The following is a 57,671-nucleotide window of genomic DNA, read 5'->3' as shown; positions in this document are numbered from 1 at the left end:
TGGCTTCCGTCCCGGAAAGGCCCCCCGCAAGATGATCGAGCGGATGTATGGCGCAGAGGTGTTTTTCGAGGAAGCCATCAATATCGCATTCCCCGAGGCCTATGAGGCCGCTGCTGAGCAGGAGAAGCTACAGATCGTTGGCTATCCCACCGTCGAGATGGTGGGCGAAGTCACCAAGGACGGCTTCACCTTCAAGGCTACCACCCCTGTGTATCCCGAGGTCACTCTGGGCGAGTACAAGGGTCTGAAGGCTGAGAAGCCCGAGGTCAAGGTTCTGGCCGCTGACGTGGACGAGCGCCTCAAGGCCCTGGCTGACCGCAACACCCGTCTGGTGAGCGTGGACCGCGCGGCCAAGAGCGGCGATACCGCCGTCATCGATTTCGAAGGCTTCCTGGATGGCAAGCCTTTCGATGGCGGCAAGGGCGAGAACCACAATCTGGAGCTGGGCTCCGGCAGCTTTGTGCCCGGCTTTGAGGATCAGGTCATCGGCATGAAGGCCGGCGAGGAGAAGGACATCGACATCACCTTCCCCGAGAACTATCACGCTGACCTGGCCGGCAAGGCTGTGGTCTTCAAGGTGAAGGTCCACGAGGTCAAGGAGAAGGAAGTCCCCGCTATGGACGATGAGTTCGCCAAGGACGTCTCCGAGTTCGACACTCTGAAGGACCTGAAGGCCGACCTGAAGAAGAAGATCACCGAGGAGCGTCAGAAGGACGCTGACCGCGTGTTCGAGGAGAACCTGATGAACCAGGTGGCCGAGAACATCACCGCCGACATCCCCGATGTGATGGTGGAGAACCAGGCCCATCAGTATCTGGACAACTTCAAGGCCCAGATCAGCCGTCAGTTCCCCTATGAGGAATACAAGAAGATGACCGGCATGGACGATGCCAAGCTGCTGGAGGAGGCCAAGGAGCCCGCTCTGCGTCAGGTGAAGATGGATCTGGCTACCGCCGCCATCATCAAGGCTGAGAACATCGAGGCCAGCGATGAGGACGTGGAAGCCGAGTTCGCAAAGATGGCTGAGCAGTTCGGCATGGATGTGGAGATGGTCAAGAAGTATCTCTCCAAGGAGCAGGTCCACGATCAGATCTTGACCCAGAAGGCTGTGGCCGTGGTGGTGGACAGCGCTACCGCCGAGAAGCCTGCCAAGAAGACCGCTAAGAAGGCTGAGACTGCCGAGGGTGAGGAGAAGAAGCCTGCCAAGAAGACCACCAAGAAGGCTGAGACCGCCGAGGGCGAGGAGAAGCCCAAGAAGGCTCCCGCTAAGAAGGCTGCCAAGAAGGAAGAAAAGGAAGCCGAATAAAGGCGAAACTTTTTCGCGGCGATCACGGTACATTTTACAGATTCGACACATTCTCTCATGGTACCCGTGGTATCATGAGAGAATGGTTTATCAGGCACGATTTGCGCTGTAAATGTGCCGCGTTACAAAAGGAGGTCAACTTATGAGCTTAGTCCCTTATGTTGTAGAGCAGACCAACCGCGGCGAGCGGTCCTACGACATTTTCTCCCGTCTGCTGAATGACCGGATCATTTTTCTGGGCGAGGAGGTCAACGCCACCACCGCCAGCCTGGTAGTGGCCCAGATGCTGTATCTGGAGGCCCAGGATCCGGATAAGGACATTCAGCTTTATATCAACAGCCCCGGCGGCTCCGTGACGGACGGCATGGCCATCTACGATACCATGCAGTACGTCAAGTGCGACGTGTCTACCATCTGCGTGGGCATGGCTGCGTCCATGGGAGCTTTCCTGCTGTCCTCCGGCGCCAAGGGTAAGCGGATCGCGCTGCCCAACGCCGAAATTATGATCCACCAGCCCTCCGCAGGTACGCAGGGCAAGGTCACGGACATGGAGATCGACGTGGAGCACTTCCTGCGGATCAAGAAGAACCTGAATGAGATCCTGGCGTCCAACACCGGTAAGACCGCCGAAGAGGTCAAGGCGGCCTCCGAGCGGGACCACTGGATGACGGCTGACGAGGCCAAGGACTTCGGTCTGGTGGATAAGATCATCACTGCTAAGAAGTAAAAGAGGTAATACCATGAGTGACGAAGGCAAAAAGGTCCTGCGCTGTTCCTTCTGCGGAAAGCGGGAACAGCAGGTCCATCGTATGATCCAGGGCCCCGGCGTCCGCATCTGCGACGAGTGCGTGCAGCTTTGCATGAGCATTCTGAACGAGGGGTTCGACGGCCCGGAGACCACTCCCTTGGAGGACGTCCCCGATCAGCTGCCCACCCCCAAGGAGATCCGGGCGGTGCTGGATGAATATGTCATCGGACAGGAGGCCGCCAAGGTAGCGCTGTCCGTGGCGGTCTACAATCACTATAAGCGGATCTATTTCGGCGGCGGCGACGATGTGGAGCTTCAAAAGAGCAACATTCTGATGCTGGGCCCCACCGGCTCCGGCAAAACGCTGTTCGCTCAGACTTTGGCCCGTATTCTGAAGGTGCCCTTCGCCATTGCCGACGCCACGACCCTGACCGAGGCCGGCTACGTGGGCGACGATGTGGAGAACATCCTGCTGCGGCTTTTGCAGGCGGCGGATTTCGACGTGGAGCGGGCCGAGCGGGGCATCATCTATGTGGATGAGATCGACAAAATTGCTCGCAAGAGCGAAAACACCTCCATTACCCGGGACGTTTCCGGCGAAGGCGTGCAGCAGGCGCTGTTGAAGATTGTGGAGGGGACTGTGGCCAACGTGCCGCCTCAGGGCGGCCGGAAGCACCCCCATCAGGAGTTCATCCAGGTGAACACCAAGAACATTCTGTTCATCTGCGGTGGCGCCTTTGACGGCCTGGAAAAGATCATCGAAAAGCGGCTGGACGAGAAGGCTATCGGCTTTGGTGCCAATGTCCAGAGCAAGAAGGAAAAGAATGTCAGCCAGCTTTTGGCTCAGGTGCAGCCCCACGATATTCTGAAATTCGGCATCATCCCGGAGCTGGTGGGCCGTCTGCCGGTGATCGCACCGCTGAACGCCCTGCAGCGGGAGGACTTGGTGCGAATTTTGCAGGAGCCCAAGAACGCGCTGGTGAAGCAGTACAAGAAGTTGCTGGAATATGATGACGTGGATCTGGAATTCACGGAGGACGCCCTGAACGCCATCGCCGACAAGGCCATTGAGCGGAACATCGGCGCCCGTGGCCTCCGGGCGGTCATGGAGGGCCTGCTGACCAAGGTCATGTACGAGATCCCCTCCGACGAGACTGTTGTGAAAGCGGTGGTCACGAAGGAATGTGTGGAAGGCACGGCGGAGCCGGAACTGACCCACGATCCCAACAAGATCAACTATTCCGTGAAGCTGAACCCCGGCAGAAGTGAGAGCCGGAGCGAGTCCGGTACGTCGAAGTCGGCGTCCTGACGGCCCTTTTGGGTATAACACGGGGGAGGGGCAGCGCCTCTCCCCCTCTTTGAACTCTCCAGAGAGGAGCAATTTATGGAAGCGAACACCTTGAATCTTCCCGTTCTGGCCCTTCGGGGCCTGACGGTTTTCCCTCATACGAACCTGACATTTGACGTGGAGCGCCGTATTTCCATCAAGGCCCTGGAAGTGGCCATGGAATCCGGTCAGGAGATCTTTCTGGTGACCCAGAGAGAACTGAACACGGATCGTCCGGGGGAGAAGGACCTTTACACCATGGGCACCATTTCCCGGGTGACCCAGATCCTGCGGCTGGGAAAAACCTCCCTGCGGGTGATGGTGGAGGGCGGACGCCGGGCACGGCTGCGCCGCCTGTGGCAGACGGAGCCTTATTTGCAGGGCCACGTGGAGGTGGTGGAGGAATCCGCTGCCGTGAGCCACGGTCCGAAAACCGAGGCCCTGCTACGGCAGACCTGGGGCCTGTTCCAGGATTATGCCCATCTGGCAGGCAATGTGGCCGAGGAGGTCACCGCCGCGGTGCTGGACTGCCAGGAGCCGGGGTATCTGGCGGATTTTATCGCCCAGAATACGGCTCTGCGGTATGACGATAAGCAGGCAATTCTGGAAGAACTGTCTCCGCTGGTGCGGCTGCGGAAGCTGAACGGCTTCTTAGCCCGGGAGCGGGATGTGCTGGGCTATGAGCGCCAGATGGAAGGCAAGGTCCGGGATGAGCTGGCTCAGCAGCAGAAGGAACAGATCCTGCGGACCCAGATCCGGGTCCTGCAAAACGAGCTGGGCGAGGACGAGGACAACGAGATCGAAGAATACCGTCAAAAGCTGGCGGAACTGAAATTAGAGGACGAGACCCGGGAGCATCTGGAAAAGGAGATCAACAAGCTGGCAAAGCAGCCCTATGTCAGCGCGGAGGCTTCGGTGATCCGGAACTATCTGGACGTGTGTCTGGAACTGCCCTGGGGTACATATACGAAGGAGCGTCTGAATGTGGACGCGGCCCGGAAGGTGCTGGACCGGGATCACTTCGGTCTGGAAAAGGTGAAGGAGCGGATTTTGGAGACCATTGCCGTCCGGCAGATGAATCCGGAGGGGAGGGGGCAGATCATCTGTCTGGCAGGCCCTCCGGGCGTGGGAAAGACCTCCATCGCCCTGTCCGTTGCCAAGGCGCTGAACCGGAAGCTCAGCCGCATTTCTCTGGGCGGCGTCCGGGACGAGGCCGACATCCGCGGCCACCGGAAAACGTATATCGGCGCTATGCCGGGCCGCATCGTGGAGGCCATCAGCCGCAGCGGCGCTATGAACCCGCTGCTGGTGCTGGACGAGATCGATAAGCTCAGCGGCGATTACCGGGGCGATCCCGCCTCCGCGCTGCTGGAAGCGCTGGACAGCGAGCAGAACCACGCCTTCCGGGATCACTTCCTGGAAATTCCGCTGGACCTCTCTCAGGTGATGTTCATTACCACGGCCAACTCGCTGGATACGATTCCCCGGCCCCTGCTGGACCGGATGGAAGTCATTCAGCTTTCCAGCTATACCGATGAGGAAAAGCTGCAAATTGCCAAGAATCACCTGCTGCCCAAGCAAATGAAGGAACACGGCCTGAAGAAGGGCAGCCTGCGGATCGACGAGGAGACCCTGCGGGCCATCATTCGCGACTACACCCGGGAATCCGGCGTCCGCCAGCTGGAGCGGCGGCTGGCTGCCGTCTGCCGAAAGACGGATATGCAGCTGCTGTCAAAAACTGTAAAGCGTGTTACCGTTACAGAAAAGGACCTGCCGAAGCTGCTGGATATGCAGCCCTACCCGCCTACGGTCCATGTGGAGCAGGAGGAGATCGGCGTGGTGAACGGCCTTGCGTGGACGGAGGCCGGCGGCGAGATTTTAGAGGTCGAGGTCAGTGTGATGGAAGGCTCCGGCAAGCTGGAGCTGACCGGTAATCTGGGCGACGTGATGAAGGAGTCCGCCCAGGCTGCTCTGTCCTGCCTGCGGAGCCGGGCGGAAGCGCTGGGGATCGACCCGGACTTTTATAAGACCAAGGACATCCACGTCCATTTCCCAGAGGGAGCGGTGCCCAAGGACGGCCCCTCCGCCGGTATTGCCATGGCTACAGCGCTGCTGTCGGCTCTGACCAACCGCAAGATCAAGGCGGGAATCGCCATGACCGGCGAGGTCACGCTGCGAGGCCGGGTGCTGCCCATCGGCGGCCTGAAGGAAAAGACCATGGCCGCCAAGCGGTACGGCATCCACACGGTACTGATCCCCAAGGACAACGCCAGAGATCTGGAAGAGATCGACCAGACCGTCCGGGCGGCGCTGCGGTTCATACCGGTGGAGACGGTAGATCAGGTGTTTGCCGAGGTGTTCTGCCCTTCCAGAGTGGAGACAAAAGCCGACGCGATCCCCGCATTTTTGCCGGTGGAAAACAGTAAAGAAGCAGCCTTACGGCAGTAAAGGGAGGGACGTATGCCTCTGAATTTCAACAAAGCGGAGTTTGTGCGCTCCGCCGGAGAGCCCAAGGACTTCCTGCGGGACGGTTTGCCCCAGTTTGCCTTCGCGGGCCGCTCCAACGTGGGAAAATCCTCGGTGATCAACCGGCTGGTGGGCCGAAAGAATCTGGCCTATGTGGGCGCCTCGCCGGGAAAGACCACCCATATCAACTATTTCCTCATCGACCAGAAGGCGTATCTGGTGGACCTGCCGGGATACGGCTATGCCAAGGTGTCCCGCTCGGAAAAAGAGCGCTGGGCCCGGCTGATGGAGACCTATTTCCAGCGGGAGGCGGACGCCATCACCACCGGTGTTCTGATCGTGGACATCCGGCATAAGCCCACGGCCAACGATCTGGTCATGCACGACTGGTTCCGCCAGACCGGTTGCCCGGAGATCGTGGTGGCCAACAAGCTGGATAAGCTGAAAAAGAGTCAGGTGGAACCGGCACTGGAGCTGATTCAGGAGACGCTGGAACTGACGGAGCGGGATATTCTGATCCCCTTTTCTGCGGAAAAGGGCAGCGGAAAGGACGAATTGCTCCGCCTGCTGGTAGATGCCTGCCGCGGATAAAACAAAAAGTATGGACGGGGCCCATTAACGGGAACCGTCCATGCTTTTTTTGCTGAGATCGCCGGCAAATTGATGAGCAAGTGTATTTTAGCTCATTATATGATCAAGGAAGCGTTCCGGGATAACCGGAACGCTTCCTTTTTGAGAGAGGGATAATAGGGAAGGATAATAGGGAATGTAGGAGGAACGGAGGTTTAGCCCTCGGCCAGCTTCTTGTACTTGGCGTAGCGGGCCTTTACGTCTTCAACTTCCTTGGCATACAGGGCGTCGGCCTTGTCGGGGAAGTTGTTTTTCAGGGAGGCGAAGCGGTTCTCGCCCATGAGGAAGTCCATCACCTTGCTGGTGTCCGGCTCCTTGGAGTCCAGCTGGAAGGGGTTCTTGCCCTCGGCGATCCGGCGGGGATCATAGCGGTACAGATGCCAGTAGCCACACTCCACAGCCTTCTTCATCTCGTCCTGAGAGGTGCCCATACCGGCCTTGATGTGCTGCTCCAGGCAGGGGCAGTAGCAGATCACGATGGAGGGACCGTCATAGGACTCAGCCTCACGCAGAGCCTTCAGAGTCTGGGCCTGGTCAGCGCCCATGGCCACCTGGGCGACGTACACATAGCCATACTGCATCAGCATGGCACCCAGATCCTTCTTGGCTACCCGCTTGCCGCCGGCGGCGAACTTGGCCGTAGCGGAGGTGGGGGTGGACTTGGAGGACTGACCGCCGGTATTGGAATACACCTCGGTATCCAGCACCATCAGGTTCACGTCACGGTTCTGGGCCATCACATGATCGATGCCGCCGTAGCCGATATCGTAAGCCCAGCCGTCACCGCCCACAGCCCACACGGACTTCTTGGCCAGATATTCCTTGTTCTCCAGAACGTACTTCACGTCCTCGGTCTGCTCCGCCTGCTCCAAAGCGGCGATCAGAGCGTCCGTGACGATACGGGAGGTCTCCGTCTTCTTCCAGCCGTTCTCATAGGCCTCCACAGCCTCCACGGCGATGCCGGCGGCCTTGATGGCCTCCAGACGGATCAGCAGCTCCTTGCGGATGGAATCCTGTGCGTGGAAGAAGCCGTAGGCAAACTCGGCGTTGTCCTCAAACAGAGAGTGCTCCCAAGCGGGGCCGTGACCCTGACAGTCCTTGCAGTAGGGCAGGATGGGGGCGCCGCCGGAGATGGCGGAGGAGCAGCCGGCAGCGTTGCCGATGTACATCCGATCGCCGAACAGCTGGCTCAGCAGCTTGATATAGGTGGTCTCGGCGCAGCCAGCGCAGGCGGCAGAGAACTGGAAGTAGGGCTTTGCGAACTGGACGTTCTTCACGCTCTTGTCATTGATAACGTCCTTCTTCAGGTAGCTTTCGTTCATGGCCACCTCGTCGAAGAGGGTCTGCTCGGGCTTCATGTCCTCGAAGGAGGTCATGGTGAGAGCACCCTCGGCGGGGCAGGCGGTCAGGCACACGCCGCAGCCCAGGCAGTCATAGGGAGAGACCTGCATCCGGAAGGAATAGGGGGAATCCTTGCCCAGACCCTTGGCGGGGACAGTCTCGAACCCGGCGGGCACAGACTTCTTCTCCTCCTCGGTCAGCAGCACGGGGCGGATAGCGGCATGGGGGCAGCACATGGAGCAGCGGTTGCACTGGATGCACTTGCTGCCATCCCACTTGGGGACCTTGGTGGCGACACCGCGCTTGGAGAACACGGAGGTTCCGTTTTCCCAAGTGCCGTCCAGAACGCCGTACTTCTGGAACACGGAAACGGGGAGCTGATCGCCCTTTTGACGGTCCATGGGCATGACGATATCCCGGACGAAGGGAGTGAGGCCCTTGGGCTCCGCGACGGGAGCGTCCTGCGCATCGGCCCAGGAGGCGGGGATCTCCACCTTCACAGCGGCGCTGACGCCCAGATCCACGGCCTGATCGTTCAGGTCCACGATTTTCTGACCGGCCTTCTTGAAGTAGGAGTTGTAGTTGTTCTTCTTCATATCCTCAATGGCCAGATCCATGGGGATGACCTTGGTCAGGGCGAAGAAGGCACCCTGAAGGATGTTATTGGTACGCTTGCCCAGACCGATCTCCTGTGCCAGCTTGGCAGCGTCGATGATGTAGAAGTTGGCGTGCTTCCGGGCCAGATCGCGCTTCATCTTGGCAGGCAGGTGCGCGTCCAGCTCCTCCACCGTCCATGGGCAGTTCAGCAGGAAGGTGCCGCCCTCCTTCAGATCCTCGGTGGTGTCGTACTTCTTGACATAGGTGGGGGCATGGACCGCCACGAAGTCAGCAGAGGACACCAGATAGGTGCTGAGGATGGGCTCATCGCCGAAGCGCAGGTGGCTCTGGGTCAGGCCGCCGGACTTCATGGTGTCGTAGGAGAAATACGCCTGCGCGTACTTGCCGCCCACGAAGCCGATGGTGGAGATGGCGTTCTTGTTGGCGCCCACGGTGCCGTCGCCGCCCAGACCCCACAGCTTGCAGCTGATCTGACCGGGATGGGCCAGCTCGATCTCCTTGTAGTCCAGAGAGGTATAGGTCACATCGTCATTGATGCCGATGGTGAAGCTGTTCTTGGGGGTCTCCTGCTTCAGGTTGTCATACACGGCAATGATCTGACCGGGGGTGGTGTCCTTGGAGGAGAGGCCGTACCGGCCGCCCACCACGCGGATATCGCCGCGGCCAGCCTGATTCAGAGCGGTGACAACATCCAGATACACAGGCTCGCCCACGGAGCCGGTCTCCTTGTTGCGGTCCAGCACGGCGATCCGCTTGCAGGTGGCGGGGATGGCGGCGGCGAAGTGCTTCACGGAGAAGGGACGGAACAGGTGGATCTGCACCATGCCAACCTTGCGGCCCTGAGCGTTCAGGTAGTCCACGGTCTCCTTCACGGTCTCGCTGGCGGAGCACATCACCACGATGACTTCCTCCGCGTCGGGCGCGCCGTAGTAATTGAACAGCTTGTAATCACGGCCGGTGAGCTTGTTGATTTCGTCCATGTAGTGCTGGACGGTGTCGGGCAGGCTGTTGGCCTTGACGTTGGCGCCTTCCTTGCACTGGAAGTAGACGTCGGGGTTCACGTTGTTGCCCCGGTTGGTGGGATGCTCAGGGTTCAGGGACTGATGGCGGAAGGCCTGCAGGGCCTCCTGATCCACCAGACCACGGAGATCCTCATAGTCCAGAGCCTCAATCCGCTGCATCTCGTGAGAGGTGCGGAAGCCGTCGAAGCAGTGCATGAAGGCATACCGGCCGCTGATGGCGGACAGATGAGCCACGGCGGCCAGATCCATTGCCTCCTGAGGGCAGGAGGACATCAGCATGGCATAGCCGGTCATACGGCAGGTCATGAAGTCCGTATGGTCGCCGAAGATAGAGTGATGGTTGGAGGTCACCACGCGGGATGCGATGTGCATGACGCTGGGCAGGAACTGGCCGCCCATGGCGTACATGGCGGGGATCATCAGCATCAGGCCCTGAGAGGAGGTGAAGGTGGTGGTCAGGGCGCCAGCCTGCAAGGAACCGTGGCAGGTGCCGGCAGCGCCGGCCTCAGACTGCATCTGGATCACGTCCACCGTGGAGCCGAACAGGTTCTTCTTGCCCTTGGCAGACCACTCGTCCACCTTTTCCGCCATGGGGGAGGACGGGGTGATGGGGTAGATGGCCGCCACCTCGGTAAAGGCGTACGCACTGTACGCGGCTGCCGTGTTGCCGTCCATGACTACGTAATTTTTCTTCATACGCAAGATCCTTCCTATCTTTCTTATCTGAATATGCTGTTTTTACATATATAGGCACCATCCGCAGATGGTAACACATGAAGGTCAGAAAACCAGTCTGCAATTCTGAATACGGCAGCTCTCTTCGATCAACTGCCGTTTTTTCAGAAGCAGCTGGGTGATCTGCTGCTTTTTTTCATCGGTGTACCGGAACTTGGGAGTGGTTACACTGATGGCCGCCTTGACCTGACCGTTTTCAGCCAGCGGGACTGCCACGCAGCAGATCTCAGCGGTGGATTCCTCGCTTTCATAGGCAATCCCGGCGCTGCGGATGTCCTGAAGCGCCGCGATGAGGGTATCAAGATCCATAATGGAGTTTGGCATGTAGGGGAAGAAGCGGTATCCCGCGTAAAGCTGCCGGACCTCATCGTCCGTCAGGCCTGAGAGAAGCGCTTTGCCCAGACCGGTGACATGAGCGGGAAGGTGGTGGCCTACATCGCTGATGATGGAGATGATGGCGTGGCCCTCCTCTTTTAAGAGGTAGTGCACATCCTGCCCTACCAGCACACCCATCTGGCAGACTTCGTCTACTTGGGAGACGATGCTGTGCATTTCACTGCGGATAATGGACAGAGCGTTCTGACCGCTGGCGTAGGACAGCCCCAATTCAAAGGTATGGGGACCGATCTTGTAGAGACTGCCGTCCGTCATAACGTAATTGGTGGCAGCCAGTGTTTTCAGAATGGGGGAAATGGTGCCCTTTGGCAGGTCCAGCAGATTGGCGATCTCCGACAGGCTCAGACCGCCGGAATTGGCGTCGATCAGCTCCAGAATCCGGAGGACCCGCAGGGTTGGATTGTGATATTCCATGAAGGTGGACTCCAATCTTTCAGAGCTGTGTCCCGCAAGGCGGTAGTGGTTGAATAAAAAGTCTTTGCTGTTCGGATATATGAACGCATAACGAATATCCGAAACTCTACTGGTAAAATAGCACAGATACCCGCCTTTGTCAAGGGGTTAACTATGGAATTTGAGATCAAAAATGCTGAATTTCGGTAAAAAAACGCGCAAGAGGTAAGAATTCGTTCCGACAGCGGAAACGGGGTGGATCAGCCGCAGGCGGTGACCGTTTCAGTGAAGGCAGAGGCCCTTCTGTATGCGGCTTTTGCGGTTCTGGTGGCGCTTATATATTTAGTGGTGCAGCGCAGACCAGCAATCAGGTAATTTGGAGTTTTTCAAGACGCATAACAAAAAGCCGATGCAGCCCCGAAAGGGACCGCATCGGCTTTGAGGATCGATATGTGCGGATCAGTTTACTTGTGCAGCAGGGGAGAGAGGGGCTTGTAGATTAGGAAGCAGAGGACCACGTCCAGCATTCCCTTGAAGAAGGTGAAGGGCATATTGAAGATGGTCAGGCACTTGATGAGACTGTCGGAGGAGGGGAGAATGGCCTGATACATACCGATGATGGCGTCCAGAGGCAGACCGTAGCACACCACATAGGCGGGATACACCAGGAGGTAGTTGAAGGGTACAGACAGGACTGCCATCAGCGCGGCGCCGACAACAGCGCCGATCAGAGCGCCCTTGCGTGACTTATTCCGGGCATAGATGTAACCGGCGGAGAAGGAGAACACGCTGCCCATCACGAAGTTGAACAGCTCACCTACATAGGCGGAGGAGGTGCCGTGGAGCACGGAGAACAGCAGGTTCTTCAGGAAGGTGACCACGATGCCGTAGACAGGGCCGAGAGAGAAGGCGGCCAACAGCTCCGGCAGATCGGACACGTCCAGCTTTACGAAGGAGGGGATCAGAGCCGGGATGGGGAATTCAATGAACATCAGCAGGAAAGCCACGCCGGAGAGCATTGCGGAAATAGTCAGCTTGTGGGTGCGGCTCCGATTGGCCGCACGGGTGGAGGGGATCGCGTTGGCATTGGGTTCAGACATAAAAAATACACTCCTTTTTTCATTTGAAAACACCCTGGATGCTTTGACTTCTCCAAGGTGAACAAACGAAAAAGGAGCGCGCACAAAACGCACGGCTTTCCCGTACTCATCTTCTTCCATCCAGACTGTAACTGTTGGTCCCGGAGTTTCACCGAGTCAGCGGACACCGAAGTATCCGGTCGCGGACTTTACCGCCAGTGGGGAATCACACCCCGCCCTGAAGACAAAGATTCAGTTGTTTTCTTCGGGTGATAGTATACGACAGAAGAAACAAAAATGCAACCCCTAATTTTTGACTTTACAAAAAAGAACAGATGTTCTATAATAGAAGCGATACACTTGAGGAGGTGAGGAGATGCCTGCCAGACAGGAATCCTGCTGCTTTACCGGGCACAGACCCGCAAAGCTGCCGTGGGGCTACAACGAGAGAGACCCTCGCTGCGTCAGACTGAAGGAGCGGATCGCCGATGCGGTGCTGCTGGCCTATCAGGAGGGGTACCGGCATTTTCTCTGCGGCATGGCCCAGGGCTGCGACCTTTATTTCTGTGAGGCGGTGCTGGCTCTGCGGGAGCGTTATCCGGAGGTCACTGTGGAGGCCGCCATTCCCTGTCCCACGCAGGCGGACGCCTGGCCGGAGGCGGAGCGGGATCGCTACCGGGAATTGGTTGCCCGGTGCGATATGGAGACCATGGTCTCCGACACCTATTCTTCCACCTGTATGCAGCGGCGGGACCGCTATATGGTGGATCACGCCATGCTGCTCATCGCCGCCTTTGACGGCACCGCCGGCGGGACCCGCTACACGGTGGAATACGCCTTGCGGCGGGGAATCGAGATCGTTGATGTGTCGATTCCCACGGAATAGATGTAAAATGAAATTGCTTTACTGCGTAGATGCCAGAAGGGGGAGAAGCTCCGAAAGAGCGTGGATGGTATAGCTCGGCCGGATATCCGCCCGGGGTTCCTTCCCGAGGAGGTTGAACCAGACAGTGCGCAGCCCGGCGTTCGATCCGCCCCGGATGTCGGAGGTCAGACTGTCGCCCACCATGACGGTTTCCTCTAACCGGAAGCCGGGAATGGCGGCGAAGCAGGCATCGAAGAACGCCTTAGAGGGCTTGTCGGCGCCCATTTCCTCCGAAATGAAAATGCCTTTGAAATAGGGGCGCAGCCCAGCGTCATCCAACCGGGGATTCTGGACGGCGGCAGCCCCGTTGGAGGCGAGGTACAGGTCATACCGGGAGGAGAGATCCTTCAAAAGCTGCTCCGCACCGGGCATGAAGTCATGCTGGCGGGAGAGCAGTACCTCATACCGCTCGCTGATGGCCTTGCCGCTGTGGTCAACCCCCAGTTCCCGGAATAACTGCTCAAAGCGCTGCACCAGAACCTCGTCCCGGGTGAGACGGCCTTCCTCCAGCAGCTCCCAGTGGGCGGTATTGATGATGTGGTAGCGGTCCAGAATGGCCACCGTCGGCTCGATGCCTGCCTCCCGCAGCGTTTGGGAAAGAGCCTTGGCCTCCCCGGCGGTAAAATTCAAAATGGTGTCATCCAGATCCAAAAAGATATTCTTCAGCATGGCGGCTTCCCCTCCAACAGGTGAATTTCTGAGGCCAGTTTACCGGATTTCAACGGTTTTCGCAAGAATTTTTTCAAATGTTGCGTTTGGTTGCGGTCCTGAAATCCTGCCGTGGTGGACTTGCCCGGCGCTTTTTGGTAAAATTGGGGCAAAAGCAAGGGAGGAATTGCCTATGAATTTTTCGGAAAAGCTGATTCGCCTGCGGAAGCGGGAGGGCATCAGCCAGGAGGAGCTGGCGTCGTATTTGGAGGTTTCCCGGCAGGCGGTGTCCCGCTGGGAGCAGGGAGTTTCCCATAGTTAAAGATACCACACCCAATATCACAAACTCACGCTTAAACAATATTCCTTAGTCAACCACATACAATAGCAAATACAAAAAAGCTGGAAGCAGACTTAATTTTGCTTCCAGCTTTTCTATATTATTTAGTTTTGATGAAGCCGTTCTATAATACTTGTTTTTGCGATCTTTCGATATATGATTGCCGGAATAATAACCGTTAGCGCAATCAAAAATGGATAGATAACAAACATAGGGAAAATAACAAATTTATAAGTGAAAAACCAAATGCTATTTGAAATTGCTCTTACAATGATAACCGATACCAGAGAACCAAATACGATTGACGTAACAACTGTTCCCGCAGCATAGTATAAGCCCTCAAATGACAGCATTTTCTTTAGCTGTTTTCCTGTCATACCAATACTTTGAAGCATGGCAAGTTCTTTTCTTCGTGTAATAATGCTGGTAAGAACAGAGTTTACAAAATTTGTAATTCCTATTAAGCCAATGATAATGCTTAACGCTCCCCCTATGGTAATAATCAGAGAGGTTAAATCATTAAAGGAATTGATATACGTTTGTTTAGAGTCGTAATTCATACTCGGCTCAATGTCCTCAACATAGCTGCTCAAAAATTCCTCCATATCAGCTTCCATACCGTCAACTACATTGAATGGGAAGCTAACCAAATGAGGTTGCTCGCAAAGAGGTAAGAAAACATCCGTCGGCATATAGAACTTTGCAAATCCGGTACTTCTTATCGTATCGGTGTTTTCATTGATTAGCACCTTTGCCATAACCTTGCAGTCAAAGTTATTATCTATACTACTGGAAAGTCCGTTCATTTGTACATGATTGAAGTGAAGTGTATCGCCAACATGAATATTAGGGTCATCAATAATGTTTCCATTGTCATCAGCGGTCAGGGCATACAGTACATAGTTCCCGGATTTTAATGCTTCCCAATCAATCGTTCCCTCTATAACATCCATTGAGTTCAGTAAAAAATCATCTGCTCCATATAATTGAACCAAAGGATTTCCCTCAGCGTCTTTGTTATAATTTGAGGTAACTCCATTCTCGACAGAAAATGCTTCTTCCAAAATCTTTGTAGTATATAACTCGCCACCCTCATCAAATGCCGGATTTTGCTTAACTGCTTCAATAAAAGAAGTGGAAAGGTCATTTTTGCTGTCGCTATTTCCAAACTTAAAATTGAAGTAATCCGCAGTAGAGATGATGAAATCCTTGTTTACAAATTTCTCTACATATTTTTCCACATCAAAGCCGCTTGCAAGTGTGAATACAGTGTTGAACAATACCAAACTCAAAGTCATAGAAATAATAACCAAAATTGTACGTTTCTTGTTCCGACCAAGATTTGATAATGCCATGCGATGAATTTTGGCTCCATGTATAGACTTTTTATTAGACGTCTTTTTGCCTTGAAATGCTGTTGCGTCATTTTCGGTATAGCGGATTGCTTCAATAGGCGATACTGAACCTGCTATTTTGGCAGGCTTATTTACGCTAATAATCACTGTAACAAGTGCAAATAAAGCAGCTCCGATAAAAATAATTGGATTAGCAGTTACTTTTACTCCTGCGTCCGAAGCATAAACTGTGCCGTTCATTAAAAATGGTACTAATGCTCGTCCAACAAAGAAACCAATTAGCAAGCCGAATGGAATACCGATAAAGGAAAGTAACATAGCCTGTTTGCTGATAAGTTTCTTTATTTGTCGTTTTGTTGTGCCTAAAGTTTTAAGCTGTCCGTAGGATTGAATATCTTGAATGACAGAGATTTGGAAAATATTATATATAATCAAATACCCTGTTATCATAATTAAAAGTATGCCAACAATCCCCGAAATCAATAAAGCTGGATTTTCTAAAAAGTTACTGCCTTGATATGCAGGACTAACACGAGCGATCACATAATTGTCATCTGATGGACTTCCGCCCATAGTATCACAAGTATAGCCCGTTTCAGCAAGAAGCTGATGTAATTTTGATTCGATAGCTCCGTTTCCATGAAACATAACATAAGCGGCGACTACGCCGGAATAGTCATTATCTTCGGGATAGGTGTATGTTAAAAGTTCAGAATTATTGTCAACAAAGGCTTTAGAAACAATAAGTCGTCCAATATTACTTAGGCTGTCTGTTTCCCAAAATCCGCATAGTACAAAATTCTTTGAATATGAAATCCCTTTAATTTGATAGTCCAAAGTTACGGTTGCTCCGATTTCAGCAGGAATACCAAGTGCGTCCAGCGTTTTGGTATCAGCCATAATTTCATTCTCTGCTTCAGGACGGTGTCCCGTTGTTGGCTCATACCGTGCAAACTTCAAAGCAGTATCGTCCATAAACCACATATCAGCACGCCATTTTTCCAGTCCGGGATTATTGATATGATAAGACACTGCCTTTGTATAGGCAATCTGTTCAATCATCTCATTGCCTTTTATATTATCAAAAACCTCATCGCTTATATAATTCAAAACCGCTTGACCGTCGCCACCTTGTTTTCTGATATTTTGGTCGTGAACGGTATCTATCAAACCAGAGCCTAATGTAAAAATGGTTGTAAAGAGTATAGTAGTTAGAGCGATTGCAATAATTGCAATGATATTTCTACTCTTTCCTGCTTTGAAATAACGGTTGGATAATTTTTTGATAACAGGGCGATTGCTATTTCCAAATAAAATATCATTCATAGTTTTTGCCCCCCCTTATTCTGCAATTTTCCCGTCCTCAATGCGGACAATACGGTCTGCAAGCTGGGCGATCTCGCTATTGTGGGTAATCATCACAATCGTTTGATGAAATTTCTGGCTTGTTACTTTCAACAGTCCCAATACATCGCTGCTTGTTTTACTGTCAAGATTGCCCGTTGGTTCATCGGCTAATATAATGGCAGGCTTTGAGACAAGGGCGCGAGCAATCGCTACACGCTGTTGCTGACCGCCGGATAAGTTGTTCGGCATATTTTGCAGCTTATCGCCGAGTGCCAGCATTTGCACAACTTCGTCCATGAAATTTTTATCTACTGTATCGCCATCCAATTCTACGGGCAAAACAATGTTTTCATATACATTGAGAACGGGAACAAGGTTATAGTTCTGGAAAATAAAACCGATATTGCGTCTGCGGAAAATCGTAAGCTGTTCATCGTTCAGCCCTGACAAATCTTTTCCCTTGACCTTTACATTACCGGAAGTGGGAACATCCAAGCCCCCCATCATATTGAGCAATGTGGATTTTCCGCTGCCGGAAGTTCCCACAATGGCAACAAATTCTCCCTGTTCGACAGTGAGAGTTACACCATCCAGAGCTTTTGTGATATTCGGCTCGGTGCCATAGTATTTTTTCAAGTTTTTTGTTTCTAAAATGCTCATAGAGAACACCATCCTTTCTTGTGATGGCTTCATTATAAAGGGCAATCCTCACAGAAATGTCACAGCCGACATAATAAATTGCCCTGAAATGTCACAATCCTGTGACATTTCAAAAAAACAGGTTATTCATGGGGAAGAAAAACGGAGAATGTTGAGCCTGTTCCTACTTGAGAAGTTACTTGTATATAACCGTTCTGCAAGCTAATAATTTCCCTTGCGAGATACAGCCCAATGCCGATTCCCTCTATATCGTGGACATTTTCTTCCCGATAAAAGCGCCTAAAAATTGCTCCCTGTTGGTTTTCGGGAATACCTTTGCCGGTATCAGTGATGCTGACTTTCAGGTGCATTTCCCAGCTTTCAACGCAAACACGGATAGAACCGTACTCCGGCGTGTACTTAACTGCATTATCCAATATGTTAAATAGGGCTTCTGCCGTCCATTTGCGGTCATGGGAAACAACCAATGTTTCCGGGCAGTTTACTTCAACTTGTATGTGCTTCCTTTCAGCGTTCAGAAAGATACCACCCAGAGCCATAGCAAGAGTATCATAAATGGGCTGCTGTTTCTTTTCAAGTGAGATAACACCCGTTTCAAGCCGGGATGTTTTTATCATAGCCTGCATTAAGAAATCCAGTTTATCAAGCTGTGTGCCACTGGCAAGCAGAAATTCCCGCTGTTTATCCGATGGCACTTCTTGTTCTAATAAGGTGGCATTTACCATTTTTAAGTTTGCTATCGGTGTCTTTACCTGATGAGAAATATCGGAAATCAATTCCTGTAAGTCAGCTCGTTCACTGGCAACGCTGTTTTTGCTTTCCTGCATAACCTCATAAAGACGCACCAGCCGATGATTGATTTTATAAAATAGGTTTTCTTCTTCGGCAACCTGTGATATATCTATTTTTCCATTCATCATTTCGTCTAAGGTGCAGCAAAGTATTTCAGAAAACAAAGTCAGCTTTCGCCGTATCAGTATCACAAAAACAGTAACACAAAGCAGAAAAAGCAGACAGAACGCCATGCTACAAAATACCACAGACATTTCTTTTGTCAGGATATATAGAACCGAAAACATGACCACGGATAAAAGTAAAATGGTAGTTGCCAGTATTATGCAGACTTTATTTAAGGAGAGTTTTTTTGAAATCATTTTTGCGCTCCTCCAATCCACATATAGCCCATACCGTAAACGGTTTTGATGTAGGAATGCTGGTTCGTTTCAATTTTACTGCGGATGCGGCTGATCGTTGTGGTAAGTGCGTGTTCATCCACATAATTTTCATCTATATCCCACAGCTTTTCAAGCAATACCTGCCGGGTCAGGACAGTTTGAGAATTTCTTGTCAGCACTTTTAGTAAACGATATTCCAATGATGTAAGGGTAATCGGCTGTCCTGCAAGACACGCTGATAATTCGGAAAAATTGATATACAAATTCCCATCATCGTAGAAATCTCCGCCGGATTGTGCTGAAATGCGGTTCAGTAAAGCAGATACTTTCTTTTGGAACACGCTGATAGGAAAGGGCTTTGTTACATAATCATCTGCGCCCAATTCAAATCCTTTCAGCATATCGCTTTCCATATCATTTGCGGTTAGAAAAATCACGGCGGTATCAGGACGGCGTTCTTTTACCTCACGGCATATATCAAACCCGTTCCCATCTGGCAGATTGACATCCAAAACGATTAAATCATAATCCTGTTTTTCAAGAAATCTTATGGCAACAGCCTTTGATATAGCCCCATCCACGGAATATCCGACAGCCGACAGATTATAGCTTAATGTCTTATTCAAAAGCTGGTCATCTTCAACAACCAGTATTCGCATAGTATCACATCCTTTTTCTTTTTATAGTATCAGCAAAATGTCACAGAAACCTCACAACGAGAAAAAAATTTAGTATTCTGTCAGTTCCACAATTACATTACTTTGCAGATACAGCCAGTCCGTAAATTCTTTCGGGCTGGCTGTTCCTGTTTTTACAGCCTTTTTTCTCTGCAAGGCTTCTTTCTTAAAGTCGGAAAAGGCAACCTGTATTTTTTCCAGACGGTCAGCCGGAAAGCCTGCGGTATTTTTTACTCGGTTTATTTTGTTGCGCCAGTTCTGGCATTCATTTTTATAAAGCAGGTCATAGTTGTTTTCTCTTGCCCTCTCGTCAAATTCCCGCTTGTTTTGAAGCGCCTGTACTTTTCGGCACTTGTCGCTGCACAGCTCATACCGCTGGCTCTTTGCCAGAAAATATTTCCCGCAGACCTTGCACTGCCGGAAGCAAAGCCCCCAGTCATTCAGCCTGTTCAGATAATAGGTAATCAAGGGGTAGAGGGACGCATAGGCAGACACACATTCTTCTGTGCGCCGGTTGTCCGGGAACCAGAGGTCAAGCCGGGTATCTTCTGACGGTGCGCCTTTGAAATAAAGGCTGCCAGTTTGAAAATGTTTCGGTTTTCCTGTTTCTCTGTCAAAGCTCATGGCTTCGTTATGGAATACCCCGGTCAGGCTGCTCATTTTATCCATGAAGCGGTCACAGGCAGCGTTACGGTCACGAGGTTCTCTGGCAAGCAGATAGCTGTTCCAGATACGGAACGCCACATACATTTTCAGAGGGTCGTTGCTAAGATATTTCTCCCAAAGAAATTCGCTTGCCGCCTGCTCCAGCTCCGGCTGTTTCCATCGGTTGGAGTGGAGAGCTTGCCGCAGCGGAGAAAGCCCGTATAAGTTCCAGTCTCTGTCCGTGTCACGCTCAAAGTTTATCAAAAAAGTTCCCAGTGGGCGTGTCATATCACAAAGCACCTCTGCGTTTTGGCTCCCGTTCAGACGGAAGCGGATCTGCTGTTCTTCCCCAATCAAAATCCGCTCTTTCATTTTCTTCCTGTCCAGCGTCAGGACAAACAAAATCCTCTCAAAACATGGCTCATGCCGTATAAACTGATTCTCCATCCCTATCCCCTGCCTTTGTTTATGGTAATTATATAATTTAGTTATATCCGTTACACTCATGGTATCGCAGAAGTATTGTTTTGTCAAGGATAGTCCGCTATGATGATTGCAGTTGGTAATTTCGTGCCACACAGTACCTTGACAAGTGAATGACCGTCCAAAAGGGATATGACCGGCAGGAGAAGTGACGCATTCGGCGCACCAATGCAGGGAAACACCGCAGGAATGGGGCAGGAAAACGGCTTTTGGGGAGAACGGCAACAGGAAGCATTTTAACCTATTTGATTTATGGGAGGAACAGAATGAACGATAAAAAGAGATTGAACAGCTACGAGGATTTACCGCTGGTTCTGGATGTGGCGGACATTCAGCGGATTATGGGAATTTCAAGAGCGAGCGCCTATGAGCTGGTACACACCCCCGGCTTTCCGGCGTTCCGCAGGGGGAGGCTTATCAAGGTCAGCAAAATTGCTTTCTTTGAATGGATGGCAAAAGGCTCCGAAACCGTACCGAGAAGCGACAAATAAGCGTGAGGTATCATTCCCTGACTGCAATACTGCCGCACTTTCCAAAGGGGCATACAGAGGGAAAAAACCTTAAAAATGATACCGAGACGCTACATCAAAACAGCCTATCTGCGTACATCAGATAGAAACGGAGAAAGGAGCCGGTTATGGCAAGAATGAGTAACAAGCGGCGGTTGGAATGGTCTTTCTTCTTAAATGACCGCAGCCGTATCACTTACAACGAACTGTGCCGGAAATGCCAGCACGAATGTAAACAGAGCTTCCGGGCGGTTGTGGTTGACTGCCCGAAGTATCTTTCCAAGCGTTCCAAGAAAAAGGACAAGACTGCCGGAAACGGCAAAATCCCTTAGGAACTAAGGGCGCACTTCTATACATAGTCTAAAGACCATGTATCGTGCGTCCTGCGGAGCTTACCTCTGCCGCTGATAAAATCAGCAATCCGAGGTCTGCGTTCGCTTCGCTCCGACAAGGTGGCTACACCCCCTTGCGCCGCTAAAGCGGCTATCCCCTGTGTACCCGCCGAAAAGAGAAATCCGCTCTGCGTTTTTCCCTTTTCATCGGGTTTTATAGAAGCACTGACACACAGACTGTCTGCGGATGGTCTTTCTTTATCTTATCAGCAAAGGATGTGAGAACATGGAAAAATCTTTGGAACAGTTAAAGCAGGAATATGAAAAAACCACTGTCCTGCTGGAACGGGAAAAACGGAAAATGCAGCGTTTGAAAAACCGGCAGGCGTATCTGGAAAGCGGTTCCCGGAAACAGAGGACGCACCGGCTGATTACCCGTGGGGCAGCTATTGAGAGCATTGCGCCACAGACAAAGGAGCTGACCGAAACGGAATTTTATTCCCTCATGGAAAGCATTTTGAATCTGCCGCAGGCGGAGCATTTCATCCGGTCTGCCACAGAGAACCACGCCCGTATTTCCGGGCAGGAGAAAGGCGGTGACTAAGGATAGCACTTTATCATTTTTCAATCGCACAGATAAAGCGCAGCGCCGGTCAGAGCGCCATTGCCAGCGCAGCCTACCGAGCCGGGGAGCGCCTTTACAGCAGCTACTATGGAGAAGTCAGCGACTACACCAAAAAGGGCGGCGTGATCGCTTCGGAAATCATGCTGCCGCCCCATGCGCCGGAAATATATCTTGACCGGGCGACCCTCTGGAATGCTGTGGAGAGCTGCGAGAAACATCCAAAAGCACAGCTTGCCTATTCCTTTGATATTGCCATGCAGAATGAATTGACGCTGGAAGAAAACATGGAGCTGGCGAGGAAGTTCGTGCAGGAGCAGTTTGTGGCAAAAGGCATGATTGCTGACCTCGCTTTTCACAGCCCGGAGAAAGAGGACGGCGGTATCCCAAACCCGCATTTCCATGTGATGACAACAATGCGCCCTTTGAACCCGGATGGCACATGGGGACAAAAACAGCGGCGGGAATATCTTCTTGATGAAGATGGAAACCGAATCCGGGATAAAAACGGCGATTATATGTTTAACGCTGTCCATACAACAGACTGGCATGAGCCGGAAACGCTGGAACACTGGCGGGAGCAGTGGGCGGCTGCCGTTAATACAAAATTTGAGGAAAAAGGGCTGGATGTGCGTATCGACCACCGTTCCTATGTGCGGCAGGGGCTTGACCTGATACCTACTGTCCACGAGGGAGCTAATGTCCGGCAGATGGAAGCAAAGGGCATCCGCACCGAGAAAGGGGAACTGAACCGCTGGATTAAAGCCACCAACCGGCTCATGCAGGATGTGAGGAAGAAGATCAAAGCCCTGTTTGTCTGGATGGCAGAGGTAAAAGAAGAACTTTCCAAACCGCAGACACCGAGCCTTGCCGACCTGCTGATCGCTTATTACAACCAGTGCAACGCAGGGGCATGGAGCAATAAAGCCAGAACCGGAAACTTAAAGCAGTTTGCCGAAGCCGTCAATTATCTGACGGAAAACAAGCTGCTCACATTAGAGGATTTGCAGGAGCGTCTTTCCTCTGTCAGTGAAGAATTTGAAGCATTAAGCGGCTCCATGAAAAAGAAATCTGCCCGGATAAAGGAATTGCAGGAATTGATACGGGAGGGCGAGAATTACCAGCGGCTAAAACCTGTCCATACGGAATTGAACAATATCAAGTTTAAGAAACAGAGGGAGAAATTTGAAACATCCCACGATGCGGAGTTACGGCTGTTTTATGCCGCCCGCCGTATTCTGAAAGAAAAACTGGACGGAAAACCCATTGCCCTGAAAGCATGGAAACAGGAATATGCACAGTTAAAAACAGAGTATGCCGAACTGTCTCCGCAGCACAAGCCACTCCGGGAGGAAGTCATACGGCTGCGGCAGGTGCAGAACGCCGTAGATACCGCACTGCGCCGGAGGGAGCAGCCACAGGAAGTACAGAGAAAGAAACATGAGATGGAGCTATGATATAACCGGCAGCTTTACCGCTACCGGTATTTTTATGGAGGGAGCATTTGAATGTATTTGAAGCGGTGAAACAGTCTGTTACCACCCGGCAGGCTGCTTCATTCTATGGAATCCGGGTGGGGAGAAATGGCATGGTCTGCTGTCCATTCCACAATGACCGCACGCCCAGCATGAAAGTGGACAGCCGCTTTTACTGCTTCGGTTGCGGGGCTTCCGGGGATGTGATCGACTTTGCCGCTTTGCTGTATGGATTGGGGAAACGGGAAGCTGCGGTCAGGCTTGCGGAGGACTTCGGCGTTTCCTATGAGAAATCCGGCAATGCGTCGCCAGATAGGAAGCGTCACAACAGGTCACAGCCCCGACAAAAATCAGCGGAGCAGAGATTTCAGGAAACGGAACGGTATTGTTTACGGGTGCTATGCGATTATCTGCGCCTGCTGGAGCATTGGAAAACAGCACACGCCCCACAGCCGCAGGATGCCATCTGGCATCCTCTTTTTGTGGAAGCGTTGCAGAGGATAAGCTACACAGAATACCTTTTGGATATTTTGTTATACGGAGAAATAGAAGAAAAAGCGGCATTGATCGCCGCACAGGGAAAGGAGGTGTTGCGGCTTGAACAGCGAATTTCAGAGCTTGCCGCCGGAAACGCAGGAAGCGGTCAAAAGGACGATGGACACAATGGAACCGGCGCAGACACCGGCAGAAATCCGGGAAACATTAGAGGGGACGCAGAAAGGCGGCGTGAAGAACAGCATCCGAAACTGCCTGACGGTGTTCCAGCGTGACCCTCTGTTTCGCGGGGCGCTGCGCCTGAACCTTTTGACGGAGCAGATTGACATTGTGAAGCCGCTGGGCTGGGAGCGCACCAGTACCACGCTGACCGACATGGACATGAACTACCTGCTTTTGTATCTGGAAGAAAATTACGGGCTTACCAGCGAGAAAAAGGTGCAGAGCGCCATCAAGATTGTTGCCAATGAAAACCGCTACCATCCAGTCAGGGATTACCTGAACAGCCTGCAATGGGACGGCACAGAGCGCATCCGTTACGCCCTGCATCACTTTCTGGGAGCCGATACGGACGAATACACCTATGAAGCCTTGAAACTGTTCCTGATGGGAGCCATCCGGCGGGTATTCAGACCGGGGAGCAAGTTTGAGGTCATGCTCTGTCTGGTTGGTGGTCAGGGAGCCGGGAAATCTACCTTTTTCCGGCTGCTGGCAGGCAGGGACGAATGGTTTTCAGACGATTTGAAGAAGCTGGACGATGAAAATGTGTACCGCAAGCTGCAAGGGCATTGGATTATCGAGATGTCGGAGATGATTGCCACAGCCAACGCCAAGAGTATTGAGGAAATCAAGTCATTCTTAAGCCGCCAGAAAGAAACCTACAAGGTGCCGTATGAGACACACCCGGCAGACCGGCTGCGGCAATGTGTATTCGGAGGGACGACCAACCGGCAGGACTTTTTACCCCGTGACCGCACCGGCAACCGGCGCTTTCTCCCCGTGACGGTGTACCCGGAACGGGCGGAGGTTCACATACTGGATGATGAAGCGGCGGCGAGGGCGTATATCGAACAGATGTGGGCGGAAGCCATGACGGTTTACCGCAGTGGGAAGTATAAGCTGTCATTCAGTATGGAAATGAACCGATACCTGAACGCCCACCAGCAGGACTTTATGCAGGAAGACACACAAGCTGGCATGATCTACGCCTATTTGGAGGACTACACCGGCGACAGGGTATGCTCCAAGCAGCTTTATGAGGAAGCACTGGGGAACTTAAATTCCCCGGCAGACTGGGAGACACGGGCAATCTGCGAGATTATGAATACCGGCATTGCGGGCGGCATCATACAGGGCTGGGTAGCCTACAAAAGCCCGAAGCGGTATAAGAAATACGGTTCTCAAAAAGGCTGGGAGCGTGTCAACCAAGCTCCGCCGGAGGGGGACGGTTTTCAGGAAATCACGGAAGAAGAAGCCCGGCAAATGGAACTGCCATTCTGAAAAGCCACCGGTTGACAGTTTGGTTGACGCTTTGGTTGACAGCCGGTTGACGGGGAAAAGCCTGATATTTGGGGCATTTCTCTCCTTTGTCAACCATGTCAACCAAGAAATCAAAGAAAAAGTAAAAAGTAATAATAGAGCGCCTATGGATTGTTTTCAAAGTCTTTTCTGCCGGTTGACACGGTTTGGTTGACACGGAGACAGTCTGCGGCTGTACACCTGCCTGACATTCCCTTGTCGGGCATATTTCATTTATGGAGGTAACTGCCTATGGCAAAAAGCAAAAACGAGAGCAATAACAAAAACAGCGGCACCCTGCTTACCGAAAAAGACGGCACCCAGTATTTTGTCATGGGGAAAGTCCGTATCAAGGTATCGGAGCATTTCGCACAGGATGGGAAGCCGCTTGACAGCCTGCTGGAAGATGTGATCCAGCACGCTGCCGCCGCTTCCTGAAAAAATACGGAATAACGACTGTCAATCAGCCCACGCTTATGATATACTTGTACCAGCGAGTATTGTATAAGCGTGGGTTGTTTCTTTTAGAAGGAGGATTTTTAACCGTGAAACAACCATACAATACAACGATTTATAACACTGCACTATATTTGAGATTGAGCCGTGACGATGAATTACAGGGGGAAAGCGGCAGTATCCAGACCCAGCGCATGATGCTTAGGCAGTATGCCGCAGAGCATGGGCTGACCGTTGTAGACGAGTATATTGACGACGGATGGAGCGGGACAAATTTCGAGCGTCCAAGTTTCCAAAGGATGATTGATGACATCGAGGACGGGAAAATCAACTGCGTTGTCACAAAGGACTTATCCCGTCTGGGAAGAAACTATATCCTGACCGGTCAGTACACGGAAATCTATTTCCCCAGCAAGGGAGTACGCTACATTGCCATCAATGACAATGTGGACACCATCAACGGAGAAAGCGAGCTTGCCCCGTTCTTAAACATCCTGAATGAAATGCACGCCCGACAGACCAGCAAAAAGGTCAAGGCTGCCATGCACACAAGATTTGCCAATGGCGCACACTATGGAGCCTATGCACCGCTGGGCTATGTAAAAGACCCGGACAAAAAAGGTCATCTTCTGATCGACCCGGAAACACGCTGGATTGTAGAGAAGATTTTTGACCTTGCCGTACACGGGAGGGGTGCCGCCAGCATTACACGGATTCTGGTGGAAGAAAAAGTACCTACCCCCGGCTGGCTGAACTATGAAAGATATGGGACTTTCGCCAATATCTACGCCGGTGCGCCCGCAGAAAAAGCCTATGCGTGGACGATAGCACAGGTCAAGAGCATTTTGAAAGAGGAAACCTACATCGGTCACAGCGTTCACAACAAGCAGAGCAACATTTCATTCAAGAACAAGAAAAAGGTGCGGAAGCCGCAGGAAGAATGGTATCGTGTGGAAAATACCCACGAAGCCATCATTTCCGAAGAAGTGTTCCAAAAAGTTCAGGAGCTGATTGCAAGCAGACGCAGACGACAGAAGAATGGCACAACGCAGATATTTTCCGGGCTGGTAAAATGTGCGGACTGCGGATGGTCATTGGCTTATGGTGTAAACAGCCAGAACAAAAATCCCTATGCACACTACCATTGCAGTAAGTACGGACAGGGATTACGCCAGTGTTCCATGCACTATATCCGCTATGATGTACTGTATGCCTATGTGCTTGCAAGACTGCAATACTGGTCTATGATGGTACAGAAAGACGAGGACAAGCTGCTGAAACGGCTACTCAATGCCAGCGACAGGGAAAGAAACTCTGCGAAGAAAAAGCAGGCTGCGGAGCTGAAAAAGGCAGAGAAGCGTAAAGCCGAGGTTGACGGGCTGTTTGCTAAAATGTATGAGGACTGGTCTGCCGGACGCATAACCGAGTATAACTTCAATATGCTGTCCGAGAAGTACCAGAACGAGCAAAAGGAACTTGAAACAAAAATAAGACAGCTTCACGAAACGATGGAAGCCGCCGTACAGACCGCAGCGGATGCTGAAAAGTGGATTGCCCTAATGAAACAGTATGTCAACCCTGTGGAGCTGACCGCCGAACTTCTGAACACTCTAATTGAAAAAATAACCGTCCACGAAGCTGTCAAGGGCGAGGACGGAAGTCGTGAGCAGGAAGTAGAAATCTACTACCGCTTCATCGGCAAAATCGACTGACCTTTCTTTTTTACCCAACAATATCTTTAATTAAGGGAAACGGGCACGGCTCTGCCCGATGCGGGGAACCTCCTAAAGCTGCGGCAGCGCTTCGGCGTCAGCTTGGACTGGCTGCTGGATGATAGCCAAGGCTGGGAAAACCTGACCGACGGCGCTCCGACCGGCAGCGAAGGTGGCGGAACCGCACCATCGCCAAAGCTGCGGAAGAGCGTCCTGCCATGGGCTATCCCGCTGGGGGTGTCCGGCTTCGGCTTGCTGCTGCTTGGAATTTTCTCGTCGATATTCCCGGCGGAATATATGGTCGCGTCCACAGTGATCGCGGGAAATCAGGAGCCGGCGGACCGGATCTATCGCGGCCTGGCAGGCTTTTTGAAGTGCAACAACTTGGAGTGGCTGTTCCGGCTGTGTTTGGTCATCGCCATCGGTTCGCTGTTGGCGGGCCTGTGGCAAAAGGGCGTGATGAAGCGGTTTGAAGACGCCGTGGATCACAAGCTGGATGAACTGGGGGAGAAGAACCGGGACGCATCCGCATAAGCATTGACTTCCGTCCCGTTTCCGCGTATCATAAAAAGGCTATGAACGAAAACGGAAGGGTTTGAAGAACGATGCTGTATATCATGCGCCACGGCAGGACCGTGTGGAATATGGAACACAAGCTGCAGGGGAAAACGGATGTGCCTCTCAGCGAGGCGGGACGGCCCGTGGTGGAGCAGGCCGCAGCTGCCTACCGGGATACGCATATTGATGTTTGTTACTGTTCGCCGCTGATCCGGGCCGTGGAGACGGCGGAGATCGTGCTGCGGGGACGGGAGATCCCCATCATCACGGACGTCCGGCTGGAGGAGATGGGCTTCGGCATCTGCGAGGGCACAACGGACTTTCAGGATAACCCGGACAACCCCATCTACCAGCTGTTCGCTGCCCCGGAGACCTATCGAATCCCGGTGGAGGGCGGCGAGAGCCTGAAGGACCTGTATGCCCGGACGGGGGCATTTTTGAAAGAAGTGATCGAACCGCAGCTGCGGCAGGGAAAGGACATCCTGATCGTGGGCCACGGTGCCATGAACGCGAGCATTGTGTGCCAGATCAAGGACATCCCCGTGAAGGACTTCTGGAGCGTGAAGATGAAAAACGCGGAGCTGGTGCGGCTGCTTTGAGCGCCTCCCTGTGACCGCAGTTTGCCAGTACATGATGAAAAAGCCCGCCGCATGAATCATGCGGCGGGCCTTTTTTTGCGTATCGGTCGGTTAAGGAGTTGATAATCCGGCGTTTAGCTGTAAAGTGCATCTGCTTGCAAACGATTTATTTTGCAAGGAAACAAACTGCTTGGCCGGGAGAATTACAGCAGATAGGCGTAGTCCTTTAGAACCGTCAGGATGAAGGCCTCCACGTCGGCGGGAAGCTGATTCTGTCCGTCCAGATCGGCCTCAAAGACCTTGCCGTCCAGCCGCACCAGGACCTTGCGGCCCTCCAGCGGCAGGAAGCCCTGATTCTCCGTGCTCTCGTCAAAGCCCTCGCGGGTCAGGAACAGGGTGAACTTGTTCCGGTAGGGAGCGGAATCATAGGGGCAGAACACGGCGCAGTTGCCGCACTCATTGCACATCCGGTCCACATGGAGAATCTCATGTCGGCTGTCCGGAAGCGTGATGACCACATTGGCCCGGTTGGGGCAGACGTCGGCGCAGACTTGACAGACGGTGTTGCAGTGCAGGCAGCGCTCGCCCTCGCACCCGGCCCTGGGCGGGCAGAGGACACCCTTCCGGGCGATGGCCTCGTCACGGGTGGCGTGGGCGTCATCGGGAATGTTGACGGTGGGAACGCTGCCGATGACGGCGTTGGCGAAATACTGCGCGTCGGCAATGCCCTCCACCACGGTGGCGGGGCCGCGCATGGCGTCGCCGCCCACAAAGACGTTTTCCAGATTGGTGCGGAATTCGGGGATGCCCTTGGTGTTGACCTCGATGCCATTGGCGGTGAACAGGTCACTGTCCACCCGCTCACCCACGGCGGCGATCACCGTATCGCAGTCGATCTCAGTGAATTCCCCGGTGGGGACGGGGCTGCGGCGGCCCTTTTCATCGGGATCGCCCAGCTTCATGACCTCACATTTCAACTTGCCGTTGGCCTGCTCCACGGGAGCCACCAGCTCCAGGAACCGGACGCCGTCCTCTACGGCCAACTCCAGTTCCTCCGCGTCGGCGGGTATATACTTCTTCGTCCGGCGGTAGACCAGCGTGGAGGTCTTGGCCCCGGCACGGAGAGCCGCGCGGGCCGCGTCCATGGCGGTGTTGCCGCCGCCCACCACGGCCACATGGCCCAGAGAGACCTCTTTCCCGGCCTTCAGGTCACGGAGCCACTGGATCACCGGCACCACGTTGCCGGGAATGTCCAGCTGACCGGCCTTGCCCGCGCCTACGGCGAAGAAGATGTGGGTGTAGCCCATTGCCTTCAGCTCGCTGACGGAGGGAGCGGGGGTGTTCAGCTTTACCTCGGCGCCGTAGAACGTCATGAGGGCGATGTCCTTCTCAATGGCCTCCTCGCTGATGCGGAAGCCGGGGATCACCAGACGGGGCACGCCGCCCAGCTTGTGGCTCTGCTCGAAAACAGTGACAGGGATACCGGCCCGGCCCAGAAAGTAGGCCGCGGCGATGCCGGTGGGACCGCCGCCGATGATGGCGACCTTGCGGCCGTCGGTGACAGGCTCCGGCTTTTTCAGAGAGGCCATCAGGTCATCATAGCCCTTCTCCGCCGCGATGAGCTTGGTAGCCCGGATCTGAACGGGATCGTCATAGTAGTTCCGGGTGCACTTGGTCTGGCAGCGGTGGGCGCAGATGGTGCCGGTGGTGAAGGGGAGGGCGTTCTTCTCTGTGATGAGGGCCAGCGCCTCGGTGTACTTTTCCTTGCGGCACAGCTCAATATACTCCGGAATGTCCTGCCGGATGGGGCAGCCGCCCTCGCAGGGAGCGGTGAAGCAGTCCATCAGAGGCACCTTTTCCAGCAGCTTCCGCCGGGGCAGGGGCTTGATGTCCTTCAGATGGTACTTATCCCGCCGGGCGGACAGGGCCAGTGCGTCGATACCCAGTACATCCACGCCGCCGAAGGGGGCGAAGTCCAGCTTGTCCAGAATTTCGCCGATTTGTGTGAAGCGCTGGTAGCCGCCGGGCTTCAGCTCCGTGGTGGCCATGGTGATGGGCCAGATGCCGCAGGTGAACAGCTTGTCGATGTTGAAGGCATCGGCGCCGCCGGCGTAGGACAGCCGCAGCTTGCCGTCAAATTCCCGGCTCAGCCGCGCGGCCATGGTGGTGGTCAGGGGGAACAGGCTCTTGCCTGCCATGTACATTTCCTCACTGGGCAGCTCTCCGGCCTTTACGTCCACGGGGAAGGTGTTGCTCAGCTTGAGACCAAATTCCAGACCCCGGTCCGTGGCCCGTTTTTCCAGACGGTGGAACATGGGGACGGCGTCCTTGTATTGCAGATCTTCCTTGAAGTGGTGGTCATCGAAGGCGATATAGTCATAGCCCATCTCGTCCAGAATGGAGCGGGCGGTCTCATAGCCCAGCAGAGTGGGGTTGCACTTGACGAAGGTGTGCAGCCCCTTTTCCTCAATGAGATAGGTGGCGATGCGTTCGATCTCCTCCGGCGGGCAGCCGTGGAGGGTGGAGAGGGTGACGGAGCGGGAGATCCGGGGGGAGATGGCGTCGATGGCGTCCTTCTCCGCCGGGAACAGCTCGTGGAGAACGGAGATGCACTCCTGAAAGATAGGTGTTTCGGCGGCGTTCATCATGCCGTTCAGGAAGGTGTCCACCTTCTCACCCTTGACGCCCTCCAGATCGTAGCCCACGGACATATTGAACACAAAGCCGTTGGGAACGCCCAGACCGTACAGCTTGGACATGATCTTGCAGGCGCACCACGCCTTTACGTATTCCTCAAAGGCCTGAGGGACGGTCAGTTCCGTGGACCACTCGCAGTTGTAGCACTCGTCCTCTGCCAGAATGCAGGGGCGGTTGATGCAGGCGGCCAGCTCGGCGCCGTCCATCTTCTGAACGGTTTTCAGTTCAAAGAACCGGGCGCCGCCGAAGTAGCCTGCCACGATGTTCTGGGCCAGCTGGGTGTTTGGGCCAGCGGCGGGGCCGAAGGGCGTTTCGATGGTCTCTCCGAAAATGGGCAGGGTCTTGCCGCTGGGATGGAAGGGGCGATGAACGCCGAACACGGAGCCTTCACGGTCATATTCAGCGGTGATCCAGGTCATCAGCTGCCGGAAGGAAATGGGGGTCATTAACTCAGACATATTCACACCTCATTATGATGATAACTTTTGTTTTAGTACGTTCTGTGGTTCAGATCGCCCCACAGCTTCTTGGAGGCCTCCAGAATGTGGGCGTTTTCCGCCTCCTCGTCGATGCCCACCAGCTGACGATCCAGCATGAGTGTCTTACCGGCGGCGATGGTGGTCTGGCACTGGCGGCCCGTCATGCCAAAGATCATGTGGCCGTCGATATTCTCATCGGAGAAGGGGGTGTAGGGCTTGTAGTCCATCACGATGATGTCCGCCGCGGCCCCGGCCTTCAATACGCCCAGCGTGTCGGGGAAGTACTTCTCGCCGATCTTGGCGTTGTTCTTGAAGAGCATATCCGTGACCTCGCACCAGCCGACGTTGGGCAGGCAGTTCTGGCTCCGCTGGGAGCAGAGGGCCACCTTGAGGGATTCCAGCATATCGTTGGTGTAGGCGTCGGTGCCCATGCCCAGCAGGATGCCCCGCTTGTAAAGCTGGATCACCGGGCAGATGCCGATGGCGTTGCCCATGTTGGATTCGGGATTGTTCACCACCATGGTGCCGGTCTCCTGAATGATCTCCATTTCGGCAGTGTTCACATGGATGCAGTGACCCAGAATGGTCTTGGGGCCGAGGATGCCGTGGTCCTGCAAACGCTGGACGGGGCGGCGGCCGTAGTTCTGCAGGCTGTCGTACACATCGTTCATGCCCTCGGAGACGTGGATATGGTAGCCCGTGCGGCCATTGTTGGCTGCGGCCATGCGGTCAAAGGTCTTGTCGGAAATGGTGAACAGCGCGTGGCCGCCAAACATGGCCGAGAGCATGGGCTCCTTGTTCTTTTCACATTCTGTGATGAAGTCGGCGTTTTCCTGGATGGCCTGCAAGCACTTTTCCTCGCCGTCCCGGTCGCTGACCTCGTAGCACAGGCAGGAGCGCAGGCCCAGACGCTTGCTCTCCTCCGCAATGGTGTGGAGGGTGCCGGGGATCTCACCGTAGCTGGCGTGGTGGTCGAAGATGGTGGTCACGCCCTGCTTGATAGAGTCGATGTAGAGGGCGGTGGCGCTGGCCCGGGTGCCGTCCATCATCAGATGGCGGTCGATGGCCCACCACGTTCCGTCCAGCACCTCATAGAAGTTGGTGGGATTGTTGCCCACGATGGAAAGGCCCCGTGCCAAAGCGGAGTAGATGTGGGTGTGGGCGTTGATGAGGGCGGGCATAATCACGCCGCCCTTGGCGTCGATGATCTCCGCCTGCGGGTATTTGGCTCTCAGAGCGGCTTCCTCGCCGATCTCCACGATCTTCGTGCCCTCGTAGGCCACCGCGCCGTGTTCGTAGTAGCCCTGACCCTCCGGGTCGCGGGTGATGAGCCGTCCGTTGGTAACAAGTGTCATAATACGTCCCCCCTTGAGAAAATATTGGAAATTTGAAAATGATTTGCGAAAAAGGATAAAAGAAAAAGGCGCTCCGGTCTCCCGAAACACCTGCCGCGCAAAGGAGACAGGTGTCAGCCCGTGCGCATGGCACTCCGTTGCAGCTGTCTTGCTTTGCAGTTATGTACTTGTAACCCTATTGTAAAGGACAGCGGGGAAAAATGCAAGAAAAATCTGCGGCCTGGAGACAGAAAGTTGGATAGAGCAAATAAAAAATGGAAAAAAGCGGGAGCCGATGGCTCCCGCTTTCGCTGTCGTGATCTTAAAAAGAACAGATTTACTTGGTGCCGAAGATCCGGTCGCCGGCATCGCCCAGACCGGGGACGATGTAGCCCTTCTCATTCAGGTGATCGTCCAGAGCGCCGGCATAGATATCCACGTCGGGGTGCTTCTCCTGCAGGAACTTGATGCCCTCGGGAGCGGCCACGAGGACCATGAGCTTGATGTGCTTGCAGCCCCGCTTCTTCATTTCGCCGATGGCCTCTGCGGCAGAACCGCCGGTAGCCAGCATGGGATCCACGATCAGCACGTCGCGCTCGGCAACGTCCTTGGGCATTTTGCAGAAATAGGGATGGGGCTCCAGAGTCTCCTCGTCCCGGTACATACCGATATGGCCCACACGGGCGGCGGGAACCATCCGCAGCACGCCGTCCACCAGACCCAGACCGGCCCGGAGAATGGGGACGACTACGAACTTGCGGCCGGCCAGAGTGGGGGCGTCCATCTCGCAGATGGGGGTCTCAATGTGCTTGGTGGTCATGGGCAGATCGCGGGTGGCCTCATAGGTGATGAGCATACCGATCTCGCTGACCAGTTCCCGGAAATCCTTGACGCTGGTGTTCTTGTCCCGCATGATGGTCAGCTTGTGGGCCACCAGGGGATGATCCATAATGACTACTTTACCCATAATTCTGTTCTCCTCTATATCAAAAAATTGAAGACGTTATTGAATCGGCGCCGGTTTCTTTTTCAGGGGGTCCGCCTGCGGCGGCCGGAGGTAGAAAGCCTCCAGCTCCTGAGCGGAGACCAGCTTGCCCTGAGCGGCTAACGCCTCTGCCTCCAGCGCCACGGACGTGGCGTTCTGCATGATGAGGTGGGGGGGAGCCATACGGCAGGGGATGCCTTGCTCCGTAAAGCGGGCGTATACCAGATGCGCGCCGTCACCCACTAAGGTGATGGGCTGGAGATCGTTTCGGATCTCCTCCGCCAGCTCGTCAAGAGAGACGGCCCGATCCGGGGTCAGCCGGGTGAGGACGCCGTTTTCCGCAGAGAAGTTGGCGTTATAGACCTGACTGCGGCGGGCGTCCATGGCGCAGACGATCAGCCCGTCGAAAAAGGCCGCGTTCCGGGCCATGGCAGCCAGCGTGGACACGCCCACGGCGGGCTTGTCCACGGAAAAGGCAAGGCCCTTGGCGGCGGAAACGCCGATGCGGATGCCTGTAAAGGAGCCGGGGCCGACAGCCACGGCAATGGCGTCCATATCGGACAGCTTCAAGTCCGTATTTTTCAGGATGTGCTCCACGATGGGCATCAAGGTGCGGCTGTGAGTCAGCCCGGTGTCCTGATACCCTGCGGCCAAAATGCGTCCGTTTTCGGATACGGCGGCGGATACCGCCTTGGCGGAGGTCTCCAGGGCTAAAATTTTCATGGAAGCTCCACTCCTTTTATGGTAATGCTGCGGCCGGTATCCCCCTCCCGGGCGATGCGGACCCAGACGGTGTCCTCCGGCAGAGCGTCCATCACGTTTTCGCTCCACTCCACGGCGCAGACGCCGCCGCGGGAGAGATAATCCTCCCAGCCGATGTCGAACAGGTCATCGGCGCTGTTCAGACGGTACATATCAAAGTGGAACAGAGGCAGCCGGCCGCCCTCGTACTCATTCACAATGGCAAAGGTGGGGCTGGTGACCCGGCCCTTGTAGCCAAGCCCCGCGGCAAGTCCCCGGGTGAAGGCAGTCTTGCCCATACCCAGATCCCCCAAATACGCCACCACCGCACCGGGGTTCAGCACGGCGGCCAGACGGGCGCCGATGGCTTCCGTCTCCGCTTCGTTATGACTGTGAAATTCCATGGACACCCTCCCTTGCTGCACGTAATCCATCACATTATAGCACGTCCGACAGAAAATGTAAAAACAAAATTCAACAAGTTTACAGGTCCCTTTTTGTGTGGTATACTATCAGCGTGTCGAAAAAGTTTTTTCGCCCCGCTGAGCAAGTTTCCAGAACTTTATAAAAGTTCTGAAAACTTAGAATTTTAATGGCACGAGACACCCTTCTTGGGTTTCCCGCGCACACCCTTCACCCGCAAGGGGTATGCAGCATCCGTAAAGCGGCACAGCCGCTAACGGCTGCCCTACCTTACCGTTGCGGAGGATTTACCACTTTATTGACAGTCTCACTATGTAAGCAATTTTTTTCCGTATGAAAGCAAGAGGCAGCTATGTTCAAGCGACTGAAAGAGACCATATTGGAGATCATCCAGCAGGCGGACCTGATTCTGCTGGGGCTTTGCTGCGCCGCGTCGGTGTTCGGCATCGCCATGATTTACAGCGCCACCCGGTACAACAACGATAACCGGAAGATCATCGTACAGACAGCGGCACTGCTCATCGGCATCGTGGTGTATTTCGGCATTTCCATGATCGATCTGGAAATGCTCATTAAGCGGTGGAAGTGGATCGCGGCGTTCGATGTGCTGTTTATCCTACTGCTGAAAACGCCCTTCGGCGTCAGCGACGATACCGGCAATACCGCATGGCTGAAATTCCCCTTTCTGCCGGTGAGCATCGGCCCGGCGGAGGTGGTGAAGATCACCTTCATCATCCTGCTGGCCTGGCAGCTCCAATGGCTCCGGGAGGAAAAACGGGATCTGAGGTCCTTTTCCGCCGCCTTCTATGTGGGCGGTCATACGCTGGGGATAGCGGGACTGTACTTTGTTATTTCCGGCGATATGGGAAATGCGCTGATGTTCCTGCTGATCTTCGTGGTGATGTCCTTCGTGGCGGGCTTTGCCCTGCGGTGGTTCGCACTGCTTTTCGGCGCGTCGGGGGCCGTCATCGGAGGCATCATAGCCTTTGATCTGGTACCGGATTCCAAAAAGTATATGCTCAACCGCTTTATCGTTCTGTTTGACCATAGCTACGATGTCCAGCATACAGGCTGGCAGCAGACCCGAAGCCTGCTGACCATCGGCGGCGGAGGCTTCTGGGGACAGGGGTATCTCCATGGAACACAGTCTCAGGCGGGGGTCGGCTCCGTTCCGGCCCGGCACACGGACCTGATTTTCGCCGTCATCGGTGAGGAACTGGGCTTCGTGGGAGCCACGCTGTCGATCTTGCTGCTGGTGGCCATCATCATCCGGGTACTGGTGGTGGGCTGGCGGGCTGCCCAGCCGTTCCACACCTACGTCTGCGTGGGGATCGCCTCCATGGTGATGTTTCAAATGATCATCAACATCGGCATGTGCCTGTTCATCATGCCGGTGATCGGCCTGACACTGCCGTTTTTCAGCTACGGCGGCTCGTCGGTGGTGACCCTGTTCGCCGCCATGGGCTTCGTCTCCGGCATCAAGAAGCGGACGGTGGTCCGCCGCCGTCCGGGACGGCCCTTAGGCTCCAACGCGGTATATTGACTGAAAACCGGGGCGCGCAGCGCTCCGGTTTTTTCCATCGGGCCCGTTCACATATTTTTCCGGCTCTTCGACAACACTACCTCTGTATCAATACGGTATATCCGAACTGACAGGAGGTTTTCATCATGAATATCCGCATGAAACGCGGCATGGCCTTGGTCCTGATGGCATCGCTGCTGCTGGCAGGCAGCGCGCAGGCGTTATTCGGCCTCGGAAAGAGCAAGCCGGAGGCAGTCTCTCCTGAAAACGGCCCCACGGCCCGGGACCTGGAGATCCGCACCTACCGGGGCATCCCCTATCTGGGGCAGTTGGAGGCTGCGGACCCTGACGGCGGGGAGCTGACCTTTGCCATCGTCACCCAGCCCAAGAAGGGGACCGTGACGGTGGAGGGCGCCAATTTCACCTACACGCCCAAGGAGAACGCTGCCGGAGGGGACAGCTTCACCTATTCCGCCGCCAACAGCGCCGGGGCCGTGTCCCTGCCCGCCACCGTGACCGTGACCATCGAAAAGACCCGCTCCGGCGTTACCTACGCGGACACCGGCGAGGCCACTGCCACCGCCGCGCAGGATTTAGCGGAGCGGGGCGTGTTCACCGGGGCGAAGATCGGAGATAAGTGGTATTTCGAGCCGGACCGGACCGTCAGCCGTGGAGAATTTCTGGCCATGGTGCTGGAGACCGCCGGCGCGGAGGTGACGGACGTCACCATGACCGGCTTCCGGGATGATGACGCCATCCCCACCTGGGCGAAAAGCTATGCCGCCGCCGGCGTGGCGGAGGGCATCCTGCGTGGAAAGCCCACGGAGAACGGGGCGGTATTCTCCTGCGAGGAGCCTATCTCCTTCAGCGAAGCCGCCACGGTGCTGAACCGGGTGCTGGATCTGGGGAACGTGGAGTTAGAGGTCTGGTTCGCGGATCGGGAGGCGGTACCCTCTTGGGCGGCGCAGGCTGTGGGGAACATGGAAGCACTGAATGTCCTCAGCGTGGGCAGTTTCGGAAGTGACCGCCTGGAAACGGCAGTGACCCGTGCCGATGCGGCCCGGATGCTCTCAGCGGCGGGAACCCTGCTGAGAGGGGAGAAGGATACCGGCCTGCTGGGTCTGCTGAAAAAGTCCTGACCCCGCAAGGGCGAACGCACCCACAAAATGACGCAAGCAGCCTGCCCATTCGGGCAGGCTGCTTGCGTCTGAACAGAACCGGGGGAAAAGTTCATATTGTATTCAGCGGGGGTTTGTGCTAAACTACTATAATTACAATAGACTAAAATAGTATCGTTATGTCCATCGCAAACTGCCATAAAAATAGAAAGGTTCTGATTTTCCATGAAAATCGTTGTTTTAGCCGGCGGCATCTCCACCGAGCGAACCGTCTCTCTGGTGTCCGGCACCGGCGTGTGCCAGGCGCTGCGCCGCAAGGGCCATCAGGCCATTCTGGTGGATATGTTTATGGGACTGGAAAATCCGCCCGCAGATCTGAACACGCTGTTTGACGCACCGGATGGCCTGTGCCCGGATGTGAAGATCGAGGTGCAGGCCCCGGATCTGGATGTGGTCCGCCGCAGCCGTCCGGATCAAAGCCCCAGCCGTATCGGCCCTCATGTGCTGGATATCTGCCGACTGGCGGACATCGTGTTCCTGGGCCTTCACGGGCAGGACGGCGAGGACGGCCGCATCCAGGCAACGCTGGACCTGCTGGGTGTCCCCTATACCGGCGCGGGCTACTTAGGCTCCGCCATCGCCATGGATAAGATCGCCGCCAAGGAGATGATGGATGCCAACGGCATCCCCAATCCCAAGTGGCAGAAGCTGACCTATACGGAGGAAGAGATCCCCCAACTGGCGGAGACGCTGCCCATGCCCTGTGTGGTGAAGGCTCCCACTGGCGGGTCTTCTCTGGGCGTCTATCTGCCCAAGGATCGGGCAGAGCTGGCGGATGCCCTGCGGCAGGTCCGCAGCTTCTGCCATGAGGTGCTGGTGGAGCAGCGGATCTACGGCCGGGAGCTGACGGACGCCGTGTTGGGTGAGCGGTATCTGCCCCCGGTGGAGACCTTCCCCAGCGTGGAGAACTTTGACTATGAGGCCAAGTATCAGGCCGGCGGCGCCAAGGAGATCTGCCCGGCGGAGCTGACGGAGGAACAGGCGAAGGCCGTGGGTGAGATGGCTTTGCGGGTCCATAAGGCTCTGGGGCTGGCCGTCTATTCCCGGACGGATATGATCATGGACGAAAACGGGCAACTCTGGTGTCTGGAGGCCAACTCTCTGCCGGGAATGACCCCCACCAGCTTCGTGCCCAAGGAGGCCGCCGCCGTGGGCATCAGCTATGATGACCTGTGCGAGGAGATCGTGCGGCAGTCCTTAAAAATCAAGAGGAGATAACTTATGCAGCCAATGACGGTAACAGAGATCGCATCTGCGGTCAAGGGGGTCTGGTGGAATCCCAGTGAACAGGTCCCGGTGGTGAGCGCCGTTTCCACGGACAGCCGGAGGATCGTTCCCGGCAGCCTGTTTCTGCCCTGGGTGGGGGAGAAGTTCGACGGACACCTGTTCATCGACGCGGCGCTGGACGCCGGCGCCGCTGGCTGCCTGTGCGCCAAGCTGCCCCAGAATATCCGGGAGGATAAGTTTTACATCAAGGTAGCGGATACCCGACTGGCTCTGCGGGATCTGGCCTCCGCCTACCGGGACCGGTTTGAGATCCCCTTTGTGCAGATCACCGGCAGCGTGGGCAAGACCACTACCAAAGAGATGATCGCCGCCGTGCTGGGGGCCAAGCTGAACGTCCTCAAGACGCCGGAAAATTTCAACAATGACATCGGCACGCCCCTGACGCTGCTGGGCCTTGCCCCGGAGCATGAGGCGGCGGTGATCGAGACCGGCATGAACCACTTCGGCGAGATCGAATATCTGGGAGCCATGGTGCGGCCGGACATTGCTGTGATCTCCAACATCGGCGATGCCCATATCGAATATCTGGGCAGCCGGGAGGGCATTTTAAAGGCCAAATGCGAGATTTTTGAACATCTGAAGGCAGACGGCGTGGCTATCCTCAACGGCGATGACGCACTGCTGGATACGGTGACGCTGCCCCAGCGGATCGTCCGCTGTGGCCAGAGTGAGCACTGCAAGACCCGGATCAGCGACATTGTGGATCACGGCGTGGACGGCATCACCTGCACGGTGACAACAGCCCGTGACACCTATGCCCTGACCATCCCGGCTCCCGGCGAGCACATGGCCTATTCCGCATCCATGGCGGTGGCCGTGGGGGAGGAGCTGGGCCTCAGCCGGGAGGAGATCGTCCGGGGCGTGGCAGCCTATGAGCCTACCGGCTCCCGAATGCGGGTCATCCGCCTGCCGGGGGGACGGGTGCTGCTGGATGATTGCTACAACGCCAACCCCCAGTCTGTGACCGCGGCACTGGAGGTCCTGGGCCGCACGGACTGTGAACGCCGGGTGGCGGTGCTGGGCGACATGGGCGAGCTGGGGGATCTGACGGATCAGGCCCACTTCAATGCCGGCGCTCTGGCGGCCATGCTGGGCATTGACTTTGTGATCGCCATTGGCTCCAAGGCTGCACGGATCGCAGACGGCGCCGCCATGAGCGGCGGAGACGTGGTGCATTTCGCCACGAAGGAGGAGGCGCTCCCCACGGTGCGGGAGCAGCTGCGGCCCAACACCAGTATGCTCATCAAGGCGTCACACTCCATGCGCTTTGAGCGGCTGACGGAGGACTTGCGGAAGTATTATGATTGAGATTCAGGTCAACAACCTTGTAAAATCCTTTGAGGTGGGCCACAATGTTCTGGATGGCGTCACCTTTCAGATCGATCAGGGGCAGCGGGTAGGTCTGCTGGGCAAAAACGGCGCCGGCAAGTCCACGCTGTTCAAAATATTGATAGGAGAACTGGACTGCGACGAGGGCACCGTCACCATTTCGCCGGGTCACCGCATGGGTCTGATCTCTCAGATCCCGGTGTACCCGGAGGGGTACACCGTGGACGATGTGTTGCGCTCTGCCTTCGGGAGACTCCACGCCCTGACCGCTGAAATGGAGGAGCTGGCAGGCCGCATGGCGGCGGGGGAGACGGACCCGGCCATTTTGAAGCGCTATGGCAGTCTTTCCGAGCGGTTTGAGGTGTTCGGCGGATACGATACGGATGTGGCCATCAGCAAGGTGGCCAACGGCCTGTCCATTTCCGACGATATGCGGGGCCGGCTGTTCGACCAGCTTTCCGGCGGAGAAAAGACCCGGGTGAACCTGGGCCGCCTGATTCTGGAGGATACGGACATTCTGCTGCTGGATGAGCCTACCAACCATTTGGACCTTCACGCTACGGAGTGGCTGGAGGCCTATATCCAGAAATTCCGGGGCACCGTGGTGGCCATCTCCCATGACCGCTACTTTTTGGACCGCTCCGTGAACCGGGTCATTGAGATCGAAAACGGTAAAGCGGAGTTTTACTCCGGCAATTACAGCTTCTACGCAGTGGAAAAAGAACGCCGTTATCAGGAGCGGATGAAGCAGTACGAAAAGGAGCAGGCCAAGATCGCCCAACTGGAAAAGTCTGCGGAGCAGCTGCGGATGTGGGCCTTCCAGGGCATGGACAAGACCTACCGCCGGGCCATCTCCATGGAGCGCCGCATTGAGCGGATGCGCACCACCGCCAAGCCCACCAAGGCCCGGAAGATGGACGCCCGCTTCACCGCCGCGGAGTTCCACGGGGACGAGGTGCTGGGAATCCGGAACCTGAGCAAGGCCTACGGCGAGAAGCCGCTTTTCGAGGGGATCTCCCTGAAGGTGGAGGGGGGCGAGCGCATCGCCCTCATCGGTGACAACGGCACCGGCAAATCTACCCTCATCAAGATGATCGCCGACGAGGTGTACCCGGACAGCGGGCGCATCCGGCTGGGGCCGCAGGTGAAGCTGGCCTATCTGCCCCAGATCATCCACTTTGACCACCCGGACTGGAATCTGGTGGAGAACATGATGGCGGCCAAGCGGGGCATCTCCGCCCAGTCCGCCCGGAACCGGCTGGCGGCTTATGACTTCCGGGGTGAGGACGTCCTCAAGCCGGTGTCCGTTCTTTCCGGCGGCGAGCAGAGCCGCCTGCGGCTGTGTATGCTGATGGACGACGAGATCAACTTCCTGATTCTGGACGAGCCTACCAACCATCTGGACATTGCTTCCAGAGAGTGGATCGAGGAAGCGGTGGAGGCCTATGACGGCACGCTGCTGTTCGTCAGCCATGACCGGTACTTCATCAACCGCTTCGCCACCCGGATCTGGGAGGTGGCCAATGGCACCATTACCGACTATCCCATGGGCTTTGCTCAGTATCGGCAGGTGAAGGCACAGGAGGAAGCGGAAAAAGCAGAAACAACAAAGCCTGTAAAGGAAAAAACGGTTACAGAAAAACCGGTTCGGGGCGACCGGGCGCAGCAGGCGGCACGGCGGCAGCTGACCATCTGCGAGCGGGAGATCGCCAAGGCGGAGGAGCGGGTCGGGGCGTTGGACGCCGAAATGGAGGCCAATGCCTGCGACTATGAAAAGCTCAACGCGCTGGTGGCGGACAAGGATGCCGCTCAGGCGGAACTGGACGCCCTGTACCTCCGCTGGGAGGAGCTCAGCGAAGCGGCGGGCGAGGCATAAGAAACAGAGGTGAAAGCATGCGGGATGTACTCTGCATTTACTATTCCCGAACGGGGAATACCAAACGGGTGATGGAGACCATCGCCAAAGAAATGGACGCGGAGCTGTTGGCCCTGACCGACGGCGTGGAGCGGAGCGGCCTGCGGGGCTGGCTCCGCAGCGGCATGGACGCCATGCGGAAGGACTGCCCTGACGTTCTGCCCTTTGAAACGGAACGAAAGCTGGAAAATTACCGGCTGGTCATTGTCGGCACCCCGGTGTGGGCCGGACGGTGCAGCAGCGTGATCCGCAGTTTCCTCAAAAACCACGGCGGAGAGATGAAGCGGGTGGCCTATGTGCTGACCCGGGGCAGCGAGCACAAGAGCGAGGATATTTACCGGCAGATGGATCAGTATACGGGAAAGCCCCATCAGGCGGCCACATCCCTGCGGGTGGGCCATGTGGGCCACACCTTCTGGCAGGAGGAATTTCTCCGGCAGATCCGGGAACTGCTGGCGGAGGAGGAATAGCGACACTCCTTTTCAAATTTCAACATTTGAGAAAGGAGTACAGTCATGCTGGATAAATTAAAGGATCTGGACCTCCGGTATGAGGATCTGGAATCCCAGTTGGGCGATCCCCGGGTGTATGGCGACGCGGAAAAGCTGCGTCAGGTAAACCGGGAATTGAAGGAACTGCTGCCGGTGGTGGAGACCTACCGGGCTTATCAGGCGGCGGACAGCCGCCGCCGGGAGGCGGAGGAGCTGCTCCATGACCCGGAAATGAAGGAAATGGCCCAGGCCGAACTGGCGGAAGCCAAGGAAGAACTGGAACAGCTGAAGGAAAAGCTGACGATCCTCCTGCTGCCAAGGGACCCTAATGACAGCCGAAACGTGATCCTGGAGATCCGGGGCGGCGTGGGCGGCGAGGAAAGCGCCCTGTTTGCCCATTCCCTTCTGCGGATGTATACCATGTACGCTGAGAGCCACGGCTGGAAGCTGGAGATCGCCAGCATCAACGAAACGGAGCTTGGCGGCGTGAAGGACTGCTCTGCCGTTATTGAAGGGGACGGGGCCTGGTCCCGGCTGAAGTTTGAATCCGGCGTCCACCGGGTCCAGCGGGTGCCGGAGACGGAGTCCGGCGGCCGTATCCACACCAGCGCCGCCACGGTGGCGGTGCTGCCGGAGATGGAGCCGGTGGATGTGGAACTGAACCCCGCCGATATTGAAATGCAGGTCTACCGGGCCAGCGGCGCCGGCGGACAGCACGTGAACAAGACCTCCTCCGCCGTGCGGCTGATCCATAAGCCCACAGGCATGATCGCCGAGTGTCAGGAGGAGCGCAGCCAGTTTCAGAACCGGGAGAAGGCCATGCGCCTGCTGGCCTCCAGATTGTACGAGGCGGAGCGGGAAAAGCGGGAGAGCGCCTATGACGCGGAGCGCCGCAGTCAGGTGGGCAGCGGGGACCGTTCCCAGCGGATCCGCACCTATAATTTCCCTCAGGGACGGGTGACAGACCACCGCATCGGCCTGACGCTTTATAAGATCGACGCCATCATGGACGGCGCGCTGGACGAGCTGATCGACGCGCTGGTGACGGCGGATCGGGCAGAGAAGCTGAAACAGGGACAGGAAGCAGAGTGAGCATATTTTGAGAGTAGACGCCCGGCGGCGTTGAATATAAGATAATTCGAGGCGAGAAATGATGCATACACGATATTTTGACCTGCGGGACACCAAGGGTCAGCAAAAGATCATCGAGGATCAGATCTCCGCAGCGGCAGACATCCTGCGGCAGGGGGGACTGGTGGGAATTCCCACGGAAACGGTCTACGGTTTGGGCGCCAACGCATTGGACGCAGAGGCTGTCAACAAGATCTTCGAGGCTAAGGGCCGTCCGCAGGACAACCCTCTCATCATCCATATTCCGGGACCCCAGTGGCTGCCCCGGTACTGTGAGGACGTGCCGCCGCTGGCGTATACGCTGGCCCGGAAATTCTGGCCCGGTCCTCTGACCATGATCCTGAAGCGGAAGCCCATCGTGCCGGACGCCACCACGGCAGGACTGGACACCGTGGGTGTCCGCTGCCCGGACCATCAGGTAACGCTGTCCATCATCCGGGAGGCAGGCGTCCCTGTGGCCGCGCCCAGCGCCAATACCTCCGGCCGTCCCAGCTGCACCACCGCGGCGGATGTGATGGAGGACATGGAGGGCAAGATCGACGCCGTGGTGGACGGCGGCCCCTGTCAGGTGGGCGTGGAGTCTACCATTTTGGATCTGACCTGCACGCCGCCCCGTCTGCTGAGACCCGGCGGACTGCCTTTGGAGGCATTGGAAGAGGTCGTCGGCCCTGTGGCGGTGGATAAGGCCGTAACAGAGCGGCTGAAGGACGGGGAGCAGCCCAAGGCTCCCGGTATGAAGTATCGCCATTATGCCCCCAAGGCTCCGGTGACTGTTGTCACCGGCCCGGCGGAAGCTTCTGCCCGGACCATTTTGCAGATGGTGAAGCCCGGTGACGGTGTCATCTGCTTTGATGAGTTCGCGGAGCTGTTCAAGGAACAGGAAGTGGAATGTCTGGGTCCCAGTCAGGATAAGCGGATCCAGGCCCAACGGGTGTTTGACGCTCTGCGGGCCTTTGACAGCAAGGACGCGGCCCAGATCTATGCCCAGTGCCCGGACAGTCAGGGCCTTGGCCTTGCCATCAGCAACCGTCTGAAGAAGGCGGCGGGCTTCAAGACCATCGCCGCGGGACAGAAGCGGGTGGTCATCGGCATCACCGGCGGTACCGGCTCCGGCAAGACCAGCGCACTGGAGGCCATCCGGGATCTGGGTGGTCAGGTCATCGACTGCGACGAGGTGTACCATGAGATGCTCCGGGACAGCGCAGAGCTGCGCCATGCCATCGAAGTGAAATTCCACGGCGTGTTTAATTCCGACGGTACGCTGAACCGCAAGAAGCTGGGTGAGCTGGTCTTTGAGAACAAGGAACGGATGGCGCAGCTCAATGAGGTCATTTACCGGTTCATTGTACCGGAGGTACAGCGCCGCTGTCAGGCCGGCGAACTGGTGGCGGTGGACGCCATCAACCTGATCGAAAGCGGCGCGGAGGCCCTGTGCGACCGGACCGTGGCCGTCACGGCCCCGGCGGAGCTGCGGGTGCGGCGGATCATGGCCCGGGACGGCATTGACGAGCGCTATGCCCGTATGCGGATCTCTGCCCAGAAATCCGACGAATTCTACCGCGGTAAGTGCGACTATGAGCTCAGCAACACCGCTGAGACGCCGGAGGATTTCCGGGAGATCGCCAGAGATTTCTTCCGCCGCCTCATCGGAGAGCTCCGGGAGGAAAAGAATGAAGCCAGCCGGTAAACGGCGGGGCAGGAACCGCTAACGGCTGCCCTACCTTACCGTCGCGGAGAATTTACCACTTTATCGACAGTCTCGAAGGAGGATACTATGTCTGATAGCAACAAAGCATTGAAGGAAAAGCTGCTGAGCAGCCGTAAAAACGGCTTTGACCGTGTGGACGCGGCGGAGCTGGAGCAGATGGAAGCCTACTGCAAAGAATATATGGCGTTTCTGGATGCAGGCAAGACCGAGCGTCTCTGCGCGGCGGAGACAGTCCGCCTCGCAGAGCAGGCCGGATACAAGCCCTTGGTCCGGGGACAGGCCTTGAAGGCCGGAGACAAGGTGTATGTCTGCAATCGCGGGAAGAGCGTGCTGCTGGCCCATATCGGCAGTAAGCCCATGAGCGAGGGGGCCCAGATCGCCGCCGCCCACATCGACTCTCCCCGGCTGGATCTGAAGCCTAACCCTCTGTATGAGGACAATGAACTGGCCTATTTCAAGACCCACTACTACGGCGGCATCCGCAAATATCAGTGGGTGACCATCCCGATGGAGCTTCACGGCGTGGTGGCGCTGACGGATGGCACCACGGTCACAGTGAACATCGGCGGCGATGAAGGCGATCCCAAGCTGGTCATCACGGACCTGCTGCCCCATCTGGGTCAGGAGCAGAGCAAGAAGCCGCTGGCCGAGGGCATCGTGGGCGAGCAGCTGAATCTGCTGCTGGGCAGCAAGCCCATCGGAGACGATGAAGGCTCCGACCGGGTGAAGCTGGCTGTGATGCAGCTTTTGAACGAGAAGTACGGCATCACGGAGGATGATTTCACCTCCGCTGAACTGGAAGCGGTGCCGGCTGTGAAGGCCACGGAGATCGGCCTGGACCGCTCCATGATCGGCTCCTACGGCCATGACGACCGCGTCTGCGGCTACGCCGCCTTGAAGGCATTGCTGGATCTGGACAAGACGCCTGCCAAAACCGCCGTCTGCGTGCTGGCGGACAAGGAGGAGATCGGCTCCGACGGTGTGACCGGTATGCAGTCCGCTGCCTTTGACACCTTTATGGAGGATCTGTGCGAGGCTCAGGGCGCGGCCTTGCGGGTGTGTCTGGAGAACTCCTTCTGCCTCAGCGCCGACGTGACGGCGGCCTACGATCCCAACTTCGGTGAGGTGTTTGAAAAGAAGAACGCCGCCTATCTGAACTACGGCATCGGCCTGTGCAAGTACACCGGCGCCCGTGGCAAGTCCGGCGCCAGCGATGCCAGCGCCGAGACGGTGGGCTATGTCCGGGGTATCTTTGACCGGGCCAAGGTCATCTGGCAGATCGCGGAGCTGGGCAAGGTGGACGCCGGCGGCGGAGGCACCGTGGCCATGTATATGGCCAACCGCAACATCACGACGCTGGACGCCGGTGTGCCGGTGCTGGCCATGCACGCCCCCTTTGAGGTGGTCTCCAAGCTGGACTGCTATGAGACATATAAAGGTATGAAAGCCGTTTACGAAGCGGAGTAAGAACTGCTTCGAGAGAGTCTGACGGCGAGAAAATATGGAAAAGGCAGGAGGGAAAACCGCTCCTGTCTTTTCATATATGACCTTTTTCAACAATTTGACCGTAAACGGCGGACAATTTAACGAAATTTTTCCAAATCCCACAAGGGTATCTTTGCCGTTTTCGGTTGCAAGCTGTTGGGAAAGCTGATAGAATAGAACTATTCAAAGACAAATGACCGTATGAGGTGGACGATATGGCGAGAAAAATCAAGTATTATCTGGTGGCGGCGGAGGCCCTGCCGGAGATCTTTATCCGGGTGGCGGAAGCCAAGCGGATGATGCAGACCGGCGAGGCGGACACGGTGGGCGCAGCCACAAAAATGGCCGGCATCAGCCGCAGCGCCTTCTATAAGTACAAGGACGCGGTGCAGCCCTTCAACGATATGAAGTCGGAGCATATCATTACGTTTTACACCCTGCTGAAGGATGTGTCCGGCACGCTTTCCAGCGTTCTGGGCGTGTTTGCCGCCTCCGGCGCTAACATCCTGACCATCAACCAGAGCATTCCCACAAACGGCTGCGCGGCCGTGACCATTTCCGCTGAGACCTCCGCTATGGAGAAGTCTCTGGAACAGCTGATCACCGACATTTCCGCATTGGATAACGTTATCAAATTCGAGATCCTGGCCGGATAAGGGAGGAGCAACGATGATCAAGATCGCAATTCTGGGATTGGGTACAGTGGGGACCGGTGTTGTGAAGGTAGTAGAGGCCAACACAGTTCCCATCCAGCACAAGCTGGGCCAGCCGCTGTCCGTGAAAACGGCGCTGGTCCGGAAGCTGCGGGCCGACCCGTATCAGCACTTGATGACCGAGAATTTCCGGGAGATCGAACATGACGGCGAGATCCGGGTGGTGGTGGAGACCATCGGCGGCGTGGAGGCCGCCTATGAGTACACCCGCCGGTGCCTCATGGCGGGCAAGCACGTGGTCACAGCCAACAAGCAGCTTGTGGCGGAGCATGGCTGTGAGCTGTTAGAACTGGCCCGGAAGAACCATGTGAATTACTTGTTCGAGGCCAGCGTGGGCGGCGGCATCCCTGTGCTGCACCCCCTGACCCAGTGCATGGCGGCCAACCGCGTGGATGAGATCTACGGCATCCTGAACGGCACCACTAACTTTATCCTCACAAAGATGGTGAAGGAGGGCGCGTCATTTGCCGAGGTTTTGAAGCTGGCGCAGGAGAAGGGCTACGCGGAGGCGGACCCCACGGCGGACGTGGAGGGCATCGACGCCGGCCGCAAAATTTGTATTTTAGCGGATCTGGCCTTTGGACATCAGGTGGACCCGGCGCAGGTGCCCATGGAGGGCATTACCGGCATTGATCTGAAGGATGTGGAGATCGCCGGACGCCACGGCTACCGCATCAAGCTGCTGGGCCGCTGCCTGCGGCTGGAGGGCGGCCGCCGCACTGCGTATGTGGCGCCCCACCTGATCTCAGAAGAGAACCCCATGTCCGATGTGAACGATGTGTTCAACGCGGTGGTGGTCCGGGGCAACGCCACCGGCGAGGTCATGTTCTACGGCAAGGGTGCGGGCGAGCTGCCCACCGCCTCTGCCTGTGTAGCGGATGTGATCGAGTGTCTGCAGGAGGAGCGCCACCGGCCGGAGATCGGCTGGAGCGCCGATACCGGCGGCTTTGCCTCTCCGCTGACGCTGAAGAACCGCTGGTACTTCCGGGTGGGAACGGATACCCTTTCGGAGGCCTTACATAGCGCAAAGGTGCTGGAACAGGGCACGGAGACCGCCTTTATCACGCCGTCCATCACCGGCACGGATGCGGAGCGGCTGGCGGCTTACCTGCCCACGCTGGCAAAGATGCGGGTGCTGGATTGATTCCCCAATCCCGGCTTCCCGCGTATGATGGAGTGGACCCTGCTGCCGGTCGGTAAGATTTCAATGGACCGGCGGCAATCTGAAGCAAAGAGGGAACAACCATGAGCTTGATCGTACAGAAATTCGGCGGCAGCAGTGTGCGGGACGCACAGCGGATCCGCAACGTTGCCGGTATCATTGCGGAAACTTATTTGGAGGGCAACGATGTACTGGTGGTGCTTTCCGCACAGGGAGACACCACGGATGACCTCATTGCCAAGGCGGAGGAGATCAATTCCCATCCCTCCAAGCGGGAAATGGATATGTTGCTGTCCACAGGCGAGCAGATCTCCGTAGCCTTGTGTGCCATGGCGCTGGAATCCATGGGCCTGCCCTGCGTGTCCCTGACCGCCTGGCAGGTGGGGATCCAGACCACCGCCGTCCACGGGGACGCCCGGATCAAGCGGATCGATTCTGAGCGGGTCCAGGCGGAGCTGGATCAGCACAGGATCGTACTGATCACGGGCTTTCAGGGAATGGATCGGGCCGGGGATGTTACGACCTTGGGCCGGGGCGGCAGCGACACCAGTGCTGTGGCGCTGGCGGCGGCGTTCCGGGCCAAACTGTGCCAGATCTACACGGATGTGGACGGTGTTTACACTGCGGACCCCCGGATCGTGCCAAATGCCAGGCATCTGGATGAGATCACCTATGATGAAATGCTGGAGCTGGCGTCTCAGGGGGCCGGCGTGCTCCACAACCGCAGCGTGGAGCTGGCGAAGAAGTTCCGGGTGGATCTGGAAGTGCTCTCCAGTCTGGAGAGAAAGCCCGGAACCAAAGTGAAGGAGGTCACAAAAGTGGAAAAGACGACCATCGCCGGTGTGGCGAAGGATACCAGCATCGCACGGATCGCACTGATCGGGCTGCGGCACAATCCCGGCGTCGCGTTTCAGGTGTTTGACCTGCTGAGCAAGCATAACATCAATGTGGACCTCATTTTGCAGTCCATTGGCCGGGAGGACAGCAAGGATATTTCCTTTACTGTTCACGAAAAGGATCTGGAGGACGCTCGGGCGATCCTGACGGAAAATCAGGAGGTTCTGTGCTTTGACCATATCGAGGTGGACGGCAACATCGGCAAGGTCTCCATCGTGGGTGCGGGCCTGATGACCAACTGCGGCATGGCCGCCCGGATGTTTGAGGCGCTGTATGAGGCGGGCATCAACATCCAGATGATCAACACCTCTGAGATCCGGGTCTCCGTCCTGCTGGACGAGGGGGACGTGGACCGGGCAGTCCGGGCCATCCACGCCAAATTCTTTGACGAAATCTGAGTGATATAGCGGAACACGGGGAAGCCGGTATGGGTTCCCCGTGTCCCTTTGACTGTTTGGAAATCATTAAATAAGCCGTATCAAGCGGCGGAATGGAGATAGGTATGAACGCAATTGTAACCGTGATCGGAAAGGACAAGGTGGGCATCATCGCCGCCGTGTGCATCAAGCTGGCGGAGATGAACGTCAATGTGCTGGACATTTCCCAGACCATTCTGGACGGCAAGTTCACCATGGTCATGGCGGTAGATGCCGCCAATGCCAACGTGGGCTTTGAGGAACTGGCTGCCCAGCTCCGGGAGCTGGGGGAGGGGATGGAGCTGTCCATCCGCATCCAGCGGGAAGAGATTTTCGACGCCATGCACAGAATATAAGGAGAGAGAACGATGCTGAATCAAAAAGAAATCCTCTCTACCATCGCCATGATCGACCAGCAGCACTTGGACATCCGCACCATCACCATGGGTATTTCCCTCCTGAGCTGCTGCGATCCCGATGCGAAGAAGGCCTGCGACAAGATCTACGAGAAAATCACCCGGTACGCGGAAAAGCTGGTCAAGACCGGCGAGGACATCCAGCATGAATTCGGGATCCCCATTGTGAATAAGCGGATCTCCGTGACCCCCATGGCTCTGGTGGCCGGAGCCAGCGAGACGGAGGACTATGTGCCCTTCGCAATGGCGCTGGACCGGGCGGCAAAGACCTGCGGCGTCAACTTTATCGGCGGTTATTCCGCACTGGTGCAGAAGGGAATGACCCTTGCCGACGAAAAGCTGATCCGCTCCATTCCGGAGGCGCTGGATCGGACGGAGCTGGTGTGCTCCAGCATCAACGTGGGCTCCACCCGTGCCGGCATCAATATGGATGCCGTGAAGCTCATGGGCCGCGTTATCAAGGATACCGCCGCCCGGACGGCAGACCGGGACGGCCTTGGCTGCGCTAAGCTGGTGGTGTTCTGCAACGCCGTGGAGGACAACCCCTTCATGGCCGGCGCCTTCCACGGCGTGGGCGAGGCAGAACGGGTCATCAACGTGGGCGTTTCCGGTCCGGGCGTGGTGTACCATGCCTTGCAGTCCGTGAAGGGCCAGCCCCTTGACGTGGTAGCGGAAACCGTGAAAAAGACGGCGTTTCAGGTGACCCGCATGGGCCAGCTGGTGGCTAAGGAGGCCAGCAGCCGTCTGGATACCCCCTTCGGCATCGTGGACCTGAGTCTGGCTCCTACCCCGGCTATTGGCGACTCCGTGGCCCGTATTTTGGAGGAAATGGGCCTTGAGGTCTGCGGCACCCACGGCACCACCGCTGCACTGGCCCTGCTGAACGACGCTGTGAAGAAGGGCGGCGTCATGGCGTCTTCCTCCGTGGGCGGACTGTCCGGTGCCTTTATCCCCGTCAGCGAGGACGAGGGTATGATCGCCGCCGCCAAGGCGGGGACCTTGTGCGTGGATAAGCTGGAGGCCATGACCTGCGTTTGCTCCGTGGGTCTGGATATGATCGCCGTGCCCGGCGACACCCCGGCGGAGACCATCTCCGCCATCATCGCGGACGAGGCGGCCATCGGCATGGTGAACAACAAGACCACCGCCGTCCGCCTGCTGCCCACCCCCGGCAAGAACGTGGGCGACACGGTGGAAATGGGCGGCCTGCTGGGCAGTGCTCCGGTGATGCCGGTGCACAAGGAGTCCAGCGCCGACTTCATCCAGCGGGGCGGCCGCATCCCGGCCCCGCTCCACAGCCTGCGGAACTGATTTGAATAGTTGAACAGCAAACCCCCGCCGTAGTCATACGGCGGGGGTTTTTGGCAAAAATCAGCGGTTTGCGGAACAAAAACGCTCTGGAAATGGGAATTGAAACCGGTCAGCTTTCCTTTTTGAAACACCGTATCAGTCCCGCAATGGCGAAAGCCAGTCCCACAAGGCTGATAAGATCGGAGGGGAGACTGCCGAGGATGGGGAGCCAGGGTGAGAGCGGCGCATACAGCATCAGCATACCGGCAAACAGGATCAGCGCGATCCCCTGCAACTGATTTTTCATCTAAAAACTCCTTTCTGCTACAAAACGGGGCGGGCTTATGCCTGCTCCGCAAATTTTTTCTTGTCCCGGTCGATCTGCTTCTGGTAGCGGTCCTGTTCGGAAAAGACACAGCCGCAGTACTTCTGCATATAAAAGCCAAGCTCTCTGGCCCGCTGATTCCCTGCCCGGAAATTGGGCCGGAAATCCCGGTAGAGAAATTCCACGCCGTACTGCCGGGCGTATTTCTCCGCCGCGGCCTTGATGCCGTCGTGATCCTGATAGAGACTGGCCAGCAGGGTGGAGGTAAAGGTCTCGTAGCCGTGCTCCGCCGCGTACCGGGCCGTTTCCTCCAGCCGGTGCTGATAACAGTAGGTGCAGCGGTGGTCAATATCGCTTGCAACGTGCTCTACAAACGTTCTAAGACCGTAGTCCTCATCTACAATGACCTGCATTTCAATGGTGGGGGCGTAGGCCAGCAGACAGTCCCGCCGGGCTTCATATTCTTTCCATGGATGAATGTTCGGGTTGTACCAAAAGGCTACCGGTTCGATCCCTTCGGCCCGGAGCGGATCGATACAGCTGAGGGAGCAGGGGGCGCAGCAGGTGTGCATCAAAATAGATGTCATAGCAGGAACTTCCCTTCTGAAAAAGCATGTTTTCTATAGTATAACATAGGCTGTCAAATGAAGAAAGTCTAAGGGAGTAACCGATTTCTTAACGGAATATTCACGAAAATTCCATGTTTTTTACATTGAGAATTACGGCGGAGAAACGTAAAATATTGGTAATAAGCTAAAGTGGGGCTGAAGGGCCCCTAAAGGAGGAACTCCCCTTGCGGGTCGGACTTGATGTAGGCTCCACCACCATCAAATGCGTGGTGTTGGATGACCGGAACAACTTGATATACCATACATACGAGCGGCATTACAGCCATATTGTAGAGAAATCCGCAGAGCTTCTACGGCGGGTAGCGGAGCGTTGCGGCTGGGAGGCGGTGTTTGCCATCTCCGGCTCTGCCGGCATGGGCATGGCGGAGAGCGTAAAGGCTCCCTTTGTGCAGGAGGTGTTCGCTACCCGGGTGGCGGCCAACCGTCTGGCACCGGGGACGGACGTTATCATCGAACTGGGCGGCGAGGATGCCAAGATCCTCTTTCTGACCAACGGTATGGAGGTCCGGATGAACGGCTCCTGCGCCGGCGGCACCGGGGCCTTCATCGACCAGATGGCCACGCTGCTGAAAATGGGAGCCGATGAAATGGACCAGGCCGCCCAGACGGCAGAAAAGACCTATACCATCGCCGCCCGCTGCGGCGTGTTTGCCAAGAGCGACATCCAGCCCCTCATCAACCAGGGGGCCAAGTCCGCCGACATCGCCAAGAGCATCTATCAGGCGGTGGTGAATCAGACCATCGCGGGTCTGGCGCAGGGACGGCCTATCAAGGGTCACGTTCTGTATCTGGGCGGGCCGCTGACCTTTTCCCAATGCCTGCGGCAGAGCTTCGACGAGACCTTGGGCGTCACCGGAACTTGTCCGGAGAATAGCTTGCTGTTTGTGGCTCTGGGCGCGGCGTTTTACGCCGAGGAATCGTGGGACCTGCTGAAAACGGCGGAGCTGTTGGAGCAGCGCGGCATGTCGGAGACCTACCGCTCCCAGCCGCCCCTCTTTGAAAATCAGGCGGAATATGACGCGTTCAAAGCCCGTCACGCCAAGGCGGCGGTGCCCCAGGCGGACTTCCCGACGGACTACGCCAAGCCCGTCCACATCGGCATCGATTCAGGCTCCACCACGGTGAAGGTGGCGGTCATCGACGAGAACGCGGAGCTGCTGTTCACCGACTACCGGCCCAATCAGGGGGACCCCATTGCCCTGCTGAAAACCGTGCTGCTGGGGTTATATGAGAGCCATCCCAAGCTGAACGTGGCATCCGTCACCACCACCGGCTACGGCGAGGATTTGGCCAAGGCCGCCTTCCACGCGGATTTCGGCGTGGTGGAGACCGTGGCCCACTTTACCGCCGCCAAGCATTTTATGCCGGATGTGGACTTCATCATCGACATCGGCGGTCAGGACATGAAGTGCTTCAAGATCGAAAACGGCGCCATCAGCGACATTTTCCTCAACGAAGCCTGTTCCTCCGGCTGCGGCAGCTTTTTGCAGACTTTCGCTCAGGCGTTGGGCTACGATGTGAAGGACTTCACGAAGCTGGGCCTGTTTGCGGACCGGCCCGTGGATCTGGGCAGCCGGTGTACGGTGTTTATGAATTCCAGTGTGAAGCAGGCCCAGAAGGACGGCGCCTCTGTGGAAAACATCTCCGCGGGACTGTCTATTTCCGTGGTGAAAAACGCTATCTACAAGGTGATCCGGGCCTCCTCACCGGAGGAGCTGGGCCGTCATGTGGTGGTTCAGGGAGGCACGTTTTATAACGAGGCCGTTCTCCGGGCCTTCGAGAAGGAAATGGGCCTTGAGGTGATCCGCCCCAACATCGCGGGCCTCATGGGAGCCTACGGCGCGGCCCTGTACGGCATGAAAAAGGCTGTCAAGGGAAACCACAGTACACTCCTGACAGAGCCGGAGATGCGGGCGTTCCATCGGGAAACAGAGAGCCGCAGCTGCGGCCAGTGCGGAAACAATTGCCAGCTTACCGTCAACACCTTCTCCGATGGCGGGCGGCTCATCAGCGGCAACCGCTGCGAGCGGCCCATCACCGGCAAAAAGGACGATGATCACTGGAATCTGTATGAATATAAGCGGCAGCTGCTTTTAGGCTACAAGCCGGGGGAGAACCGGCGGGGGCGGATCGGGTTGCCCCTGTGTCTGAACTTCTGGGAATTGTATCCCTTCTGGCACACGTTTTTCACAAAACTTGGCTTTCAGGTGGTCCACAGCCCCATGTCCAGCCGGAAGCTGTATCTGGAGGGGCAGGGGAGCATCCCCAGCGACACCGCCTGCTTCCCGGCGAAGCTGGCTCACGGCCACATTGAATTTCTGGCCAAGCTGGGCGTGGACGCCATTTTCTACCCCTGCATGACCTATAATATTGACGAGGGCCTGGGCCAGAATCACTATAACTGCCCGGTGGTGGCCTATTACCCGGAGGTGCTGGCAGGCAACTGCGACTGCCTGAAAAACACCAAGTTCATTTACGACTACGTGGGTATCCACCGGCCCCACGACTTTGAGAAGAAGATCACCGCCGTGATGGAGCGGGAGTTCGGCCCCATCCCCCATGGGGAGATCAAGGCGGCGGTGGAGGCGGCCTACGGAGAATATGAGCGTCACATGAAGCAGATCCGGGAGAAGGGTGCGGAGATCATGGCCGCCGCCCGGAAGGAGGGGCGCCGGATCATCGTTCTGGCAGGCCGCCCCTACCATGTGGACCCGGAGGTCAATCACGGCATCGATACCCTCATCACCCAATTCGGCGCGGCAGTCATCACGGAGGATTCCGTTTCTCAGCTGGCAGATCCGTTCAAGACCACGGTGCTGAACCAGTGGACGTATCACGCCCGGCTCTACGCGGCGGCGAAGTACTGCTGCTCCCAGCCGGATATGGATCTGGTGCAGCTTGTGAGCTTTGGCTGCGGCGTGGACGCCATCACCACCGACGAGACCCGGGAAATTCTGCGGGAGGGCGGCAAGCTGTATACCCAGCTGAAAATTGATGAGATCACCAATCTGGGCGCGGTACGCATCCGTTTGCGGAGCCTGTTTGCGGCGTTGGAGGAACAGGAGGAGACCTGATATGGAACAGACCTATCCCCGGTTTACACCGGACATGAAAAAGACCCATAAAATTCTCATTCCCAATATGGCACCGGTGCAGTTCCGCATTCTGGCAGCCAGCATGGAGAACCATGGCTATCAGGTGGAACTGCTGGGCAACTGCGGCGAGCGGGTGGCGGAGCTGGGACTGAAATACGTCCATAATGACACCTGCTATCCGGCGCTGCTGGTCATCGGCCAGTTTTTGGACGCACTGGATTCCGGCAAGTATGATCTGGACCACACTGCCCTTATCATCACCCAGACCGGCGGCGGCTGCCGGGCGTCCAACTATATTTTCCTGTTGCGGAAGGCTCTGGAAAAGGCGGGCTACGGCAATATCCCCGTGCTGAGCCTGAACTTCTCCGGTCTGGAAAAGGACAGCAGTATGCCCATGGATCTGAAATTCATGCGGCAGGCTCTGGCTGCCATCTACTACGGTGACCTGCTGATGACCCTCCGGGCCCAGACCCAGCCCTATGAGCTGGAAGCTGGGGCTGCGGAGCGGCTGCAAAACAAGTGGCTGGACATTCTCTGCGATGAAGTCCGCCACGATAAGGGCTATTCCGGCCGGGAGATGAAGGCTGTCATGCCGAAGATCGCGGCGGAGTTTGCCGCCATCCCGGTGCGGCGGGTGCCCAAGGTCAAGGTGGGCGTAGTGGGGGAGATCTACGTCAAATATTCCCCCTTAGGCAATAACGAACTGGAAAAGTTCCTGGCCTCTCAGGACTGCGAAGTGAACCTGCCGGGGCTGATGGGCTTCGTGCAGTATTGCGCCTACAACATGGCGGAGACCGTGCGGCTCTACGGTGGCTCTCTGGTGGAGAAAACCGCCGCGGAGGCGGCGCTGGCCCTCATCGCGGGCATGGAGAAGGTCATCATCAAGACCCTCAAGGACGCGGGCTACCATGCCCCCATGCCCTTTAGCGAGCTGATCAAGCTGCCGGAGCAGAGCCACACCATCGGCATGGGCTGCAAGATGGGCGAGGGATGGCTGCTGACGGCGGAAATGCTGGAGCTGGTGCGCTCCGGGTATGAGAACATCGTCTGCGCCCAGCCCTTCGGCTGCCTGCCCAACCACATCTGCGGCAAGGGCATGGTGAATAAGATCCGGGAGCTGTACCCGGAGGCCAACATCACCCCTATCGACTACGATCCCAGCGCCACGCGGGTCAATCAGGAGAATCGGATCAAGCTGATGCTGGCGGTGGCAAGAGAACGCCTGTCGGAGCGGCGGGAGCCGCCTGCCGACTTGCCGAAGGTCCGGACGTCTGTATCTGCCAAGCTTACCAAACCCAAGTCCCTGTGCGCAAATATCTGATTTTGAAGAGAGTCGCTTCGGCGGCTCTCTTTTTTGCTGCTTACAGGGGACCAGACAGACAAAATTGATGGAATTTGGTTGACCGGGCAAGATAAAAAAGGTATAATAAAATGATTTATTATGAGAAAGTA

At 56.2% G+C, this 57,671-nt stretch carries 49 protein-coding genes and 1 riboswitch (1 of these 50 cut by a window edge); of the genes, 33 read left to right on the top strand and 16 right to left on the bottom strand.

Translation table 11 applies throughout. From position 1 onward, the window contains the following. From tig to yihA, 5 genes are all read left to right on the top strand, one after another. Positions 1–1,306 carry the 3' portion of a trigger factor gene (gene tig / locus H8Z83_RS05235; RefSeq protein ID WP_187014070.1) on the top strand. The gene continues 128 nt to the left of window position 1, outside the view, so the window shows 1,306 of its 1,434 coding nt (coding positions 129–1,434); the start codon falls outside the window, past its left edge; it ends in the stop codon at positions 1,304–1,306. Between the two features lie 142 nt (positions 1,307–1,448). Then, on the top strand, positions 1,449–2,033 hold the full coding sequence (locus H8Z83_RS05230) for an ATP-dependent Clp protease proteolytic subunit (RefSeq protein ID WP_187014069.1): 585 nt from the start codon (positions 1,449–1,451) through the stop codon (positions 2,031–2,033). Between the two features lie 13 nt (positions 2,034–2,046). Continuing rightward, positions 2,047–3,363, top strand: a complete 1,317-nt coding sequence (clpX, locus tag H8Z83_RS05225; RefSeq protein WP_187014068.1) for an ATP-dependent Clp protease ATP-binding subunit ClpX — start codon at positions 2,047–2,049, stop codon at positions 3,361–3,363. 75 nt (positions 3,364–3,438) lie between these two features. Then, entirely contained in the window at positions 3,439–5,829 is a 2,391-nt protein-coding gene (gene lon, locus H8Z83_RS05220; protein ID WP_187014067.1) for an endopeptidase La, read from the top strand. A 12-nt stretch (positions 5,830–5,841) separates the two neighbouring features. Next, positions 5,842–6,438, top strand: coding sequence for a ribosome biogenesis GTP-binding protein YihA/YsxC (gene yihA / locus H8Z83_RS05215; RefSeq protein ID WP_187014066.1), 597 nt, complete (start codon positions 5,842–5,844; stop codon positions 6,436–6,438). Positions 6,439–6,632: 194 nt separating this feature from the next. Here yihA and nifJ read toward each other — a convergent pair whose 3' ends face one another. From nifJ to H8Z83_RS05200, 3 genes are all read right to left on the bottom strand, one after another. After that, positions 6,633–10,154, bottom strand: a complete 3,522-nt coding sequence (nifJ, locus tag H8Z83_RS05210; protein WP_187014065.1) for a pyruvate:ferredoxin (flavodoxin) oxidoreductase — start codon at positions 10,152–10,154, stop codon at positions 6,633–6,635. An 84-nt stretch (positions 10,155–10,238) separates the two neighbouring features. Continuing rightward, the gene (locus H8Z83_RS05205; protein ID WP_187014064.1) at positions 10,239–11,003 is read right to left on the bottom strand and encodes an IclR family transcriptional regulator; all 765 of its coding nucleotides are present in this window, start codon (positions 11,001–11,003) and stop codon (positions 10,239–10,241) included. 443 nt (positions 11,004–11,446) lie between these two features. Further along, the gene (locus tag H8Z83_RS05200) at positions 11,447–12,082 is read right to left on the bottom strand and encodes an ECF transporter S component (RefSeq protein ID WP_187014063.1); all 636 of its coding nucleotides are present in this window, start codon (positions 12,080–12,082) and stop codon (positions 11,447–11,449) included. A 104-nt stretch (positions 12,083–12,186) separates the two neighbouring features. Next, positions 12,187–12,311, bottom strand: a riboswitch (FMN riboswitch). Between the two features lie 126 nt (positions 12,312–12,437). Between H8Z83_RS05200 and H8Z83_RS05195 the strand changes: the two genes are divergently transcribed. Beyond that, on the top strand, positions 12,438–12,947 hold the full coding sequence (locus H8Z83_RS05195; protein WP_187014062.1) for an SLOG family protein: 510 nt from the start codon (positions 12,438–12,440) through the stop codon (positions 12,945–12,947). Between the two features lie 18 nt (positions 12,948–12,965). Here the strand turns inward: H8Z83_RS05195 and H8Z83_RS05190 are convergent, their stop codons facing one another. Next, positions 12,966–13,655, bottom strand: a complete 690-nt coding sequence (locus tag H8Z83_RS05190) for a YjjG family noncanonical pyrimidine nucleotidase (protein ID WP_187014061.1) — start codon at positions 13,653–13,655, stop codon at positions 12,966–12,968. 172 nt (positions 13,656–13,827) lie between these two features. Between H8Z83_RS05190 and H8Z83_RS05185 the strand changes: the two genes are divergently transcribed. After that, positions 13,828–13,956 (top strand): helix-turn-helix transcriptional regulator, encoded by a 129-nt coding sequence (locus H8Z83_RS05185; RefSeq protein WP_187014060.1) that lies wholly within the window; start codon positions 13,828–13,830, stop codon positions 13,954–13,956. A 122-nt stretch (positions 13,957–14,078) separates the two neighbouring features. On the opposite strand, the gene H8Z83_RS05180 is transcribed toward H8Z83_RS05185, so the two are convergent. From H8Z83_RS05180 to H8Z83_RS05160, 5 genes are all read right to left on the bottom strand, one after another. Then, positions 14,079–16,655 carry an ABC transporter permease gene (locus H8Z83_RS05180; protein WP_187014059.1) on the bottom strand — a complete coding sequence of 859 codons (2,577 nt, stop codon included), beginning with the start codon at positions 16,653–16,655 and terminating at the stop codon, positions 14,079–14,081. 15 nt (positions 16,656–16,670) lie between these two features. Then, on the bottom strand, positions 16,671–17,336 hold the full coding sequence (locus H8Z83_RS05175; RefSeq protein ID WP_055056216.1) for an ABC transporter ATP-binding protein: 666 nt from the start codon (positions 17,334–17,336) through the stop codon (positions 16,671–16,673). A gap of 122 nt (positions 17,337–17,458) precedes the next feature. Then, positions 17,459–18,490 carry a sensor histidine kinase gene (locus H8Z83_RS05170; RefSeq protein ID WP_055056215.1) on the bottom strand — a complete coding sequence of 344 codons (1,032 nt, stop codon included), beginning with the start codon at positions 18,488–18,490 and terminating at the stop codon, positions 17,459–17,461. Continuing rightward, positions 18,487–19,170: a response regulator transcription factor gene (locus H8Z83_RS05165; protein WP_187014058.1), complete on the bottom strand. Its 684-nt coding sequence runs from the start codon at positions 19,168–19,170 to the stop codon at positions 18,487–18,489. The genes H8Z83_RS05170 and H8Z83_RS05165 overlap by 4 nt, the downstream gene beginning before the upstream one ends. 69 nt (positions 19,171–19,239) lie before the next feature. Continuing rightward, a complete protein-coding gene (locus tag H8Z83_RS05160; protein WP_436231644.1) occupies positions 19,240–20,205 on the bottom strand; it encodes a hypothetical protein in 966 nt (321 codons plus the stop codon). A 377-nt stretch (positions 20,206–20,582) separates the two neighbouring features. On the opposite strand from H8Z83_RS05160, the gene H8Z83_RS05155 reads away from it, so the two are divergent. From H8Z83_RS05155 to H8Z83_RS05110, 10 genes are all read left to right on the top strand, one after another. Next, positions 20,583–20,807: a helix-turn-helix domain-containing protein gene (locus tag H8Z83_RS05155; protein ID WP_008368839.1), complete on the top strand. Its 225-nt coding sequence runs from the start codon at positions 20,583–20,585 to the stop codon at positions 20,805–20,807. Positions 20,808–20,953: 146 nt separating this feature from the next. Next, entirely contained in the window at positions 20,954–21,157 is a 204-nt protein-coding gene (locus tag H8Z83_RS05150; RefSeq protein ID WP_004614949.1) for a hypothetical protein, read from the top strand. A gap of 286 nt (positions 21,158–21,443) precedes the next feature. After that, on the top strand, positions 21,444–21,761 hold the full coding sequence (locus tag H8Z83_RS05145) for a DUF3847 domain-containing protein (RefSeq protein WP_024726898.1): 318 nt from the start codon (positions 21,444–21,446) through the stop codon (positions 21,759–21,761). 2 nt (positions 21,762–21,763) lie between these two features. Continuing rightward, complete coding sequence (gene mobQ, locus H8Z83_RS05140; RefSeq protein WP_187014161.1) at positions 21,764–23,236, top strand: MobQ family relaxase; 1,473 nt, start codon at positions 21,764–21,766, stop codon at positions 23,234–23,236. A 47-nt stretch (positions 23,237–23,283) separates the two neighbouring features. Beyond that, positions 23,284–24,024 carry a CHC2 zinc finger domain-containing protein gene (locus H8Z83_RS05135; RefSeq protein ID WP_179138631.1) on the top strand — a complete coding sequence of 247 codons (741 nt, stop codon included), beginning with the start codon at positions 23,284–23,286 and terminating at the stop codon, positions 24,022–24,024. Then, on the top strand, positions 23,909–25,249 hold the full coding sequence (locus H8Z83_RS05130) for a virulence-associated E family protein (protein ID WP_009321442.1): 1,341 nt from the start codon (positions 23,909–23,911) through the stop codon (positions 25,247–25,249). Before H8Z83_RS05135 ends, H8Z83_RS05130 begins: the two co-directional genes overlap by 116 nt. A gap of 270 nt (positions 25,250–25,519) precedes the next feature. Further along, a complete protein-coding gene (locus tag H8Z83_RS05125; RefSeq protein ID WP_004849804.1) occupies positions 25,520–25,705 on the top strand; it encodes a hypothetical protein in 186 nt (61 codons plus the stop codon). A gap of 38 nt (positions 25,706–25,743) precedes the next feature. Next, positions 25,744–27,435 (top strand): recombinase family protein, encoded by a 1,692-nt coding sequence (locus H8Z83_RS05120; protein WP_004849806.1) that lies wholly within the window; start codon positions 25,744–25,746, stop codon positions 27,433–27,435. Positions 27,436–27,537: 102 nt separating this feature from the next. Next, the gene (locus tag H8Z83_RS05115) at positions 27,538–27,969 is read left to right on the top strand and encodes a hypothetical protein (RefSeq protein WP_187014056.1); all 432 of its coding nucleotides are present in this window, start codon (positions 27,538–27,540) and stop codon (positions 27,967–27,969) included. Positions 27,970–28,040: 71 nt separating this feature from the next. After that, positions 28,041–28,592: a histidine phosphatase family protein gene (locus H8Z83_RS05110; protein WP_187014055.1), complete on the top strand. Its 552-nt coding sequence runs from the start codon at positions 28,041–28,043 to the stop codon at positions 28,590–28,592. 182 nt (positions 28,593–28,774) lie between these two features. Here the strand turns inward: H8Z83_RS05110 and ygfK are convergent, their stop codons facing one another. The 5 genes from ygfK to tsaE form a co-directional block, all read right to left on the bottom strand. After that, positions 28,775–31,726: a putative selenate reductase subunit YgfK gene (gene ygfK, locus H8Z83_RS05105; protein ID WP_187014054.1), complete on the bottom strand. Its 2,952-nt coding sequence runs from the start codon at positions 31,724–31,726 to the stop codon at positions 28,775–28,777. Positions 31,727–31,758: 32 nt separating this feature from the next. Continuing rightward, complete coding sequence (gene ssnA / locus H8Z83_RS05100) at positions 31,759–33,102, bottom strand: putative aminohydrolase SsnA (protein ID WP_187014053.1); 1,344 nt, start codon at positions 33,100–33,102, stop codon at positions 31,759–31,761. Positions 33,103–33,418: 316 nt separating this feature from the next. Continuing rightward, positions 33,419–34,048: a uracil phosphoribosyltransferase gene (upp, locus tag H8Z83_RS05095; RefSeq protein WP_187014052.1), complete on the bottom strand. Its 630-nt coding sequence runs from the start codon at positions 34,046–34,048 to the stop codon at positions 33,419–33,421. A 36-nt stretch (positions 34,049–34,084) separates the two neighbouring features. After that, positions 34,085–34,789: a tRNA (adenosine(37)-N6)-threonylcarbamoyltransferase complex dimerization subunit type 1 TsaB gene (gene tsaB / locus H8Z83_RS05090; RefSeq protein WP_187014051.1), complete on the bottom strand. Its 705-nt coding sequence runs from the start codon at positions 34,787–34,789 to the stop codon at positions 34,085–34,087. Continuing rightward, positions 34,786–35,211, bottom strand: coding sequence for a tRNA (adenosine(37)-N6)-threonylcarbamoyltransferase complex ATPase subunit type 1 TsaE (gene tsaE, locus H8Z83_RS05085; RefSeq protein ID WP_187014050.1), 426 nt, complete (start codon positions 35,209–35,211; stop codon positions 34,786–34,788). Before tsaE ends, tsaB begins: the two co-directional genes overlap by 4 nt. Before the next feature lie 371 nt (positions 35,212–35,582). Between tsaE and H8Z83_RS05080 the strand changes: the two genes are divergently transcribed. The 14 genes from H8Z83_RS05080 (at position 35,583) to H8Z83_RS05015 (ending at position 52,191) form a co-directional block, all read left to right on the top strand. Continuing rightward, a complete protein-coding gene (locus H8Z83_RS05080; protein ID WP_187014049.1) occupies positions 35,583–36,773 on the top strand; it encodes an FtsW/RodA/SpoVE family cell cycle protein in 1,191 nt (396 codons plus the stop codon). A gap of 125 nt (positions 36,774–36,898) precedes the next feature. After that, positions 36,899–37,891: a cadherin-like domain-containing protein gene (locus tag H8Z83_RS05075; RefSeq protein WP_187014048.1), complete on the top strand. Its 993-nt coding sequence runs from the start codon at positions 36,899–36,901 to the stop codon at positions 37,889–37,891. A 204-nt stretch (positions 37,892–38,095) separates the two neighbouring features. Next, on the top strand, positions 38,096–39,148 hold the full coding sequence (locus H8Z83_RS05070) for a D-alanine--D-alanine ligase family protein (RefSeq protein ID WP_187014047.1): 1,053 nt from the start codon (positions 38,096–38,098) through the stop codon (positions 39,146–39,148). A gap of 3 nt (positions 39,149–39,151) precedes the next feature. Continuing rightward, positions 39,152–40,525 carry a UDP-N-acetylmuramoyl-tripeptide--D-alanyl-D-alanine ligase gene (locus H8Z83_RS05065; RefSeq protein WP_187014046.1) on the top strand — a complete coding sequence of 458 codons (1,374 nt, stop codon included), beginning with the start codon at positions 39,152–39,154 and terminating at the stop codon, positions 40,523–40,525. Further along, entirely contained in the window at positions 40,518–42,422 is a 1,905-nt protein-coding gene (abc-f, locus tag H8Z83_RS05060; protein WP_187014045.1) for a ribosomal protection-like ABC-F family protein, read from the top strand. The genes H8Z83_RS05065 and abc-f overlap by 8 nt, the downstream gene beginning before the upstream one ends. Before the next feature lie 17 nt (positions 42,423–42,439). After that, positions 42,440–42,931 carry a flavodoxin family protein gene (locus tag H8Z83_RS05055; RefSeq protein ID WP_187014044.1) on the top strand — a complete coding sequence of 164 codons (492 nt, stop codon included), beginning with the start codon at positions 42,440–42,442 and terminating at the stop codon, positions 42,929–42,931. Positions 42,932–42,976: 45 nt separating this feature from the next. Continuing rightward, on the top strand, positions 42,977–44,044 hold the full coding sequence (gene prfA / locus H8Z83_RS05050) for a peptide chain release factor 1 (RefSeq protein WP_187014043.1): 1,068 nt from the start codon (positions 42,977–42,979) through the stop codon (positions 44,042–44,044). 58 nt (positions 44,045–44,102) lie between these two features. After that, positions 44,103–45,770: an L-threonylcarbamoyladenylate synthase gene (locus tag H8Z83_RS05045; RefSeq protein ID WP_243184742.1), complete on the top strand. Its 1,668-nt coding sequence runs from the start codon at positions 44,103–44,105 to the stop codon at positions 45,768–45,770. Between the two features lie 87 nt (positions 45,771–45,857). Next, entirely contained in the window at positions 45,858–47,258 is a 1,401-nt protein-coding gene (locus tag H8Z83_RS05040; RefSeq protein WP_187014042.1) for an aminopeptidase, read from the top strand. Between the two features lie 233 nt (positions 47,259–47,491). After that, positions 47,492–47,932 (top strand): ACT domain-containing protein, encoded by a 441-nt coding sequence (locus tag H8Z83_RS05035; protein WP_187014041.1) that lies wholly within the window; start codon positions 47,492–47,494, stop codon positions 47,930–47,932. Between the two features lie 13 nt (positions 47,933–47,945). Further along, positions 47,946–49,133, top strand: coding sequence for a homoserine dehydrogenase (locus H8Z83_RS05030; protein ID WP_187014040.1), 1,188 nt, complete (start codon positions 47,946–47,948; stop codon positions 49,131–49,133). Between the two features lie 101 nt (positions 49,134–49,234). Continuing rightward, the gene (locus H8Z83_RS05025) at positions 49,235–50,446 is read left to right on the top strand and encodes an aspartate kinase (RefSeq protein WP_187014039.1); all 1,212 of its coding nucleotides are present in this window, start codon (positions 49,235–49,237) and stop codon (positions 50,444–50,446) included. 104 nt (positions 50,447–50,550) lie between these two features. Continuing rightward, positions 50,551–50,820, top strand: a complete 270-nt coding sequence (locus tag H8Z83_RS05020) for an ACT domain-containing protein (RefSeq protein ID WP_187014038.1) — start codon at positions 50,551–50,553, stop codon at positions 50,818–50,820. A 15-nt stretch (positions 50,821–50,835) separates the two neighbouring features. Then, positions 50,836–52,191 (top strand): PFL family protein, encoded by a 1,356-nt coding sequence (locus H8Z83_RS05015; protein ID WP_366463838.1) that lies wholly within the window; start codon positions 50,836–50,838, stop codon positions 52,189–52,191. Positions 52,192–52,300: 109 nt separating this feature from the next. Here the strand turns inward: H8Z83_RS05015 and H8Z83_RS05010 are convergent, their stop codons facing one another. Further along, positions 52,301–52,477 (bottom strand): hypothetical protein, encoded by a 177-nt coding sequence (locus tag H8Z83_RS05010; protein ID WP_187014036.1) that lies wholly within the window; start codon positions 52,475–52,477, stop codon positions 52,301–52,303. A gap of 35 nt (positions 52,478–52,512) precedes the next feature. Next, positions 52,513–53,082 carry an epoxyqueuosine reductase QueH gene (locus H8Z83_RS05005; RefSeq protein ID WP_187014035.1) on the bottom strand — a complete coding sequence of 190 codons (570 nt, stop codon included), beginning with the start codon at positions 53,080–53,082 and terminating at the stop codon, positions 52,513–52,515. A 206-nt stretch (positions 53,083–53,288) separates the two neighbouring features. Between H8Z83_RS05005 and H8Z83_RS05000 the strand changes: the two genes are divergently transcribed. Then, complete coding sequence (locus H8Z83_RS05000) at positions 53,289–56,198, top strand: acyl-CoA dehydratase activase (RefSeq protein WP_187014034.1); 2,910 nt, start codon at positions 53,289–53,291, stop codon at positions 56,196–56,198. A gap of 1 nt (position 56,199) precedes the next feature. Continuing rightward, positions 56,200–57,540: a 2-hydroxyacyl-CoA dehydratase gene (locus H8Z83_RS04995; RefSeq protein WP_187014033.1), complete on the top strand. Its 1,341-nt coding sequence runs from the start codon at positions 56,200–56,202 to the stop codon at positions 57,538–57,540. Positions 57,541–57,671 lie beyond the last annotated feature (131 nt).

The sequence above is a fragment of the Dysosmobacter segnis genome (assembly GCF_014297285.1).
Classification (GTDB): domain Bacteria; phylum Bacillota; class Clostridia; order Oscillospirales; family Oscillospiraceae; genus Oscillibacter; species Oscillibacter segnis.
Note: the sequence above shows the minus strand (reverse complement) of the source record. Positions and strands in the feature narration are given on the sequence as shown.

Excerpts from the sequence above, each read along its gene's own strand:
- yihA (WP_187014066.1), top strand. The coding sequence starts at position 5,842 with ATGCCTCTGAATTTCAACAAAGCGGAGTTTGTGCGCTCCGCCGGAGAG.
- nifJ (WP_187014065.1), bottom strand. The coding sequence starts at position 10,154 with ATGAAGAAAAATTACGTAGTCATGGACGGCAACACGGCAGCCGCGTAC.
- H8Z83_RS05020 (WP_187014038.1), top strand. The coding sequence starts at position 50,551 with ATGAACGCAATTGTAACCGTGATCGGAAAGGACAAGGTGGGCATCATC.
- H8Z83_RS05145 (WP_024726898.1), top strand. The coding sequence starts at position 21,444 with ATGGAAAAATCTTTGGAACAGTTAAAGCAGGAATATGAAAAAACCACT.
- H8Z83_RS05045 (WP_243184742.1), top strand. The coding sequence starts at position 44,103 with ATGATGCATACACGATATTTTGACCTGCGGGACACCAAGGGTCAGCAA.
- H8Z83_RS05075 (WP_187014048.1), top strand. The coding sequence starts at position 36,899 with ATGAATATCCGCATGAAACGCGGCATGGCCTTGGTCCTGATGGCATCG.
- H8Z83_RS05205 (WP_187014064.1), bottom strand. The coding sequence starts at position 11,003 with ATGGAATATCACAATCCAACCCTGCGGGTCCTCCGGATTCTGGAGCTG.
- upp (WP_187014052.1), bottom strand. The coding sequence starts at position 34,048 with ATGGGTAAAGTAGTCATTATGGATCATCCCCTGGTGGCCCACAAGCTG.
- H8Z83_RS05055 (WP_187014044.1), top strand. The coding sequence starts at position 42,440 with ATGCGGGATGTACTCTGCATTTACTATTCCCGAACGGGGAATACCAAA.
- abc-f (WP_187014045.1), top strand. The coding sequence starts at position 40,518 with ATGATTGAGATTCAGGTCAACAACCTTGTAAAATCCTTTGAGGTGGGC.
- ygfK (WP_187014054.1), bottom strand. The coding sequence starts at position 31,726 with ATGTCTGAGTTAATGACCCCCATTTCCTTCCGGCAGCTGATGACCTGG.
- ssnA (WP_187014053.1), bottom strand. The coding sequence starts at position 33,102 with ATGACACTTGTTACCAACGGACGGCTCATCACCCGCGACCCGGAGGGT.
- H8Z83_RS05070 (WP_187014047.1), top strand. The coding sequence starts at position 38,096 with ATGAAAATCGTTGTTTTAGCCGGCGGCATCTCCACCGAGCGAACCGTC.
- H8Z83_RS05080 (WP_187014049.1), top strand. The coding sequence starts at position 35,583 with ATGTTCAAGCGACTGAAAGAGACCATATTGGAGATCATCCAGCAGGCG.
- H8Z83_RS05160 (WP_436231644.1), bottom strand. The coding sequence starts at position 20,205 with ATGAAAGAGCGGATTTTGATTGGGGAAGAACAGCAGATCCGCTTCCGT.
- H8Z83_RS05185 (WP_187014060.1), top strand. The coding sequence starts at position 13,828 with ATGAATTTTTCGGAAAAGCTGATTCGCCTGCGGAAGCGGGAGGGCATC.
- H8Z83_RS05130 (WP_009321442.1), top strand. The coding sequence starts at position 23,909 with ATGGACACAATGGAACCGGCGCAGACACCGGCAGAAATCCGGGAAACA.
- H8Z83_RS05035 (WP_187014041.1), top strand. The coding sequence starts at position 47,492 with ATGGCGAGAAAAATCAAGTATTATCTGGTGGCGGCGGAGGCCCTGCCG.
- prfA (WP_187014043.1), top strand. The coding sequence starts at position 42,977 with ATGCTGGATAAATTAAAGGATCTGGACCTCCGGTATGAGGATCTGGAA.
- lon (WP_187014067.1), top strand. The coding sequence starts at position 3,439 with ATGGAAGCGAACACCTTGAATCTTCCCGTTCTGGCCCTTCGGGGCCTG.
- H8Z83_RS05195 (WP_187014062.1), top strand. The coding sequence starts at position 12,438 with ATGCCTGCCAGACAGGAATCCTGCTGCTTTACCGGGCACAGACCCGCA.
- H8Z83_RS05155 (WP_008368839.1), top strand. The coding sequence starts at position 20,583 with ATGAACGATAAAAAGAGATTGAACAGCTACGAGGATTTACCGCTGGTT.
- H8Z83_RS05200 (WP_187014063.1), bottom strand. The coding sequence starts at position 12,082 with ATGTCTGAACCCAATGCCAACGCGATCCCCTCCACCCGTGCGGCCAAT.
- H8Z83_RS05065 (WP_187014046.1), top strand. The coding sequence starts at position 39,152 with ATGCAGCCAATGACGGTAACAGAGATCGCATCTGCGGTCAAGGGGGTC.
- H8Z83_RS05180 (WP_187014059.1), bottom strand. The coding sequence starts at position 16,655 with ATGAATGATATTTTATTTGGAAATAGCAATCGCCCTGTTATCAAAAAA.
- clpX (WP_187014068.1), top strand. The coding sequence starts at position 2,047 with ATGAGTGACGAAGGCAAAAAGGTCCTGCGCTGTTCCTTCTGCGGAAAG.
- H8Z83_RS05110 (WP_187014055.1), top strand. The coding sequence starts at position 28,041 with ATGCTGTATATCATGCGCCACGGCAGGACCGTGTGGAATATGGAACAC.
- tsaB (WP_187014051.1), bottom strand. The coding sequence starts at position 34,789 with ATGAAAATTTTAGCCCTGGAGACCTCCGCCAAGGCGGTATCCGCCGCC.
- H8Z83_RS05030 (WP_187014040.1), top strand. The coding sequence starts at position 47,946 with ATGATCAAGATCGCAATTCTGGGATTGGGTACAGTGGGGACCGGTGTT.
- H8Z83_RS05175 (WP_055056216.1), bottom strand. The coding sequence starts at position 17,336 with ATGAGCATTTTAGAAACAAAAAACTTGAAAAAATACTATGGCACCGAG.
- tsaE (WP_187014050.1), bottom strand. The coding sequence starts at position 35,211 with ATGGAATTTCACAGTCATAACGAAGCGGAGACGGAAGCCATCGGCGCC.
- H8Z83_RS04995 (WP_187014033.1), top strand. The coding sequence starts at position 56,200 with ATGGAACAGACCTATCCCCGGTTTACACCGGACATGAAAAAGACCCAT.
- H8Z83_RS05125 (WP_004849804.1), top strand. The coding sequence starts at position 25,520 with ATGGCAAAAAGCAAAAACGAGAGCAATAACAAAAACAGCGGCACCCTG.
- H8Z83_RS05165 (WP_187014058.1), bottom strand. The coding sequence starts at position 19,170 with ATGCGAATACTGGTTGTTGAAGATGACCAGCTTTTGAATAAGACATTA.
- H8Z83_RS05010 (WP_187014036.1), bottom strand. The coding sequence starts at position 52,477 with ATGAAAAATCAGTTGCAGGGGATCGCGCTGATCCTGTTTGCCGGTATG.
- H8Z83_RS05190 (WP_187014061.1), bottom strand. The coding sequence starts at position 13,655 with ATGCTGAAGAATATCTTTTTGGATCTGGATGACACCATTTTGAATTTT.
- H8Z83_RS05005 (WP_187014035.1), bottom strand. The coding sequence starts at position 53,082 with ATGACATCTATTTTGATGCACACCTGCTGCGCCCCCTGCTCCCTCAGC.
- H8Z83_RS05120 (WP_004849806.1), top strand. The coding sequence starts at position 25,744 with ATGATATACTTGTACCAGCGAGTATTGTATAAGCGTGGGTTGTTTCTT.
- H8Z83_RS05230 (WP_187014069.1), top strand. The coding sequence starts at position 1,449 with ATGAGCTTAGTCCCTTATGTTGTAGAGCAGACCAACCGCGGCGAGCGG.
- H8Z83_RS05025 (WP_187014039.1), top strand. The coding sequence starts at position 49,235 with ATGAGCTTGATCGTACAGAAATTCGGCGGCAGCAGTGTGCGGGACGCA.
- H8Z83_RS05040 (WP_187014042.1), top strand. The coding sequence starts at position 45,858 with ATGTCTGATAGCAACAAAGCATTGAAGGAAAAGCTGCTGAGCAGCCGT.
- H8Z83_RS05150 (WP_004614949.1), top strand. The coding sequence starts at position 20,954 with ATGGCAAGAATGAGTAACAAGCGGCGGTTGGAATGGTCTTTCTTCTTA.
- H8Z83_RS05170 (WP_055056215.1), bottom strand. The coding sequence starts at position 18,490 with ATGATTTCAAAAAAACTCTCCTTAAATAAAGTCTGCATAATACTGGCA.